Origin of the sequence: Limnobacter sp., from assembly GCF_043511195.1 — a bacterium.
Lineage (GTDB): Bacteria > Pseudomonadota > Gammaproteobacteria > Burkholderiales > Burkholderiaceae_B > Limnobacter.
On record NZ_CP121330.1, the window covers coordinates 1,946,577 to 2,004,247 of the forward strand.

Here is a 57,671-nt window from a genome sequence, read left to right on the forward strand (position 1 = left end):
CGGGCCAGTTCGGCACGCGGATCTTCGGCTTCTTCTTCACCATCCTTGGGTATGACTGGCAATAGCATGCGCGATTTGATTTCAATCAGCATGGCGGCCATCAGTAAATACTCTGCAGCCAGTTCCAGGTTACGCGTGCGAATTTCTTCAACGTATGTAAGGTACTGGCGGGTCAGTTCCGCCATGGGAATGTCGAGAATATTGAAGTTCTGTTTGCGAATCAGGTACAGCAACAAGTCCAGTGGACCTTCAAATGCCTCGAGGAATACCTCCAGCGCATCGGGCGGAATGTACAAGTCCTTCGGCATGTTGAACAGCGGAGCACCATACAAGCGAGCAAGTCCAACACCATCTACCGTGTCCGGTGTGCTGTCGTTGGGGTTCAGTACGCTGATGTCGGCGAGTTCGCTGCTCAAAGTGGCTGCACTTTATTTGCTTTGATACACGTAGGGTTTCTGAGCCACTTTGGCTTCTTTGAAGCCTTCATGAAGCTTGCGATCCAGTTGTTTGTCCCACAGCAGGGCCCGGACTTTTTGCTGTTCGTTTTCCAGGTGGGGGCGTTCATTTTTAAGCTGGCTTAAAAATTGGGTCGCTTCAGATTCGTATTGCATGCTGGTGTGCCAAATAAATGGTTTAAAAGGATTTTCTTATTTTATCAGGCGCCAGCCTGATCCTCGAAAGAAATTGCATGCGCATGTGCCATGGCAGCAGAAAAGTCGTCTTGAACTTGCCCGGCCTGCAATTGGGCCATAAAACCGCTGCGTTTGAATAGGGACAAAGCCTGGCTGTTCAGGCCACAAAATATCAGGGTATGCCCGGCACGCTGCAACTCTGCATTCAGTTCTTCCAGGCATTCAAGGGCGGTGGTGTCAATTGAAATGGTCTGGTGAAGGTCCAGAATCAGGGTCTTGGTGGATTTGCCCGTGTGCAGTATCAGGTTTTCAATTTTCTCAACCACAGCGAAGAACAGGGAACCATAGATTTTATAAGCGGTGATTCCTTTGGCCCGGTCTTCGTCTTTCAGGTAAACCGGGATGAACTCGGTCAGTGTAGACACTCGATAAATAAAGAACACGCCAGCCAAAACAAGTCCAACCTGAACCGCAACGGTCAGATCGACAATCACCGTGAGCAAGAAGGTGGCCAGCATGATCACTTTGTATACGGTGGTGTATTGCTTCAGCTTTGGGAATTCTCGCCATTCGCCCATGTTGTAAGCCACGAACATGAGTACGGCCGACAGCACGGCCAGCGGAATGTGAAATGCAAGCGGGGCGGCAATCAACATGATCAGCAGCAAGGTGAATGCGTGAACAATGCCTGCGACCGGTGAGTTACCGCCCGAGCGGATATTGGTGACTGTACGTGCAATGGTGCCGGTGGCGGGCATGCCGCCAAACAAGGGTGAGGCAATGTTGGCCAGGCCCTGGGCCATTAATTCCTGGTTGGGGTCGTGCTTTTCGTGAGTAATGCCATCGGCCACGCGGGCGCACAGCAGGGATTCGATGGCGCACAAAAATGCAATGGTCAATGTGGGACCAATTAACGTTTGAATGCTGGCCAGTTCAATGGAGGGCAGGGCCAATGTGGGAAGACTCCGGGGAATTTCTCCAAACTTGCTGCCGATGGTTTCTATATCGAGTCCAAGACTGAATGAAATCAGTGTGCCCGCTACCAAGAGTATGACTGAGCCAGGAACACTTTGAAGAATTTTGGGAAATGTGCCCTGTGTGCGACCTTTGCCATGCATTGCAAACAATTTGGGCCACATAAACAGAAACACGAGGCTTGAACTGGCCAGGATGAATGCCGACCAGTTCAGGCCAGGTATGGCTTGTAAGAGTGCCCAGTTTTTTTCAAAAAAATTGCCTTGTGTCACATCAATGTTCAAACCAAAAAAGTCTTTGATTTGTGACAGCGCGATAAGCACGGCAATGCCGTTGGTGAAGCCAATCACAATGCTGACTGGAATTAGTCGAACAAGGCTTCCGAGTCCGGTTAAGCCCATGAGAAACAGCAGCGCGCCAGCCATGAGTGTGCAGGCAATCAAATTGGCCACGCCATATTGATTGACGATGCCAAGCACCACCACAATGAAGGCGCCCGCCGGGCCGCCGATTTGAACGCTGGAACCACCAAACGCCGAGACGATGAAACCCGCCACGATCGCGGTGAACAGGCCTGTTTGTGGTTCAAGCCCGCTGGCGATTGCAAAGGCCATGGCCAAGGGCAGGGCAACCACACCCACGGTGATGCCGGCACCCAGGTCTTTCAGAAAACGTTGGGAGTTGTATCCCCTCAAGCTGTCCCCGATTCGTGGCTTGAATGGCTTGAGCGTTTTCAGAAACTGGGGTGCGGCCATGTTTTCCTTTTAGCTGATTTTCATTCCCGGGGTGAGCTTGCCCAGGGCCGTCAGGGTGCTTAATGCACGGTCGTCATCTGATGCGGCACACAAAACCATGCCTTCAGACACACCAAACTTCATTTTGCGTGGTGCCAGGTTGGCGACCACGACCACGTATTGTCCGTTGAGTTGCTCGGGCTGGTAGTGCGCGGCAATACCGGAAAAGATATTGCGTGGCTTTTCCTCGCCCAAATCGACAGTGAGTTGTAATAGCTTGGTAGAACCTTCAACAGCCTTGCATTCTTTGACCAATCCAATTCGCAGATCGATTTTGGTGAAATCATCAATACTGATGAATTCGCCTGAGATGGTTTTTGTCTCAGTTTTCGCTTGGGCAGGTGCAGCAGGTGCGGCGGGTGCCAACGATTGTTTGTTGGCCTCAATCAAGGCGTCAATTTGCTTTTGATATACACGTTGCATCAAGTGTTTGAAGGCCTGTACAGGTATTGTGGTGTTCAACGGTGTGTTCACGCTGGCCCAAGTCATCGGGGCCACGCCCAATATGTTCTCGGCATTGCCGGCCAACACGGGTAACACAGGTTTCAAATACAGGGTCAGCAGGCGAAATGCTTCAAGGCAAATGGAGCAGGCGGTTTGCAGTTCTGTCTGTTTTTCAGCGTTCTTGGCCAATTCCCAAGGCTTTTCCTGATCCACATAGGCATTCACCTTGTCGGCGCATGCCATCACCTCGCGAATGGCTTTGCCGTATTCCCGCTCGTCGTAATGGGTGGCGATTGCGGCCGCTTGCGCACGAATGTCCACAAGCAGTGGGTGCTGCATGGCTGAATCCAGAACACGACCTTCAAAGTTTTTGACTAGAAAGCCTGCGCTGCGACTGGCAATGTTGATGTACTTGCCCACCAGGTCGCTGTTTACGCGGGCGGTGAAATCCGCAAAACTCAGGTCCAGGTCTTCCATGGTTGAATTCAGCTTGGCAGCAAAGTAATAGCGCAGCCATTCCGGGTTCAAACCCTGCTTGATAAAGCTTTCCGCGGTAATAAACGTACCTCGGCTTTTGCTCATTTTTGCGCCATCGACAGTCAGGAAACCGTGCGCATTCACTTTGGTTGGGGTGCGCAGGCCTGCAAATTCAAGCATGGCTGGCCAGAACAGGGCGTGGAAGTAAAGAATGTCTATGCCGATGAAGTGAATCATCTCGGTTTTGGTGTCGGCTTTCAGGAATTCCTGATAGTCCACGCCGATTCGTTCGCACAGATTCTGGAAGCTTGCAAAGTAACCGACAGGCGCATCTAGCCACACATAGAAATATTTGCCCGGTGCATCGGGAATCTCAAAGCCGAAGTAGGGCGCATCGCGTGAAATATCCCAGTCTGCAAGTTTGCCACTGCCTTCTTCACCCAGCCATTCCTGCATTTTGCGGCTGGCTTCTACTTGCAATCGCCCTGGGGTTTGAGTCCACTGACGCAGAAAATTCTCACAGCGCGGGTCAGACAGCTTGAAGAAATAGTGGTCGGAGCTTTTGCGAATGGGCGCCGCTCCCGACACTGTGGAGTAAGCGTTTTTCAGTTCCGTGGGCTGGTAGGTGGCGCCGCACACTTCACAGGAGTCGCCGTATTGGTCTTTCGCGCCGCATTTTGGGCATTCGCCCTTGATGAAGCGGTCGGGCAAAAACATTTCTTTGACTGGGTCGTAGAACTGTTCTACAGAGCGGGTTTGAATCAGCCCCGCATCGCGCAAGCGTGTGTAGATGGTTTCGCAATGGGCCTTGTTCTCGGGCGCATTGGTAGAATAGTAATTGTCGAAGCCCACATGGAAGCTGGCAAAGTCGCGCTGGTGTTCAGTGCTGACCCGGGCAATCAATTCCTCGGGGCTAATGCCCTCGGCTTGCGCACGCAGCATGACGGGCGTGCCGTGTGTGTCATCGGCGCACACGTAGTACACCTCGTTGCTTTGCATTTTTTGAAAGCGAACCCAGATGTCGGTTTGAATGTATTCAACCAGATGGCCAAGGTGAATGGCGCCGTTTGCATACGGCAAGGCAGAGGTAACAAGAATTCGGCGAGTCACGGTGTGGTTCTTTGAGATTGTTCTAGACGCAATGCGCTATTGTACGCGCGATTGAATGTGTGAAGAGTGTTGCCTGTGGTGCCCGGGACCGGAATCGAACCGGTACGCCCCTTTTACGGTAAGCGACGGATTTTAAGTCCGTTGTGTCTACCAATTTCACCACCCGGGCTGATGGCTTGAAAACTTGGAGGCGGGGGTCGGAATCGAACCGGCGTACACGGAGTTGCAGTCCGCTGCATGACCACTCTGCCACCCCGCCAAGGGTGTTCCACCAAAATATGGCGGGCAAAGAAAAGGGGAAGTGTATCACTTCCCCTTAGGAATTTGGAGCGGGAAACGAGACTCGAACTCGCGACCTATACCTTGGCAAGGTATCGCTCTACCAACTGAGCTATTCCCGCATTTCAACAACGTGACGTCGTTGAGAGAACGAAATTATAGCAAGAAAAATTTTTGTGTCAAACGTTTTTGCAAAATAATTTCATTTATTTTTCTGCTGCTTAAAAATTGGGCAAAACCAAGCCAGTCAAGGGTTTCCGGTGTGTTTGCTTTTTTACTTTCAAGCTATTGATTCTGTTGTGAAATGTAGTTTTTCCACCCGCGTTTGCGCAAGTCGCAGGCTGGGCATTCTCCGCAGCCGAAACCCCAGTCGTGTTCATGGGTTCGATCGCCTGTGTAGCAGGTGTGTGTGTCGCGAAGGATGATTTCGAGTAGTTTCTTGCCACCCAACTGTTCGCCAAGTTGAAAAGTCTCGGTTTTATCAATCCACATGAGCGGTGTTTCAAACCGGAAGGTGCTGGCCATACCCAGATTGGTGGCAACTTGTAGCGCTTTTAGCGTGTCTTCACGACAATCGGGATAGCCTGAAAAATCGGTTTGGCACATGCCACCCACCAAGGTAGACAAACCCCTGCGGTAGGCTACGGCTGAGGAGATCAAAAAGAACACCAAATTACGCCCTGGCACAAACGTGTTGGGTAAACCGGTTTCATTCAACTCAATTTCGCGCTCTTCGGTCAGTGCGCAATCGGAAATTTGCCCTAGCCAGCTCAGGTCAATCACCCGGTCTTCACCCAGCTTGTGGGACCACTCGGGAAACTGTTCGCGCATTCTCTCAAGTACGGTAAGCCTGCATTCCAGTTCGATCCTGTGGCGCTGTCCGTAGTCAAAGCCGATGGTTTCTACGTGCGCAAATTTAGACAGTGCCCAGGCCAGGCACACCGTGCTGTCCTGTCCGCCGGAGAAAAGTACCAGGGCTTTTTTATTCATGGGTGATTTAAAGGATCTGCATTAATACGGTATTTTAGCCGCACAAACAAAAAACCCCGCTGCTCAGCGGGGTTTCTGGTCTTAACTGTTGCAGATTACCTTAAGTGGCCATGCCTGCAGAAATTGCATATTTCACCAGTTGAACGCTGGAATCCAGATTCAGCTTTTGCAGCAAACGAGCGCGGTACGCGTCGATGGTGCGGGGTGAAACCTTCAGCAATTCCGCGATTTCGCGGCGTGGACGGCCTTGGGCGATCAACGTAAGCACTTGTCGTTCACGACGAGTCAGTTGTGCGCCTTCGTCCTGGTCTGCCAATGGATTGATTTGATTTCCCAGGCCTTGCTGCTCGCCAGATCCATATGGTGAGGATGTTTTGTTACTCACCAGTTCGGGTGCCACGTAACGTGCGCCCGCAGCCACCGTGTCAATCGCTTCGCGAAGGGTTTCTACGGATGATTGACGGCCAACGCAAGCCCATACGCCTGGTTTGAACGCCATGGCCAAAATATCTTGGGCGTTGCCTTCGCATACGAGAACCACGCGAACGTCGGAATAGGTTGCGCCGATGTGGCTAACGACGGCCTCTCCGTGTCGGTTGCCTTTTTCAATTGTAATCACGACTATTCGCGTTTCTGCGTTGGCCAGGTGATTGTCAATTTCTTCCAGGGTTGTTCGATTGGTTACGAACATCGGCTGAAGGCTGATTGTTCTGCCTGGGGTGGTGCTTTGTATGCCCGTTTCCCGAGGCGTTAGTGGTCGACCTGCCAAGCCCTTGTCATTCTTCATAGTCCCACCCATGTGTGGCTGGCTTGGCCAGCTCGGTATTAAGGTCATTGTTCGCCCCGCTATTGGAATTTGTTTTGGTTGCCACTCATTCGATTTGTACTTCGGGCAATAAATTTTGGATTCAAGCGTCTGTAGGTAATTTCAGTCGGGCTAATTAGTTTGGGGGGGATTGCATTTCGGTAGACTATGTAAGCAAATAGACAGTGCAAGCACTGTTCTGGAATCAGAACTTTTGCTAGTATCCCTTAGCTAGGGGATACTTAAGAGTTACATCCCCCAAGTTAGGTGGCCCTATTCAGTGGTTTGAGCAGTAAAACTTGGCCTTTTTGACGAATCCAAAGTCCGGCCCGACTGTAAATTAACAGTATCAGGACGTATCAAACACACAAATGGCTTCATCTCGGGGACAGCCAGGTTGAGAGAAGAACTCGCTTCTTTAATTGAACGAATTGCAAATCGCGATCGAAAGGCGTTTGAGGAGCTGTATCAACTCACGTCTAGAAAGATGTTTGCAGTCGCGTTGCGCATTGTTCGGGAGCCTGGGCTAGCTCAAGATGTACTCCAGGACGCCTACATTCGCCTTTGGCGATACGCGCACACGTTCAACAACAAGCTGTCTGCGCCAGAAACCTGGTTGCACCAAGTGGTCAGAAACAGGGCGCTGGACCTGCTGGCGCAACAAAGCCATACCGTGAATTCAATTTCTCTTGACCAGTTTTCTGATCAGGACGACAAACCCAACGAATTGGTTTTTGAAGCACACTCCACCAGCACGGATGACAAAGAAACCAGCCGAGTGATGCAGGCGTGTGTGCAACGCCTTGAGGGCAAGTACAGGCAAGTGCTCACTTTGGCCTACACGCATGGCATGAGCCATGCAGAGATCTCTGAGCACCTGAATGTGCCATTGGGTACCGTTAAAACATGGGTGCGTAGGGGTTTGATCGAATTGAAAACTGTATACGACGAATTTCAGTCCGAAGGTTTGGCAACGCTGGCTGCGGGCAATTCACGCCGCCAGGATGCTGAGCAATCCGGATATCTGGCATAGGGGGTTTCCATGACGGACGATGACAAAAACTGGTTGGCCGCTGATTATGTACTCGGTGTAATGCGCGGCGCAGAACGCACCGCGTTTGAAGGGCAGTTACGACTGGACCCGACACTGGCCAAGTCTGTGTTGGGTTGGCAGGAGCGCTTGAGTTTGATTGATACCAAGCCGCAGGTGCTGTATTCAGCCATGTCCGAGGCAGAGGTCGATGCTGCGCTCAGCCACGTATTTGAGCGCGTGTGCCGTGCCATTGATGCGCAACCCGATGCCAAGACCCGATTGGAAAACCCGCTTGCCAAATTGACTCGTGAACAACTGGCGGGCATGCGCCCTGCAGTCGTTCGTCTGATTGCCTCCTATTTGGTATTGCTCGAACGACTCAAGGCGCAACAGTTGCGCATGGCTGGTTCAGCGGGCGCTGCATAACCTAGGAACTCGCAATGTCGGTTAAATATTTGTTCAAAGAAAGGCTTGAAGCGCTCTGGAATTTCGGGCTGAAGGCTGAGAAGTCTGGCGACGCCAACGCAGATGAAGGCGTCGTTGAGGCATCGAGCTCCAAAACCGTTGAGGGCGTTATACGCACTGCTTTGCCTTTGTTAAAGCGTGCGGCGCTGCTGTCTATTTTCGTGAATCTGGTGGCCCTGTTTCCAGCGGTCTTTGCTTTACAGGTTTACGATCGGGTGATCTATCGCTCTGGTCTTAATACTCTGACCGCTCTGTTGATCGGTATGGGTATTTTGCTGGCGGCCGACCTTATTTTGCGCTCGTTCCGCGCTCGCGTTTTACGCGTGGCTGCGGTCAAAATCGACGGGCAAATTGCCAGCAAATTGATGAATAAAATTCTGTCGATTCCATTGCGGCAGCTTGAGGCACGTTCAACTGCCGCTTGGTACTCCCTGTTTAAAGATGTGGACACCGTGCGTGTTGTGTGGAGTGGCGCGGTTGCCATGACCATTTTGGATTTGCCGTTTGCGATTTTGGCCATCGGTTTGATTGCGACCATTGCATTGCCTGTCTTGCCTGTGGTGCTGATTGGTTTGGCGTGCTTGGCAGCGCTCTCGTGGTATAGCTCGGGTGAGTTCAGAAAGCGCAGGGTGGAAGAGTTCTCGCGCGCCCGTCGACGCGATGAGGTGCTGGCCGAGGTTTGTCGCGGCCGCGAAGCCATCAAAAGCCTGGTTCAGGACGATTCTGCCAAACGCGCATGGGTCTCGAGCTACAACTCTTGGGTTCAAGAGTCATTCCAGAAAAATGGCGAAATGGAAGACCAGCGCGAGCTGTCCGTTTCCATCATGCTGTGTGTGAACGTGGCCATTACCGCCGTAGGCGCTTATGCCGTGATCAACCAGTGGATGACCGTCGGTGGTTTGATTGCATCCAATATGTTGGCTGCAAAGGCCATTGGTCCTTTGGCTGCGTTGACGGGACATTGGCGTTCAATTGCACATTCCCGCGAAGCCACTGACCGCCTGAATAAGGTGTTTGCGTCGGATGAAGAAAAACAGCACACCGGGTTGAACTTGCCCATGCCTTCGGGTGCCTTGCGTTTGGAAAACGTAAGCTACCAGCACGTGGGTGCACAAAAGGAAGTGGTGAAATCGGTGTCAGCCCAGATTGGCCCCCGAGGTATTTACGGTTTGGCCGGTGACAACGGTGCCGGCAAATCAACCTTGCTCAAATTGCTGCGCGGTTTGTATGAACCGCAAGGTGGCCGAGTACTGCTCGACGAATACGATTTGTCGCAGTTCTCCCGCCAAGAGCTTGCCAAGTGGATCGGCTTTTTGCCCCAAACTTCACAGCTATTCGAAGGCACCATTGTTGAGAACCTGCGCCGGTCCAACCCCGACGCGAGCGACGAGCAAATTTTGCTGGCCGCCAAACGTTCAGGTGCACATGAGTTTATTGCGAAGATGCCTGATGGTTACATGACACAGGTGGGCGAGGGCGGTAACCGCTTGTCGGGTGGGCAACGCCGGCGGGTTGCGATTACCCAGGCTTTCTTGTCTGACGCACCAGTTTTGTTGCTCGATGAACCAACAAACGATCTGGATTTTGCCGCTGAAACCCACTTGATGGCCGTGTTCAAAAGTTTGGCCACTGTTAAAACCATCATCATGGTGACGCATTCGGTTCGCTTGATGTCCATCTGCGACAAGATTATTTATCTGGACAAGGCCTCCAAGTTGCATGTGGGTGCCACACCCGAAATGTTGAAGCTGTTGTACGGTATTTCTGTACCGAAACCAGTGCCAGCGGCCCCCAAGGCGGCGTCGCAGGTTTCTTCCGATGCCACAAAGCAGACTTTGGGAGCCAGTGGACAAGCAGGGCAAGCGAATACTGATGCGGGCGGTAAGGCCGCTCAAGCCTAATGAGCGAAGGTCGAGAAATTATGAAGTCCAACAATGCTTTGGCCGAAGTCGGCAAGAATGATCTGAAGCCCTATGAAGTGCCAGCCTTGTACAAGCCCAACGGCGGCGGTTTTGACACCAAAAGCAGATTTGCACTGGGTTTGATCGCCCTGTCTTTGTTTGCCTCCTTGTTTATTCGTGTTGATCAGGTGGTTACCGCGCCTGGTAAGGTTATCCCCTCAAGTCGCGTCAAAAGTATTCAACACCTGGAAGGCGGTATTGTTCAGGAATTGGCTGTCAAAGAAGGCGACGTGATCAAAGAAGGTGCAATGTTGGTTCAACTGAACCTGGCGACTTCGGGTATCAATATCGAAGAGTTGAAAAGCCGCCGGGCCGCGCTTGAGATGAGTCGTGCGCGTTTGCTGGGCGAGGCCTCAGGCAAAGCGCCAGAGTATCCGGCAGAAATTATTGCGGATTATCCCGATTTGTACCGCACTGAGCAGGCGACCTATCTTGCGCGAATCACCGAGTTGAATGGTATTTTGGGCGTTAATGACAGCCAAATGCTGGGTAATCAAGGCAAAGTAGGCGAATTGCAGGCCAAACTTGAAGGCTTGGAGAACCGTTCGGTGACTACCTTGCGCGAGTTGGAGATTACCCGCGAACTTGTGCGTGAGCGCTTGGTGTCGCAGTTGGAGTATCTAACCAAGAAACGCGATTATGACAGCCTGACTGCCGAAATTGCATCGATGCGCCAAACCATTGCGTCGGCGCAGGCCTCGGTTGGGCAAAGCCGTGCCCGCCGCGTGGAAGAAGATGGCAAGTTCCGCCGCAGGGCTGCAGATGAATTAACCACGCTTGAACGCCAGCTTGCCAGTTTGAAAGATGAAATTGATCGTGCCAGTGATCAGCGTGACCGTGCGGTAATCCGCTCACCGATTGACGGTGTCGTTAAAAACCTGAAATTGCAGGCCGTGGGTAACGTAGTACGACAGGGCGAACCGATTATGGAAGTGGTTCCCGTAGACGAGGTATTGGTGGTAGAAACCAGACTTTCTCCTGCCGATCGCGGTTATGTCACGATGGATCAGGCTTCAGAAGTGAAGGTTTCTGCATACGATTTCTTGCGTTATGGCACGTTGCCGGGCAAGGTCACCCAAATTGCCGCAGATACTGACCCAGGAACCGAGGAAACCGGCCCACATTATCGTTTGATCGTGAGCACCGATAAAGCGTTTTTTGGAACCCCCGATGCGCCATTGCGCATTTCTCCGGGTATGACTGCCGAAGTAGACATTAATGTGGGTTCACAACCCTTTATTTATTATTTGTTAAAACCTGTATTGAAGCTGAAGCAAGAAGCCTTCAGAGAACCATAAAGCAACACATGACAAAACAATTGGACATGACCCAGGGGGGCGTATGGGCTCGCAAAGCACTGTGTGTGCTGTTTGCGGGCCTTCTTGCATTTCCAGTGGGTGCGCAAGACCTGCCCGAGCGTGAAGAACCCTCCGCCAATGTGGGCAACGACAACAATGAGTTTCGTGCCCGCCGAATTGCCCCTGCCGAAGCCGCAAAGATGAGCAAGGAAGAGCTCACCAAAATTCGCTTTCTGAACATGTTGCGAACCAACCCTGAAATTGTTACTTCTCGCATTAATGTGAATGCATCGCAGTTTATTGAGGATGGCGCCAGAGCTGCCTATTACCCAAAAATTACTGTGGGGGCAAATGCAAGCTCCAGCTCAACTGTAACCAACCGGCAATCGACCGATATCACGGTTACCCAACCCATTTACACCGCAGGTCGAATTACCGCGAGGGTGAAAGCAGCCGAGACGGACGGAACAATTGCCGATGGGCAATTCGTACGAACGATTCAAGATGTGGTGCTTGAAAGCTTTCTGGCCAGCAGCACCCTGTCTTGCAATGCCTTGTTGGTTGAGGCTTCACGTGCGGCAGAGGCGGCAGTTGCGCAGTTGTTGGCCTTGGAAGAACGCCGGGTTGAATTGGGCGGCAGCGGTGTCACCGATGCGCAGTTCGCAAAGGCACGTTTGGCCGTGACCCGAGACCGTTTGGTGAACTTTGAGGGGCAGTTTGAAGAGGCGCGCGCCACTTACTTCCGTTACTTCGGTGTGTATCCGGAAGGGTACAACGTGCCAGAATTGGAGATTCAGCGCAATATGTTGCCGCAGTTGGTGGATGAGGCCGTTACCAAAGCCTTGTTTTCCAATCCGGAAATTCGTGTCGCTGAAAGTCAGATTGTGAAAGCCCGGCACAACTACACGGCCGAAGATGCGAGCTTGTATCCCTCTTTAAACCTGGTCGGTATTCAGCAATTTTTTGGTGAGCCTGACCCGTTTACTGGTGATAGAACCGACAGTTCGGTGAATTTGCGTTTGCAATACAGCGCGTTCTCTGGCGGCGAGCAGGTGGCCCGTGTTAACCAGGCCGCCGCCACAATTGATACACGACGCGCCCAGCTTGCTGCTGCCCGGTTGCGGGTTGAGGAAAGTGTCCGTTTTCAATGGGGCAAGTGGAACGCAGGTCAATCGCGTTCGGTTACTTTGCGTGGCGCTTATGCAGATTCCTTGCAGGTATTCAAGAATCGTAAACGCCTTCGTGATTTTGGTCGCGAAACCGTGATCGTGATGCTGGATGCGCAAGTTGAATATTTCAACGTGTTGATCGCGTACATCAATGCAGTATTTGATGCGAGAGATGCAGGTTTCCGTTTGATGCATGCCATGGGTTTGTTGATGCCGACTGCAGGTGCAGAGGGCGACTGGTTCGAGTTGTTTTTCTCAAAAAACCCCGAGCGTGAGCGATTGGAAAGCAGCTTGAAAGACACGGCTGATATTGCAAGCAGCCCAGCGGATCAAAAAATTGCCGAGAAGCTTGGTTTGGATGTCAGTCAAACCGAGGTGGAAAAGGCCGCTGGCTTTGTTCTCACACCGGCGCAACGGCTGGAAATCGAAAAAAGTTCGGAGCGTAGCCGTGTGCAGGGTAGCGCAGCAGAAAAAGAGTTGCGTCCGAGCTTGAAGCCAGCACCCGTTCTAGACCCTCGGTTTTATCGGTAAAGTCTTGATTTTTGTAGGTAAAGTGCCCACACTGTGAAAACAGGGGCACTTTACTGCCTTAATTCATCCATTCGCAGGGTTCAAACCCTGAGAAACTGGCGTGAACGGGGCGATTCCCAGAGGAACGACAAAAATGGGCGACGACATTCAAAACACCAAGAGTACAGCTGAGGATTTGGCTGTTGAGCGCGCTGAACAGCAGCTCGCCGATCCCTCTGCGCTGAACATGCAGTTTCTCCAGTCGACTCTTAATACATCTGATTTCGAAGGTTTGGGTGCCAATACTGGTTTTTCCGGTAATGCTGCAAAAAATCAGTTTTCCACTTCGCCCGGCGCGGGCAGCGGATTTTCGGGTTTATCGCCTGCCTATTCAGGTGCTGGTTTGTTGGGCGCCGTTGCGGCGGCTGATATAAGTGGTGCGTCCAGTGCAATGGGTATGGCTGCACAAGTGGCCAGTGCTGCTCCGGTTACCTTTGGTAAAACATCGGTGGGTGAATCGGCAAATTTGGCGGGCTTGGGTAACAAAGCGTTGGTACAAGTGCCGAATGATTCAAATGTCTCTGATTTCCCCCTGTTAAAGCCTGTAGCCAATTCTGATGGTTCGATGGTGCCTGTTTCAGCCGAATTCGCGCAACTGATGGCCATGCTGGAAGGCGGTGGTGGAATAAACCCGGATGAGGCATTGAACAGCCTGATCGCTGGTCCGGATCAAAACCCCGGCCCAGAGAGTCTGCAAGCAGCCATTGATTCTGTGTTGGATCAAATTAATCTGTTGAACAGTACTTTCGAACCCGTGTTCGATAACCTGAGTGGCGATGTTCAAAGCCAGGTCTCTTCACAAACCGGGTTGCCAAGCGGCGATTTGGGTTTGAATATTTTCCAAGATGCCGGGGAAGTTTCAACTGTTTTGACCGATCTGTTGGGAACAATCAATGTTGGCGCCAACCCTCAGCTCGACAGCTTGTTGAATCTTGATTCAACATTCGATGACATTGCATCGTTGGTTGGGTCTTTGCCAGATCTGGATTTGTCTCCGATCGCTGATCCGGTGACAGGAATCATCGACACGATTACCGACATCACCGATCCGGTTGTTGATCCAATCATCGACACGATTACCGACATTACCGATCCGGTTGTTGATCCAATTGTTGATACGATCACCGACATCACCGATCCGGTTGTTGATCCAATTGTCGATACGATCACCGACATCACCGACCCGGTTGTTGATCCAATTGTCGATACCATCACCGACATCACCGACCCGGTCACCGACATCACCGATCCCTTGCTGGATCCCATACTGGAGCCGATCACTGATGGCGGAGGCCTGCTGTCTGGGTTGGGTAGCTCTTCAAGTGAATCTGATTCTGGCTTGCTGGATTCACTCAGCAGTGGAATATCTTCCAGTGCTGGCACCGAGGGCGGTGCTTTGGACGGATTGCTGGGTTCTCTGGATCAAAATAAATAAAACTCTCCCCCTTTTTTGATGGGGGGTAGTTTTGAATCCAATTTGAGTGGCCTATCGTATAAAATGGTAGAACGTCACCAAAAAAATTGGGTTTATGTCAAATTCCGTCATTCAATTGTCAGTGCAGACCGATCTCAGCTACTCCGCTGGAGAATTGCGCGACCCTGTCAGTCGAGCGACGATTGAGTTTTTTGACAGTTACGAACCATCTGCTGCGTCGTCCAGAATTGCTTTTTCCTCGGCTGATGGTCTGGATCCCAAAGAGTTTTCCAGCGCACCGTCTCTCGGATTTGGCGAACTGCGAAGCATTTCTCAGGCTTGTGTCAGTGATGTCAGCGTATTTGAAAGTTCGTCAAGTCTGGCCAGCGTAGACCCGGCCTTGCTTGCCAACGCAGATTCTGCAGGAATTCTGAACACCATGAATGAACAAGTGTCCTTTGAAGCCTTGAACTCTGAACTTTTAGATGTCATGCCGCGCGTGAAGCATGCTTTGGATGGCGAACTCAGTCACTCGGAGTTGACTCAGCTTATCGCCGATATTCAAGCACAGGTGCTTGACTTGAACACTTTGAGCCAAGACGTGTTTGGTGAGTTGTCCAATGAGGTAAACAATGCGGTACAAGAGGTGTCCGCATTTGATGTCGACTCATTGCTAACTTCCATGCAAATAGATTCAGGTTTGTTTGCTCAGCCCGAATTGGCTGGAAGTTCTCATTCCCTGGCTTTTGCGGCCACGCTGGACGCGCTGTTTACCTCCCCTGAAGCCTTCCCGCTCACACTGGATTTCTCCAGCCCCAATAGCATTCAAGAAGCCTCCGAGCTTTTTGCGTCTGCGGGTGGTGCCTCGTCGATCAGTTCTACAGCCAGCAATGCCGACGTAGATGGCGGCTTGCCTACCAGTGGCCCAGGATCATCCGACCTGGGATAATTAAATCCTGTCAAAAGTGATCACGTGATCAAGCTCCAGCTTGATCCCGATGGGTTCGCCTATTGCATGGTTGTGGTGGCTTGGTACCAAGGCCAACACATGCACACCGCTTTCCAGCTCAAGGGTGTATAGAAAATCCGCACCACGAAAAGACTTGCGGACCACTTTGGCCAGCATCGGGCTGGCGTCATCGTGAATAATGTCATCCGGACGAATCAACACATCAAACTCGTCGCTTTCGGGAAGCTGGTCTTCAGTCAAACGAAGATGAGCCAATTCAATTTGCAAACCTTGTTCAGTTTTCTTGCCAGGTAAAAACACACCTTGACCGATAAAATCAGCCACCATGCGTGAGTTGGGTTGGTGATAGAGGCTGTAAGACGATCCCCATTGCTGCAACTCACCGGCGTGCATCACGCCGATGCGATCTGCCATGCTGAAGGCTTCATGTTGGTCGTGGGTTACCAAAATGGCGCTCATGTTCTCCGCTTTCAATATTTCCCGAACTTCAAATGTCAGGCGCTCTTTCAGCTCGACGTCAAGGTTGGAAAAAGGCTCGTCGAGCAAGATCAATGTGGGCTTGGGTGCAAGGGCGCGTGCCAACGCAACGCGTTGTTGCTGACCGCCCGAAAGTTCGTGGGGGTATCTGTCGGCCAAGGCCTCAAGACCGATCAATGCCAGCAGTTCACCACTTCGATTGCGCTTATCCTGCTCACTTCGTTTGTGCAATCCAAACTCAATATTCTTTCGAACGGTAAGGTGGGGAAACAGGGCATAGTCCTGAAAAACGACGCCCACATTGCGGTTCTCAGGGCTGCGTACTTTACCCGGTTCGCTGGCTTTTTCACCTTTCAGCAAAATATTGCCTTGGGTGGGCATCAAAAACCCCGCGATCGCGCGAAGCAGGGTGGTTTTCCCGCAACCGGAGGGGCCGAGCAAACAAGCAATTTCACCTTGAGCCAGTTCAAAACTGACATTTCGAACGGCAGGGGCACTGCCCCCTGGGTACAGAATGCTCAATTCATTGATGCTCAGGGCTGTGGATTGTTTCATTTTTTCTGTGGCGCCGTGGTCTGATTACCACGCAGTTCACCTTGGGTTCCGGTGATCTGCATGAACTTAAAGTAAAATCATTCTCACTTCTATTTTGCCATGTCTGGGCGGTTGGTTTGTTTACTCTGGGGTTAAGAAGTCGCATTTCTATAGCGCTACTGGCTTTGCTGCTGTTGCTGCCGTTCGTCTATTTATTTGGCTTGGCCGGCTTTAGTCTGTTTCAAGCTCCTCAGGTGCTTACGCATTTGGCCAGTACCATTCTTCCCGACCTTATTGGGCAAACAATCTACCTGTGTATAGGTGTTGTTATTTTGACCAGTACCATGGGTGTCTTGCCCGCCTGGTGGGTGTCTGCACATGAGTTTCCAGGGCGTAAATGGCTTGAATGGTTGTTGTTGCTGCCTATGGCCATGCCTTCGTATGTGATTGCATATGCCTATACAGACGCACTTCAGTATTCTGGCTGGCTGGCCGGCAGTCTGCGGGAAGTTTTGGGCAGTGAATTCAGAATTCCCGAGATTCGATCCACCACTGGCGCAATTTTGGTGCTCAGTTTTGTCTTGTATCCGTATGTTTACATCATGGCACGTACTGCATTTCTGGGGCGCAGCCCCTCGATGCTGGATGCAGCCCGCTCCTTGGGCCACAGCGCAACCAGCGCGTTCCTGAAGGTTGGTTTGCCCGTGGCGCGACCGGCTTGGGTGGTTGGCCTTACTTTGGTGCTTATGGAGACCTTGGCGGAGTACGGTGCATTGTCCTACTTCGGCGTGCGCACCTTCACCACGGCAATTTTCAATACCTGGCTGAATCTGGGTGATCGTGAAAGCGCGGCCCTGTTGGCTGTGATGTTGCTGGCGGTCATGCTGGCACTGATTGTGTTCGAGTCAAAAGCACGGGGCCGTGCGCAGTTTTACACGCAGTCGGGCAAGGGCAGCGCGATAGAGCGCAAACGGTTGAAGGGCGCTCAAGCAGCGTGGGTTGTATTTTTATCGGTCATGCCTTTTGTATTGGGTTTTGTGTTGCCAGTTCTGATACTTCTGGCACTGGTGGTGGATGTAGACACATCAATTGATTGGTCCAATAGTTTGAGGTGGGCTTATCATTCCGCCTTGCTGGGCGGTATGGCAGCCATGGTGGCTGTGGTGCTTGCAGTATTTTTGGCTTATGTAAAACGGCAGGCACAAGTGTGGTGGGTCACTGCCATTTACCGTTTGATTTCACTTGGATACGGTGTGCCCGGAGCAATTTTGGCTATTGCCATTTTGTTGCCTTTGGCCACTGTGGATCGCTTTACTTACGACATGGGTTGGCAGGTGCCAGCTTTGACGGGCAGCGTTCTGGCATTGGTTTATGCCTACAACGTGCGGTTTACGTCGGCTGCTTTGCAATCGGTTGATTCTGGCTTGCAGCAAATTACCAAACACATTGATGAATCGGCCCGCATCTTGGGTCGAACGCCAAGGCAGGTGCTTTGGCACGTACATTTGCCTGTGCTCAAGGGATCGGTCGCCACCGGTATGTTGCTGGTGATCGTCGATGTCATCAAAGAGTTGCCAGCCACTTTGGTGTTGCGGCCGTTTGATTTCGATACCCTGGCTGTGCGGTCGTATCAGTTCGCCTCGGATGAACGTTTGACAGAAGCAGCGGTACCAGCGCTGATGATTGTGATGATCGCGCTGGTACCTATCCTTTTGTTGATTCGTCAGGGTGCGAAGCAGGCGAGAAGTAACAAGGGCTAAATACCGCTTTACGCCCCCAGCAACTCCCGCAATACAAACGGCAGAATGCCGCTGTGTTTGTAATATTCGACCTCGATGGGCGTGTCAATTCGGCTTAGCACTTTTACATCTTGCACCTTGCCGTCAGCTCGGGTAATTCGCAGCACCAGTTCGGCTTGCGGTGCTGTGTTCTCGCCCAACCCAATCACATCATAGGTTTCGCTGCCGTCCAGCTTCAAACTTTGAATGGAGTCCTCGTCCAAAAACTGCAAGGGCAACACACCCATACCCACCAGGTTACTGCGGTGAATGCGCTCGTAGCTTCTGGCCACCACCACTTTCACGCCCAATAATTGGGTGCCTTTGGCAGCCCAGTCACGGGACGAGCATGTGCCGTATTCTTCGCCGGCCAGCACAATGGTGGGTGTACCTTGCGCAATGTATTCCATGGCTGCGTCGTACACCGTGGTTTGTTTGCCGTCTTTGACCGTAAAGCCACCCTCGATCCGATTGCCGTTTGCATCGGGCGGAATCATCAGGTTTTTCACTCGCACATTGGCAAAAGTGCCGCGAATCATGACATCGTGATTGCCCCTTCGTGAGCCGTAGCTGTTGAAGTCTTTTTGCGCCACTTCGTGTTCTTGCAAGTATTGGCCTGCAGGGGTTGTGGGCTTGAACGAACCAGCAGGTGAAATGTGATCGGTGGTCACTGAATCACCGAGAATCAACAAGGGTTTTGCGCCGCGAATCGCTTCCACCTTAGAGGGTTGCATGCCAAATTCATCGAAGAACGGAGGCTTGGCAATGTAGGTGGACTGTGGCCAAGGGTACACCTGCCCCTCGGGGGCGGGTACGTTGTTCCACAGGTCGTGGCCCTCGGTGAAATTGCTGTACAGGCGCACGAATGTGGGTGCATCCAGTGCAGTGGGCAACAATTCATTCACTTCCGCGTTGCTGGGCCAAATGTCCCGCAGGTAGACGGGGTTTCCGTCACTTCCTGTGCCAATTGGCTCAGAGGTCATGTCCATATTGGTTTTGCCGCTGAGTGCGTACGCAACAACCAAAGGGGGTGAAGCCAAAAAGTTGGCTTTTAAGTTGGGGTGAATACGCGCTTCGAAGTTGCGGTTGCCCGACAACACGGAACAACCGATCACATCGTTTTTCAAAATGGTGTCGTTGATTTCAGGAAGCAGGTCGCCCGCATTGCCAATGCAGGTAGTGCAACCATAAGCAGCCACGTTGAATCCCAGTTTGTCCAGGTAAGGTTGCAGGCCTGTTTTTTCCAGATAATCGCTTACCACGCGCGAGCCTGGACCCAGCGAGGTTTTGATGTGTGGTTGAATTTTCAGACCTTTTTCGACCGCTTTCTTGGCCAGCAAGCCCGCTGCCAACATAACCCCTGGGTTGGAGGTGTTGGTGCAACTGGTGATCGCTGCAAGCAGTACATCGCCGTGTCCAATTTCCAGTTTGTTCAGCCCGGTGGGGTAGCGTGTATTCAGTGTTGCTGAGTCTTTGCCGAAACCATTGGCGGTCATGGGCTCTGAAAACAGCGTGTTGAATTGCTGTTTCATGTTTTTCAACAACACCCGGTCTTGTGGACGCTTTGGCCCCGCAAGTGAGGGTTCTATGCTGTCGAGATCAAGTGTCACCACTTCGGAATAATCAATCGCGCCGGGTTCGGGCATACCCAACAGGCCTTGCGCCTTGAAGTAAGCTTCAAAGCGGTCTGCTTCTGCGGCTGTGCGACCTGTTTTCCGCATGAATTCCACAGTTTTTGCATCAGGCGGGAAGAAGCCCATGGTGGCACCGTATTCAGGTGCCATATTGGCCAGTGTCGCGCGGTCTGTAACGGAAAGGCTGGCTGCACCAGGACCGTAAAATTCAACAAATTTACCCACCACTTTTCTCTTGCGCAGCAACTCGGTAATGGCCAGCACAAGGTCGGTGGCAGTAATTCCTTCACGCAGGGCGTTGGTCAATTCAACACCCACCACATCGGGTGTCAAAAAGTACACGGGTTGGCCCAACATGCCTGCTTCGGCTTCAATGCCGCCCACGCCCCAGCCTACAACGCCAACACCGTTAATCATGGTGGTGTGGCTGTCTGTGCCCACCAGGGTGTCGGGGTAGTACACGGTGTTTTCGTTTTCCTCGCCAGACCTTACCGCGCTGCGCACGCCACGGAATAAATATTCAAGATTGACCTGGTGAACAATACCAATGCCGGGGGGCACCACCTTGAAGGTATCAAAGGCCTGCATACCCCATTTCATGAACTGATAACGCTCGCCATTGCGCTGGAATTCAATTTCCATGTTCTGGCGCAGTGAATCGGCTGTACCAAAGTGGTCAATCATCACGGAGTGGTCGACCACCAAATCGACAGGCACCAAGGGTTCAATTTTTTTCGGGTTTTGACCCATGTCGTGTGCCACATTGCGCATTGCTGCAAGGTCGGCCAGCAACGGGACACCGGTGAAGTCTTGAAGAACCACACGCGCTACGATGAAGGGAATTTCATCGGTGCGTTTGGCTTGTGGCTGCCAGTTGGCCAGTTGCTGAATATGTTCTTCAGATACTTTCTTGCCATCGCAGTTGCGCAATACCGATTCAAGCACGATGCGAATTGATACGGGCAGGCGCTGCAGGTTGGGAAAGCCCGATTCAGCCAGTTTGGGAAGGCTGTAAAACTGGCCATTCAGGCCGGTTTGGGTGGTGAACGTATCAAGTGTTGAATGCTTCAGGGTTGACATACCTGTTTCTCCCTTTCGTGAGGTGCCGAAAAATTTCGACACCGAATTACAAAACTTTTAATTTCAATGCAGGTGCATGCTGTTGGGCAATTCCGAGTCCTCGGGCAGTTCCGCATGCAGCAATTCGCCTTCCGGATTGGGGTACAAAGGCGATCCGCAATCTTCACAGTACTCCAGCGGGAAACGTTCTTCCAGCACCTTGATTTGCCGAATACCGACTTCCTTCAGAAGGGCTTCAATTTTGGAGCGAATGACCGGGTTGTCGGGTTCACTTTCAATGTCTTTTTCATACACGGGATCGGGTTCGTTGCCATACTCTTCGCCAATCAATGGCCAAACCACGCCGTGCACAATGTCGCTGTTGCCTTCGACAGAAAAACCAATTCGGTATTCTTCAATTTCTCCACGGTCAACGAACGCACCCACGCTGGCGTGAATTTTTTGAGTGGGTACATCCAGCGCACTTTCAAGAAAAGCTGCAGAGGCGCGAACGGAATAGGCGCGTGCTTCTTTTTCAGCCTCCCGGCAAGCGTTGTAAAGACCGTTGGGCAACATCAGTTCAAGCAGGCAGCCAGGCATGATTTTTTGCAAGGCTTGGCCGCCGGTCAAGCGCCAGTTCACCAGTACTTCTTCTTTGCTAAGAAGGGTGCCATTGCTGTGTGCTTCCACCTGCCATTTGAATGCAGGTTGGCCGGCTGGCACCGAGATTGCACCAATTAAATACCGAACATCACTCAAAAAACTTTGCGTGGCGGGCAGGTTTTCAGTGTCGATTCGCACTTTGACACGGTCAATTGCAGCTTGTCCCAATTGCCGAGCCAGTTCGGCCGCCGCCGTGTAACTTTCCGGCAGTTGATCGGGGCTGAACAGCATGTTGGTGAGCACCAAATGCGCGTGATCAGACAATACATTTTTCTGCAGCAGGGCCGTGAATTCAGCCACTGTGGCTTCTTCAATTTTTCCTGAAGGAATGTTGTAGGTTGACCAAGCCAGCACTGGAGCTGCCAGCAAAAGAATGTCTTCTTCCTGACCAAGTTCCGGGCTTTCCACGGTGTTTTCAATGGCAAAAGCCAGTTCGTCGTACGCCCGGTAGTTGGTGTTGTACAGGTGGTCCAGCGTTTGCATCAACGTGGTGTCACTTCTGCCTTCCAGCATTGGGGCCAACGCAGCAAACAGCTTTTTTTTCCAGAAACGCCGCTCAAGGCGACTGCCTGCATCGGCAAGCAGAATGGCCAGGCTCGCCAAGGGTTTGGCGTACTTGGATAGTTTGGATCGGGAAGCGGTATTTAGTGGTTTTCTGCGCATGGGTAGTCCTTCTTAGGTTCTACCCATTGTAGTACGAGAAGATTGCTTAAATGGTTTTGTCGCGCAGGTTGGACTGATCGCTCAGGCCAGGTCGTTCCCACTCGGGTGGGGCCCAGATGTGTTTGACGCGTTGCCACAATGGGCCTGGCTTGAGTGCATCTGAAAACATGTCACGCCATTCGTGTGTGTTCAGTGTCCAGATGTTGTTTGTTTTGGGCTGGCGGACAATGCCGTAGTCCACTGACGCAATTTCGGGTTCAAAGGTACCAAAAATACGATCCCAAATAATGAGTACGCCACCGTAGTTCTTGTCGATGTATTCGGCGTTGCGCCCATGGTGCACGCGGTGGTGGCTGGGTGTGTTGAAAATCAACTCAAACCACTTTGGAAACTTGTTCACAGCCTGAGTGTGCACAAAGTATTGGTAACCCAGGTTGATGCCATAGGCCAGCAATACAGCCCACACGGGGAAGCCGATGATCAGCATGGGCGCCCAGAAAATTTGGTGCAGGTTCACCGCATAAAACAGGCTTTGACGCATGGCGGTGGTGGTGGTCATGTTCTCGCCACTGTGGTGAACCACATGGGCACACCAGAACCAGCGCACGCGGTGGCTGCCACGGTGAAACCAGTAATAACAAAACTCGATGCCGAAGACCAGGGCAGCGAAGCTAAGGGGGGTGACCTCGATGGTGGCAATTCGGAACGTGTAGATCCATTCCATGAAAGCCGATACAAACAGTGCAAACCACACCAGTTCCATGGCCTGGTAGCTACCACCTAACAGCATGTTGGTGATCACCTCATTTTTCTTGAAGAAAAATGATTTGCCGACCCTTTTCAGATACAGGTATTCAACAAGCGTGGCCCCTAAAAACAAAGGTGTAAGCAGCGTTAAAAAAACCTGCTTCCAGTCGGGGTTGGGGCCGAACAGCAAATTGAATGTGGGCATTGCCTGGCTGATCAACTGTTCCATGCGTTTGTCTCCGCGTTTTGGTTTTTTGATGTTTTGAATTGTGCGCGGAGTTTGGCAAGAAATATTGTGAGATCAAGCCTTATTTTTGTGAATTCGCGCCAACAATCGACTCTCGCCACTTCACGTAGTCTGCTGCCACCTGTTCAGGCTTTTCCATCATCGGTACGTGGCCAACCTTGTCCATCAGCGTCACATCAAATCCGGGCATTGCAGTTTTTAGTTCTGCGGCTCCATCCACATGCAACACGCGGTCTTCCTTGCCCCAAACAATCAGGCCTGGGCCTTTGTAACTGGATGAAGACAAGGCCGTCGCCAGGTCAGAGGGTACCGATTTGAAATCTTTGTAAATTCGCTGGTGCAAAGGTTGGTCGGCTGCGGCGCGGGCGGCCATGGCATCCACCACAAAGCCTGGTGCAAAAGCAGGGCGCTCGTACATCACAATGTCCACGATCTTCTCGAACTCTTCCCGGTTGCTGGCGGTCAGCACGATTTCACCTGTTTGCTCAAACTTCTGAATCACTTCCGATTTTCGCGACTCGAGCAAACCGGCGGGGGCCAAGAACCACACTGAGGCCACGTTGTCGGGGTACTTGGCAGCATAAGCGCCACTGATCCACCCGCCCATGGAATTGCCACCGATGTGTGTTTTTTGCAAACCCAGCTTTTCGATAATTTCATGTACCCGGTCTATTTGCGTGTTGATCACATAATCGGCGTTCATGTCTCGTGTCGAGGCACCGAAACCAGGTACGTCGATGGAATACACCGTGTAGTGATTGGTCAAGTAGTAGGCCACGCGGTTGAAGTTGTCTTTCGATCCGCCAAAACCGTGAATCAATACCAAGGGTTCACCTTGACCGCCTTGCAAGTAAGGCACCACAAAGCCGTCGATTTGAAGTACTTTGCGTTCCAGTCCTGAAATGGCACGTTCTGCGGCAATGGCCAGGCCAGCCGCGCCCTGAATTTCACCTTCAGGCGCCTGAACGCTACAGGCACTCAAGCCAAGAAGTGCGGTGCTTGCCAAAAGGGTTGTGAGTCGCTTGATTGCAGTGGCGTGTTTTTTCATGGCGTGGTTTCTGATTATTGAGGTTGTTGTGTTGAATACGCGCTAGCATAGAACAGGTAAAACTCTTCTGACAATACTTATTGTCAAATAATGAACCGAAACTCTAATCTCGGACACATCTCGGCAAGCTACGTCAACCTGCTGTTTGACTGGTTGGCCAGCGCTCACCCTGCGGTGGCTGAGCGCATGCCGTTTGCACGCCCCTTGGCGGGTGAGTTGAATCGCATTTCGGTGTCTGAATGGCAAGCCATGTTGCAGTGGACCCATGAACAAGTTCAAGACCCCGCAATGCCGCTTAAGATCGCTGCCCATGTGCGCCCGGCCAATATGGGCTTGTTGGGCTACGTGGCCAGTTGTTGCAACAATTTGGGAGAGGCCTTTGCCCGTTTGCAGCAATTTGAAAACCTGGTGTACAGCGTCAATGCCTTGGCTGTGACCTTTCAGAATGATGAAATTATTTTGCGTTGGGGTGCCGAGCGTGGGCGCCCGGGCCATTGGGTGGATTCGGTGGCCATCGGGGTTTTGCTCGCATTCACCAACCATTTGATTGCACAGCCCGTGCATCCGCGCCGTGTCCAGTTTATTAATCCTGAGCCAGTCAACAAAGTGGATTTTGATGCTTTCTTCAATTGCCCTGTGGCTTTTGGCGGCAAGTACACCGAGGTGGTTTGGCCCGCCAGTTTGCTTGAAACGCCCTTGAAATCGCCGGACCATGTCATGCGAAGCATGTTGGACCAGCAGGCTCAATTGTTGTTGAAGCAGGTGAAAGCGGGTGATGAATCCATTGTGGGGCTGCAAAAGGCCATTCAGGAATCGGTCAGCGCCGGTTTGCCCTCGCTGGACGAGGTTGCACGCCGCTTGTTCATGAGCACGCGGACGTTACAAAGGCGCCTGCAGGAGCAGGGCAGCAGTTTTCGGGACGAACTTGAACAAGTGCGTGTGGAAATGGCCAGGAACTGCCTCGAGGCAGGCGAACTAAGCCTGGCAGATGTCGCCAATTTCCTGGCTTACAACGACCAAAGTGCCTTTACACACGCCTTTAAGCGGGTCACTGGCCTTAGCCCTGCGAAATATCAGCGTGCAAAGCGACAATAGGCTCTAAAAGCAACGGGAATAGGCCCAGACCCCTTCAAAAACAAGGGAAAGTCCTATATCATATATAAGACTTAAGAGGCATTGAAACCCCGCCACTTTTGCATCGCAATACTTGTGTGCGCGTGCGAACTGCCTCAAAATTACACAGTTTCTATTGACCCCCACCCAATCTAGGGAGATCTCATGCTTGAGTCCTATCGCCAACACGTTGCCGAACGCGCAGCGTTGGGCATTCCTCCACTGCCTTTGTCTGCCCAGCAAACCGCTGATCTGGTTCAGCTGCTGAAAAACCCACCCGCAGGCGAAGAAGAATTTCTGCTGGACCTGGTTACCAACCGTGTTCCCGCTGGTGTGGACGATGCCGCCAAGGTGAAGTCCGCATTCCTGGCCGCCATTGTGGCTGGTTCTGACACCTGCAAGTTGATTGACCGCAAGAAAGCCACTTTCCTGCTGGGCACCATGCTGGGTGGTTTCAACATCAAACCCCTGATCGACGCGCTGAACGACGCTGAAGTGGGTGAAATTGCTGGCCAAGCCTTGTCCAAAACCCTGTTGATGTTCGATTACTTCCACGATGTGAAGGATCTGGCTGACAAGGGCAGCGCAACTGCCAAGAAAGTGATTCAAAGCTGGGCCGACGCCGAGTGGTTCACAAGCCGCCCCGAAGTGCCACAAAGCATCAAGCTGACCGTGTTCAAAGTAACAGGCGAAACCAACACCGATGATTTGTCACCCGCCCCAGACGCCTGGAGCCGCCCCGACATTCCATTGCATGCATTGGCCATGTTGAAGAACCCGCGCCCAGGTATTGAAGCGGATGAACCCGGCAAAGTGGGTCCCATCAAGCAGCTGCAAGCCTTGATCGCCAAAGGCAACCCAATCGCCTACGTGGGCGATGTGGTGGGTACAGGTTCCTCACGCAAGTCAGCCACCAACAGCGTGTTGTGGTTCACTGGCGATGACATTCCTTTCATCCCGAACAAGCGTTTCGGTGGCTACTGCCTGGGTAACAAAATTGCTCCGATTTTCTTCAACACCATGGAAGACGCTGGCGCATTGCCCATCGAGCTCGATGTTAGCCAAATGGACATGGGCGATGAAATTGAATTGCGTCCCTTCGACGGCAAGGCCCTGAAAAACGGTGCGGTGATTGCTGAATTCAGCATGAAAACTGATGTGCTGTTTGACGAAGTTCGCGCCGGTGGCCGTATTCCCCTGATTATTGGCCGTGGCCTGACAGACCGCGCGCGCGCGGCATTGGGTGAAGGTCCAAGCCCCGTGTTCCGTCGCCCCTCTTCACAGGCTGCTTCCAGCAAAGGTTATAGCCTGGCCCAGAAAATGGTTGGCAAGGCCTGCGGCGTTGATGGTGTTCGCGCCGGCACCTACTGCGAGCCACGCATGACCACCGTTGGATCGCAGGACACCACGGGGCCTATGACTCGCGACGAGTTGAAAGACCTCGCCTGCCTGGGCTTCTCTGCTGACTTGGTCATGCAGTCGTTCTGCCACACAGCGGCTTACCCCAAGCCCGTGGATGTGAAAATGCACCACGAGCTGCCCGACTTCATCGAAAACCGCGGTGGCGTTGCCCTGCGCCCAGGTGACGGTATTATTCACAGCTGGCTCAACCGCTTGTTGATGCCCGACACGGTCGGTACCGGTGGCGATTCACACACCCGTTTCCCGATCGGTATTTCTTTCCCCGCTGGGTCGGGCTTGGTGGCGTTTGCCGCAGCCACAGGTGTTATGCCTTTGGATATGCCCGAGTCTGTGTTGGTGCGCTTCAAGGGCGAAATGCAGCCTGGCGTTACGCTGCGCGATTTGGTTCATGCCATTCCTTTGTATGCCATCAAATCTGGCTTGCTGACCGTTGAAAAGAAAGGCAAGAAGAATATTTTCTCGGGCCGCATTCTGGAAATCGAAGGTCTGCCCCAGTTGAAGGTTGAGCAGGCGTTTGAATTGTCGGATGCTTCTGCCGAGCGTTCAGCAGCCGGTTGTACCATTCACCTGGACAAAGAACCAATCATCGAATACATGACATCGAACATTACTTTGATGAAGTGGATGATTGCTCAGGGCTACCAGGATGTTCGCACCCTGACTCGCCGTATCAAGGCGATGGAAGCGTGGATTGCCAACCCTGAATTGTTGAAAGCCGATCCAGATGCTGAATACGCGGCAGTGATCGAAATTGATTTGGCTGATATCAAAGAACCAATTCTTTGCTGCCCCAATGATCCCGATGATGCGAAGTTCTTGAGTGAAGTGGCTGGCGACAAGGTTGATGAAGTGTTCATCGGTTCTTGCATGACCAACATTGGTCACTTCCGTGCGGCTGGCAAGGTGCTGGAAGGCAAGAGCGACATTCCAACACGTTTGTGGATTGCACCACCCACGAAGATGGATCAGCACATTCTGACCGAAGAAGGCTACTACGGTATTTTGGGTCGCACAGGCGCACGCATGGAATTGCCAGGCTGTTCACTGTGCATGGGTAACCAGGCCCAAATTCGCAAGGGTTCAACGGGCGTGTCTACTTCGACACGTAACTTCCCGAACCGCTTGGGTATTGATACCCGGGTTTATCTGGCCTCGGCTGAACTTTCGGCTGTGTGCGCACTGATGGGCAAAATCCCGACTGTGGAAGAGTACATGGAACAGGTAAAAATGCTGGGCAATGTGTCTGGTGAAGTTTACCGTTACATGAACTTCGACCAAATTCCAGAGTTCGTGGAAATCGCCAACAAGGCGCAGCTGGCCGCTTAAAGTCAGTTGTTGCAGGGCATAAAAAAAGCCACCTTCGGGTGGCTTTTTTACGTTTGCTCCATTCGCTCTTTTCGGGGTCGTTGCGATTTTCTCGGTTTTCGGCTCACCTGTAAAAGAAGTTCTTTTAAAGTGGAATGAATCACATTGATTTCAGCAAGCTTGCCCAGCCTGCAAATATCTCTCTGGTGTGAGAATTTCACACGCATGTCGCAGTGGTCTTCTTCAAGAAACAGAATATTGGCCTTTGGAAAGTTTTGTTCGAGCATGCTGAGTGTTCGTTCCTCGATTTCCTCCATGATGTTCATGTCGCAGATCACCAGTTTTGCGTTTGAAATCTCGCTGATGTCAGAATCAAGGCTGCGCAACAAGTGAACATGTTCCTCCCCCAGACCACTCAGAAAGCGTTGGTAAGCCATTGTTTTTATAGGGTAGTCGCTAAATACAACGCAAGCGAGTGCGAGTGTTTTCATTGAATGCAGCCATAAAAATTAAAATTTCCAATGCCTTATTGTTCCCGTTTGTAGTCGGGGTGTGTATTACCTGAGTGGGGTAAGATATTTGCTTGGATTCATGGACACCCCAGTTTTCGGAGACACGATAAAAATGGCAGGTTTCAAAGAATACGATCAGTTTGATGCACTTGGCCTTGCTGAGTTGATCAAAAAAGGCGAGGTAAGTGCTGCCGAGTTGCTCGAAGAGAGCATTGCCCGCACTGAGAAGGTAAATCCACGTATTAATGCCGTTATTCGGCCCATGTACGACATTGCACGCGCTCGAGCGAAAGAGGCTGTGGAAGGACCTTTTGCAGGTGTTCCATTCCTGCTGAAGGACCTGATTGCCAGCTACGCAGGCGTAGAGATGAGTTGTGGAAGCCGCTTCTACAAAGGCTTTGTGCCTTCCGAAGACTCGGAGTATGTAAAGCGCTTTAAACAGGCAGGTTTGAACATTTTTGGCAAAACCGCAACACCGGAATTTGGGATTACACCCTCGACCGAGCCTGAGCTCACGGGTGCTTGCCGCAACCCCTGGGACCCACTTCGTAGCCCTGGCGGTTCCAGTGGGGGTTCATCTGCCGCAGTGGCGGCGGGAATCGTGCCCATGGCCAGTGCAAGTGACGGTGGTGGTTCAATTCGTGTGCCAGCTTCATGCACAGGTTTGTTTGGGTTGAAACCCACCCGTGGGCGTGTGCCTTCTGGCCCGGATCAAGCCGATGGCTGGTTTGGATTTATCGCGGAACATGTGGTGTCGCGCACGGTACGGGATTCAGCACACATGCTCGATTGCCTGCAAGGCAATTACCCTGGCCAGTTGTTGCGCATTGCACCGCCTGCAAAAACATACGCCGCCGCAATTGAAGCAAAAACCAAAAAGCTGAAAATTGCCTATTCACTTGACCCCGCGCTGGGCGAAACCTTGCACAGTGATTGCCAACAAGGTGTGCTTGAAACCGTCAAGCTGCTAGAAAGCCTGGGCCATGCTTGTGAAGAGGTTCGCCTGCCGATTAACAAAGAGGAATTTATTTACGCCTACACCGTGTTGGTGTGTTCTGAAATGGCAGCCACCTTGAAAGAAGGTGAGCGCGTGTTGGGGCGTAAAGGCAAGGCGGCTGATTTTGAAGCACGCACCTGGGCTTTGATGAAGCTCGGCCGCAGTTTCAATGGTGGCGATGTGGCCAATGCAGTGTGGACCATGGCCCAGTTTTCGCGGCAATGGATGAGCTTCTTTGAGCCCTACGATGCATTGCTAACCAGCACACTGGGTGAGTTGCCTATTTCGGTGGGTGGACTACGCCCAACATCCCAGGAAATGCTCGAGTTAAAGGCACTCAGCTACTTGCCAATCGGCTTTATAGCCAAGCAAAAAGATTTTGTTCTGAAGGCAGGTCGTCGCTTGTATCAATATTGCTCGCAAACCATGCCCGCCAACGTAACAGGCCAACCCTCAATGAGTGTGCCTTTGCATTGGAACGCGCAAAACATTCCAGTGGGCATGATGTTCACCGGACGGTTTGGTGAAGAAAATGTGTTGCTGAACCTGGCCGCCCAGTTGGAGCAGGCCAAGCCATGGGCAGGCCAACGCCCGCCCATTTATGCGGGCAATGCCGCTTAACCAAAACGGTTGGCACTGGCGATGGCCTGCATGGACATCACAATGGGCTCGACCAGTTTTTCCTGAATCTCGGGGCCTGCCTGTTGGTGGGCCTTGAGCAGACCAATTTGCATGGCATGCGCAGCTTGAGTCAGCGGTTTTTTCACAGCCATTATTTCTGCATCCACTGGGTTGTGGTCCATCAGGTTGGGCGTTTGCTTGATGGTTAGTATCAGGTTTTTTGTCAATTCATATTCATTCTTGATACTCTCGAAAACAGCTTGTGATTGAGTCGGTGCCAATTCCGCATAGCGTTGGGCAATTTGCATGTCCGCCTTTTGCATGGCGGTGGCGGTGCGGTCAACAAAACTTTTGAAGAATGGCCATTCTTTGTACATGGTTTGCAGTTGCTCTGTGCGTTGCGCTGTTGTGGTGCTGCCGTCCGCTTGGTCGATGAAGTTTTTCAGTGCGGTACCCGTCCCGAAAAATGCAGGCATTGCGCTTCCCGATTGATACCAGGCACCCACCCACGGTATGGCCCTGAGTTTGTCAAGTTTGAGCCCTCCATCTGCTGTGTTTGCACGTGAAGCAGGGCGGCTGCCCGCATTGGATTTGCCCACAAATTCAATGGGTGTGCTGCGTTGAAAAAAGTGGGGAAGCTCGGGGTTGGAGTACAGGCTTGCGTAACTGTTGCGTGCGTGGTCCGCAAGCTTTCCCATGGTGTCTGCATATTTTTCAATTTGCTGATCGGTGCCCGTTGCCATGGTTTCAAGCGTCGAGCTGACCATGTCTGCAAGGTTGGCCTGCGACATTGTTTTGGTGCCGAATTTCGCAGGCACCTCTTCACCTTGTTCTGTTTGCCGCATGCCGGTTAACAGGCTGGCCCCATTGGTGGATTTGATTTCCTGTGAATAAGAGTCACCTGAACCCCGGGCCTCGGTGCCGCCTCGGCCATGAAATACATGCAGATTCACGCCGGTTTGCCTGGCCACTTCAAGCATTTTGGCTGTTCCTTCATAGACTGCCCAACTGGAGGCCAAAGGGCCATCCAAGCGATTGCTGTCTGAGTAGCCCACCATGATTTGTTGCTGGTTTCCACTGGCTTGAAGCGCTTGTCGATACCAAGAGTGAATCAGCATGCTGTTCAAAATTGCAGGGCCGTTGTGCAGGTCGTCAACAGTTTCGATCAATGGCACCACGTTCATTTTGATGCCGTGATCATCAGCCAGGCCAGCATGTTTTAAAAGCAACATCACCTCAAGCATATCGCTCATGGTTTCAGTGTTTGCTGTGATGCAGTTTTTCAACGTCTGCGGTCCGTAACTGTCATGAATGGTTTTGTAGCTTTTAATCAATGCAATTTCACGATCGAATTCCGCATTGTCACTTTGACCGTCGATGGGCTTGTCACTTAAGGCAGCCTTGTTGGTGTTCATGAGCAGGCTGCTCAGTAGCGTCTGTTTTTCATTTTCCCCCAAGGATTCATAATTGGCTGGTCCTCCCGATCTTCTCAACAATTCTCCGACCGTTTTTTCATTCATCGCACTGTTTTGCCGAATGTCAGTGCTGGCACCGTGAAAGCCAATGCTGTCGGCATCCAGTTGAAGTAAATCAAGTTTTCCGCGAACAGTGTTTTGTTCTTCCACGCTTAACTGGTCAATATTCAAACTCGACAAGTCGTTCAGCAATTCATTTGCATTCAGATACAAGTCGCCGTGAATGGGCAACGGCCCGTCGCCTACCAAATGCTCTCGAGTTCGGGTTAGTTTTTCACGAATTTGAACAAGGGCCTCGGCATGTCCGGCTTTGCACAGCAAATTGCAAAGGCTGCCAGTTTGGGCATTTTTCTCTTTGCCTGTTTTTTGTTCAAAGTATTCAAATGCAGCCGTGCTGAGGGTTTTGACCACATCTTTGAGTACCTTGGCATCAATGTTTGGATTTCCATCCCGATCACCCCCAACCCAGTTTCCCGCTTCAACAAGAGGTTTCGACAATTTCAGTTTCTCGGGCAATGCAGAGAGTTGTTGGTTGATCTGTTTGTGAATGGTGCGTCCCGAACTGTGCAGGTGCCTGATATTGGAGGAGAACTGGTTTGCTTCGTCCTGCACGGTGGGCTTTAACTCGCGCACGCCCTGAATGTCCCAAAGTTCACGACAAACTTTCGCGTTTCCCTGTGGGGTCGCAATGTCATCTAGCTGAGAAAGAACAATTTCGCTAGCCTGAGGTTTGTTGAAATTGGTCGGATGTGCAGTAAATACAGGTGAAATTTTCGTGTTCGATAGTCTTTGTACGATTGATTCTCCCCGGCTTGCCGTGTTTTTGATCAAGGAATTCAAGCCGTGCACCAGCGATTGTTTCACCGGTGCATCCTCAGCCTTTAGGTGTCTTTCCGCGGTACTCAGAATCATCAATTGGCTATTCAAATATTTCAATGCGCTGACAATCGCTTCAGGATCATTTTTGTTGCCCTGAATGAATTCCTCGACTTGCGAATGCAGTTGCTCGAAATCGGGTTCAGTGGTTTCAATTTGCTCAGCCAATCCGCCAGCTTCTGAGAATTTGCTGGGAGACAAACTTTTTTGTAACTGCATCTTCAAGTTTGTATGCGTATTCTGGCGAATGTCTTTGAGCTTGCTGGCCAAGGGGCCCACGATCTTGGTCGATGCCGAGCCTGAGCCGCTTCTTCGCAAGGCGTTACTGGCTGTAGACATCGCGATTTGAGCGCCGCTGTGACTCGTGATTGCTCGAAACATGGTGAAGACTCCATTGAATTTTTTGGAGTCATGAGGATAATTAGAGTGAGGTTACGTAATCAGATAGAGGGGTAGGCGGAGGTAAGCGCTTGCTCACCATTTTGCGTATTGCTACTGTTGGAGAGATATTGAATTCGCACTTCAGTTTTCGACGCTGTAGCGAAAAAAACTGAAGTGCATTTCGTGGTCAACCTAAATGGCTTGGTTCCATTTAATTAAAAAGTATCGCTGGGTACACGCACCCAACCTTCCATCAATACCCGTGCACTGCGTCTCATAATCGCTTTTTTCACAGCCCACTGACCGTTTTCAATCGCGGCCTGCGCACCCACGCGCAAAGTGCCGCTGGGGTGACCAAAGCGAACAGCTTCACGTTGGCTGCCACCTGCGGCAAGGTTCACCAGTGTGCCGGGAATGGCTGCTGCAGTGCCAATGGCCACGGCAGCCGTACCCATCATGGCATGGTGAAGCTTGCCCATACTCATGGCGCGCACCAGCAAATCAATGCCTTCTGCTTGAACCACTTTGCCGCTTGAGCTGGTGTAAGTTTTGGGCGGTGCTACAAAAGCCACTTTGGGTGTGTGCTGTCGCTTGGCTGCTTCATCCACGTGTTTGATCAATCCCATTTTTACAGCGCCGTGGGCACGAATGGTTTCGAACATGGCCAAGGCTTTTGGGTCGCTGTTGATGGCGTCTTGCAATTCGCAACCGGTGTAGCCAATGCTGTCGGCATTCACAAAAATGGTGGGAATGCCGGCATTGATCATGGTGGCTTTTAATGTGCCCACGCCGGGTACATCCAGTTCATCCACCAAATTGCCGGTGGGGAACATGCTGCTGCCAGCACCGTCTTCACCTTCATCTGCTGGATCCAGAAATTCAAGTTGAACTTCCGCTGCTGGAAAGGTAACGCCATCGAGCTCGAAGTCGCCAGTTTCTTGAACCAAGCCGTCGGTGATCGGTACATGCGCAATGATGGTTTTGCCGATATTGGCTTGCCAAATGCGTACCACGCAAGTGCCGTTGTAAGGCACGCGCGCGGAGTCAACCAAACCGCTGGCCACCGCGAATGAACCCACTGCCGAGGACAGGTTGCCGCAGTTGCCGCTCCAGTCCACAAAGGCTTTGTCGATACTGACTTGGCCGAACAGGTAATCTACATCGCGGTCGACCTTGCTGCTTTTGCTCAAAATCACGGTTTTGCTGGTGCTCGAAGTAGCGCCACCCATGCCGTCGATCTGCTTGCCATAAGGGTCGGGGCTGCCAATAACGCGCAACAACAATTTGTCGCGCGCTTCCCCCGCTTGCTGGCATGCCTCGGGCAGGTCTTGCAACCTGAAAAATACACCCTTGCTGGTGCCACCGCGCATGTAGGTGGCGGCCACTTTCAGTTGCTGGGTGGGCTTAATTGAATTGTCCGTCATGCTGCAGTGCCTTCCAGAAAGTCTTGCGCGAAGCGTTGCAACACGCCACCAGCTTCATAAATGGAAACTTCTTCAGCGGTGTCCAATCGGCAGGTCACCGGGAATTCCACACGTTCGCCATTCTTGCGGGTCATCACCACAGTCAGGGTTGCACGTGGGCTGCGCTCACCCACCACTTCAAACACTTCCGTGCCGTCGATGTTGTAGGTGTGGCGTGTGTCACCTGCCTTGAATTCCAGGGGCAGGGTGCCCATTCCAATCAGGTTGGTGCGGTGAATTCGCTCAAAACCTTCCGCCACAATCACTTCTACACCAGCCAGTCGCACGCCTTTGGCGGCCCAGTCACGGGAAGAGCCCTGACCGTAATCAGCGCCTGCCACAATGATCAACGGCTGCTTGCGCTCCATGTAAGTTTCAATGGCTTCCCACATGCGCGTTACCTGACCTTCGGGTTCAATGCGGGCCAGCGAGCCTTGCACCGTGTTGCCCGCTTCATCTTTCACCATTTCGTTGTACAACTTGGGGTTTGCGAACGTCGCGCGCTGCGCTGTCAAGTGATCGCCGCGGTGCGTGGCATAGCTGTTGAAGTCTTCTTCGGGCAAACCCATTTTGTGCAGGTATTCACCCGCAGCGCTCTTCATCATGATCGCGTTTGAAGGGCTTAGGTGGTCAGTTGTAATGTTGTCACCCAGCACCGCCAGCGGGCGCATGTTTTTCAGCGTGCGTGGTCGTGCAGCCAAAGCGCCTTGGCCTTCGGTGTCCCAATAGGGTGGGCGGCGAATGTAGGTGCTCTGTGGGCGCCAGTCGTACAGTGGGCTTTCTGCCTCTTCAATTGCGCCCAAGTCAAACATGGGAATGTAGATTTCACGGAACTGTGAAGGCTTGACGAATTGCTTCACGATGGCATCAATTTCGGGGTGAATACGTCCATCGAAGTTACGGTTACCTGACAGTACAGCTGTGGCATACAGATCCCGGTCAATGATTTCTTGTTGGATCACCGGATCCAGGGCACCGCTCATGCCGTTACAGGTGGTGCAGGCAAACGCCACAATACCAAAGCCCAACTTTTCAAGATCGCTTAAAAGCCCTGATTCTTTCAGATACAACTCGGCCACTTTCGAGCCGGGTGCAAATGAAGATTTAACCCAAGGCTTGCGTACCAGGCCCATTTCATTGGCTTTGCGTGCCAACAGCGCGGCTGCCACCACGTTGCGTGGGTTGCTGGTGTTGGTGCAACTGGTAATGGCGGCGATAATCACAGCGCCATCGGGCATCAGGCCGTTTGCCTCTTCCTCGCGGGCCTTGTCCAGATTCACTGCAATGCCTTTTGCCGCCAAATCACTGGTGGCCACGCGCGCATGCGGGTTGGAAGGGCCAGCCATGCTGCGCACCACCTTGCTCAAATCAAAGCTCAGTACGCGTTCATATTCAGCGCCCACCATTTTGCTGGCCCACAGGCCGGTGTGCTTGGCGTATTGTTCCACCAGCTTCACTTGCTCGTCTTCACGGCCAGTCAACTTCAGGTAGTCAATGGTTTGCTCGTCGATGTAGAACATCGCCGCGGTGGCACCGTATTCTGGTGTCATGTTCGAAATCGTGGCGCGGTCGCCGATGCTCAGGCTATTCGCGCCTTCACCGAAAAACTCCAGGTAAGCACCCACCACGCGTTCCTTGCGCAAAAATGCGGTCAGTTCCAGCACGATGTCGGTGGCGGTAATGCCGGGCTGGCGCTTGCCAGTCAGTTCCACACCCACGATGTCGGGCAGGCGCATCATCGACGCACGGCCCAGCATCACGGTTTCTGCTTCAAGACCACCCACGCCAATCGAGATCACGCCCAGCGCATCCACGTGTGGCGTGTGGCTGTCCGTGCCCACACAGGTGTCGGGGAAAGCAACGCCTTCGCGAACCTGCACCACCGGCGACATTTTTTCCAGATTGATCTGGTGCATGATACCGTTGCCTGGTGGGATCACATCAACGTTCTTAAATGCGGTTTTGGTCCAGTTGATAAAATGGAATCTGTCTTCGTTGCGGCGCTCTTCGATGTCGCGGTTTTTCTGAAATGCATCGGGATCAAATCCACCACATTCCACAGCCAGTGAATGGTCCACAATCAATTGCGTGGGCACCACCGGGTTGACCAGGGATGGGTCGCCACCTTGGTCGGCAATCGCATTGCGCAGGCCAGCCAAGTCCACCAAAGCCGTTTGGCCCAGAATGTCGTGGCACACCACGCGCGCAGGGTACCAGGGAAAGTCCAGGTCGCGCTTGCGGTAAATGAATTGTTTTAGGCTCTCGGTGAGTGCGCTGGGTTCACAGCGGCGCACCAGTTGCTCGGCCAACACCTTGCTGGTGTAGGGCAGTTTGTCCCAAGCACCAGGCTCGATCGCATCAACAGCCGCCTGGGTGTCGAAGAAATCAAGCTGGGTGCCGGGCAGGTTCTTTCTGAATTGTGTGTTCATGCTTATTTGCGGTCCTTGATGGCTACAAATTTCTGGTCTTCCGGGCCAGTGTAATTGGCGCTTGGGCGAATGATCTTGCCGTCAATGCGTTGTTCAATTACGTGGGCGCTCCAGCCGGAAGTGCGGGCAATTACAAACAGCGGGGTGAACATGGCAGTGGGCACGCCCATCATGTGGTAGCTCACCGCGCTGAACCAGTCCAGGTTCGGGAACATTTTTTTGATTTCCCACATTGTGCTTTCCAGGCGTTCGGCGATGTTGTACATCTTCATGTTATTTTGTTCTTTTGACAGGTCTTCTGCCACCTTTTTGATCACCTCGTTGCGGGGGTCGCTCACGGTATAGACCGGATGACCAAAACCGATGACCACTTCTTTGCGTTCAACGCGGGCGCGAATGTCGGCCTCGGCTTCATCTGGATTGTCGTAGCGCTTCTGGATTTCGAAGGCCACCTCGTTGGCGCCACCGTGCTTGGGGCCACGCAGGGCACCAATGCCGCCACAAATGGCGGAATACATATCCGATCCTGTACCCGCCACCACGCGGCTGGTAAAGGTAGAGGCATTGAATTCGTGCTCTGCGTACAGAATCAGTGAGGTGTGCATGGCGCTAACCCAGCTGTCGCGCGGTTTTTCGCCGTGCAGCAGGTGCAGGAAGTGGCCGCCGATTGAATCATCGTCGGTTTCTACTTCAATGCGCTTGCCGTTGTGGCTGTAGTGGTACCAGTACAGCAACATTGAACCCAGCGAAGCCATCAGCTTGTCGGCAATGTCACGCGCACCAGGGTGGTTGTGGTCGTCTTTCTCGGGTTGCAGACAGCCAAGCACGGAAACACCTGTGCGCATCACGTCCATGGGGTGTGCTGAAGGGGGCAGGGCTTCCAAAGCCTGTTTCACGCCTGCAGGAATACCACGCAAGGCTTTCAGTTTCAGTTTGTAGCCAGCCAGTTCAGCTGTTGTAGGCAGTTTGCCATGCACCAGCAGGTAAGCAATTTCTTCGAATTCGGTGGTGGTGGCCAGGTCCAGAATGTCGTAACCGCGGTAAGCCAAATCGTTACCTGTGCGGCCAACCGTACACAGGGCAGTGTTGCCAGCGGCGGTACCGGAAAGGGCTACAGATTTCTTCGGCTTGAAGCCAGGGGTTGTTGTTGTTTGTTGCTCAGACATTGCTGTCTCCTGTCAAATTAAATGTTTTATAACAATTGTTTATTGTGTTTTATTAAAGTTATTTCTGCTGAAATAAGGCGTCCAGTTTCTGCTCAAAATCGTGGTAGCCAATGCTGTCATACAGCTCCATGCGAGTTTGCATGGTGTCTAAAACATTCTTTTGCGTGCCGTCGCGGCGAACAGCCTCATACACATTCTGTGCGGCTTTGTTCATCGCGCGGAAAGCGCTCAAGGGGTACAGCACCAAGCCCACGCCCACACCTTTCAATTCTTCGGTGGTAAACAGGGGTGTAGAACCAAACTCAGTGATATTGGCCAGCACGGGCACTTTCACGGCGTCGACAAACTGTCGGTACATGCTCAGTTCAGTCATGGCTTCGGGGAAAATCATGTCGGCACCGGCTTCAACGCAAGCGCAGGCCCGGTCGATTGCTGACTGCAAACCTTCCACGGCCAGCGCATCAGTGCGGGCCATGATCACAAAATCATCTGAACCGCGAGCATCCACTGCCGCTTTGATGCGATCAACCATTTCAGCCTGGGTCACAATGGCTTTGCCTGGGCGGTGGCCACAGCGCTTGGCGCCCACTTGGTCTTCAATGTGCATGGCTGCTGCGCCAGCTTTCATCATTGCCTTGGTGGTACGGGCAATGTTGAAGGCCGATGATCCAAAACCAGTGTCGACGTCGACCAGCAGTGGGGTGTCGCACACATCAGTAATGCGGCGCACGTCGGTCAACACATCATCCAGGCCTGAAATGCCAAGGTCGGGCAGGCCGAGCGACCCAGCCGCCACACCACCACCACTCAGGTAAATGGCTTTGAAACCAGCACGTTTGGCCAGCAAGGCGTGGTTGGCGTTGATCGCGCCGATTACTTGCAACGGTTGTTCTTCTTTTACGGCCTGACGAAAACGGGCGCCAGCTGAATTTTGAGTCATGGTGTTCTCCTTGTTGTATGTTTTTTGTGGTGCAGGGTTCGTGCCAGTTTCAATAAAAATAAAAAATATCTTTTTTTAACAATTGTTTAAGAGATTAATCTAATCAATATTGTGAAAATTTGCCTATTCATTTGAAACACTTTTGTGTAAGATGAAACGCAAATATGTTTCAAATGGTAAAGAAGGTGTTTTAAATGAAACCCAGAATCGTGGTGTTCAGCATCAGTGCCCTGGCAGGCACATTGCGCGAAATTGCGCGCGATTACACCAGTTCAGCCAATATTGAACTGGTGCCCAAAGCCTATGAAGACGCTTTGGCCTACGCCCGAAATCGCTATTACACCGACACGGCCGACGTGTTTATTGCGGCTGGTTCAAATGCAGCCTTCCTTCAGAATCAGCTCGAAGCGCCCTTGGTCATTATTCGTACCGATGGTTTTGATGTGATGCAAGCCTTGGCCTCAGCCAGAAAAGCGTCTTCGGCAGTCGGTTTGGTCAGCTATGAACATTCCTTCGACGAACTGGAGCAGTTTGCCCGAGCCTTTGATGTTCCCCTCAGTACACGCACCTATCGAACCCCCGAAGACGCCCGCCGCGCTGTGCGCGAACTGGCACAACTCGGCGTTCAGGTGGTGGTTGGGTCTGGCCTGGTGACTGAAATTGCCCAGGAAATGGGTATGGATGCCATTCTGATTTATTCTCGCCAAGGGGTGGTCAAGGCCTTTGATGAGGCCACTCGTTTGGCCAGCGCCAAAGCCACTGGCGGTGTGCGGCGTAATAGCCAGGCCTATACCTTTCACACCGAACAGGATTTGATTGGCAGCAGCGCAGCCGTGCAAAGGCTTCGAAGCACCATTCGCTTGTGTGGCAGCATTGATTTTTCTGTTCTTATTCAAGGTGAAACAGGGGTGGGCAAAGAACTGGTGGCCCAATCCATTCACACTGCCAGCCCCCGGGCAGGCAAGCCTTTTGTGGCCATTAACTGCGCATCGCTCACTGAAAGCCTGCTGGAAAGCGAGCTGTTTGGTTATGAGGAGGGCGCGTTTTCAGGGGCCGTGAAAGGTGGGCGTGCCGGCATGTTTGAAAGCGCGCAAGGCGGTACCGTGTTTCTCGATGAAATTGGCGACATGCCGCTGGCCTTTCAAACCCGCTTGTTGCGTATTCTGGAAGATGGCACCGTGCGCCGAATCGGTTCAGCCTCTTCGCGAAAAGTCGATTTCAGACTGCTGGCTGCCAGCAATGTAAACTTGCAGCAAGCTGTTGAAGAAGGGCGCTTTCGTGAAGATTTGTATTTCCGCTTGAATGAAATGTTGATCCAGATCCCACCGCTGCGTGAGCGCACCGAGGACATTGGCGAATTGGCAGGTTACTTTCTGCGAACCACCCCTGTGCGGGTCAGCAAATCTCGATTTGATGAGTTTTTAAACGCAGCGTTGCCCATACTTCAAACTTTGCCTTGGCCGGGCAATATTCGGCAGTTAAAAAATGTGTGCCGCAGGGCCGCCGTGTTAATGCTTCAAGAAAGTGATCTTTCATCCTGGCGAGCCTGGTTTCCGGACTTGATCACCGCGAACCCGACCCCGATATCAATACCGACATTGCCCGACATGCCTTCAGAATCTTTCGACAATATGAATGCGCTGGCCTTGGCCTACAGCAGGGCGCCCAAGCAGGAACGGGCGACTATCGTTCGCCAGGCATTGAACCTGGTGGGCGGCGAAGTCAGTAAAGTGGTTGAAGGCTTGGGGATTAGCAGATCAACCGTGTGGCGCCTGGGCAAGGGGGCTTAGTATATGTCGTACACGCCCCCCATTCTCTCGGAATCCGATGTCGAGTTCACTGCCATTCGCGCCCAGGGCGCGGGCGGTCAGAACGTCAACAAAGTGTCCAGTGCTGTTCATTTGCGTTTTGATATCCGCTCATCGTCTTTGCCCGAATTCATCAAGGAAAAGCTGCTTGCCTTGCAAGACCAGCGTGTGACCAAAGACGGTGTCATTGTCATCAAGGCTCAAACTACGCGCAGTCAGGAGCAAAATCGTGTGGACGCTCTTGCACGGCTGAACGAGCTGATTGCCGAGGTCGCCAAACCAGTCAAGGCTCGCCGCGAAACTCGCCCAACCTTGGGTTCGAAGCGCCGCAGGCTGGAAGGCAAAAGCATTCGCGGCCAAGTGAAGGCATTGAGAGGAAAGATAAAAGAATAAATGCCATGTCCACGATCGATTTGATTTTGCGTTACTCTTTGAAGCGTCGCTTAACCCTGGCAGTAATTATTCAACCTTTTCTATTTTCAGGAGTTTAAATGGATCTCATCCGAATTCTTATCGCGATCTTGTTGCCGCCAGTGGGTGTATTTTTACAGGAAGGTTTGGGCAAGCATTTCTGGATCAACATTATCTTGACCCTGCTGGGCTATATTCCAGGCATTGTTCACGCCGTGTACATCATTGCTAAAAAGTAGTGTGGGCAGGGTCACCCAGCAAAGGGGTGATTCGCTTTACAAATTATTTTGTATGCCGTTCCCGTCCGAAGTCCGTTAATACCCACACATCGACAACAATTCAGGAAAACAAGATGCAAGCCACAAAACTGATTGGAATTCTATTGATTGTTGCAGGCACTTTGGGCTTGGCCTACGGAGGCTTTAGCTACACCGAAGAATCTACCGCAGCCAAAATCGGTTCACTCGAAATTACAGTGGATCAGGAAAAAGAAGTGAACGTGCACATGTGGGCTGGCGTCGGCGCAATTGTCGCCGGGGCCTTCCTGCTGCTAGTGGGTGGCCGCCGCCGCTAATAGCTATGCAAAAGACCACGCCACAATGCGCGTGGTCTTGTTGCCTTGTTCCATTTCAACTTCAAGAATATCGCGCGCACCCACGTTGCGCATGTGCCATTTTGCTTGAGGCACATTTTCTGCCTTTGACACCAGCGTGGTAAACCACCTGCACTGTTTGCCAAATTGCGCACTCTCATTGATCATGGTTTGTAGAAAACCAATTTCCCCACCTTCGCACCACAATTCGTTTTTTTGTCCACCAAAGTTCAAACCTGCGGGCGCTTTCGAACCTGGTTTTTCGCCACGGTTGAAGGCAAGGCTATTTACTTTGCGTTGATTGCTTTTCATGGCCTCTTTTTGCGAGCCGTGAAATGGCGGGTTACACACACTCAGGTCGAATCGTTCCCCTGGCTTGATCACACCCTCAAATATTTTCCGCTTGTCGCGTTGCAGCCGCAAATCAATCAAACGTTTCAAGTCATCATTTTTGTCCAGCACCGCAGCAAGATTCTTTAAGCTCACCATGTCAATTTCGCTGCCGGTGCAGTGCCAGCCATATACCTTTGCCGCCAGCAAAGAATAAATTCCGTTAGCGCCTGTGCCAATATCCAGCATCTTAACCTGCCTTGAATCCGTTGCCTTGATTCCACAGCTCGAGAGCAAATCCGCCGCGTAGTGAATGTAATCCACCCGGCCTGGAATGGGCGGGCACAAATAACCCTCCGGTACGTTCCACCCAACGATATCGTAATGGTGGTTCAGCAGCGCACAATTGAGCGCTTTGACGGCGGCAGGCAATGCAAAATCAATGGAGTCTCGACCATGATTATTGGGCTTCACATGTTTTTTCAGGGCAGGGTAAGTCAACACCAGGGCGTCAAAATCGTACCCGTCTCTGTGCGCGTTGTTGGGGTGAAGTGTTTTGGTCAATTTTTTTCTCGCTGAGCTTTGCTGCGTGCTGCCAAATCATAGCAACCTGTTTTGTTGGAATTCTCGACAGAATCCGGGGAGCCGGTATCCACAAAAGGAATCAATGCCGCAAATGGGTTTAGCAGCGACAGCAACACGGCACCCGCTACCTTGCCCGCTAGCGGTCCTTTCTCAAGAGACACATCGGGCGAGCCCATGGTGCCGGTAATCAGCAAAGGCGTACGCAAGCTAACCGGGCTGAAGTCCTTTGGGGTGACAACAACCCTCAAATTCAAGGCTTCTGTTTTCATTGAAATGCTGCCATTCACCCACATCGCTGAGTCTTGTGTATCGATCACAAATACCTTGGGTTGTAGCACCCCATTGTTCGCGTCCAGGTCAGCAAACGCACAGGTCATTTGCAACACATCATCGCCCCGAAACCAAACACCAAGCGCCTCGGCAGCATCCAGGCCAGCCGCTTCAACAATCAAATGCGACATGGTGCCGTTGCGCACCTGCGTTCGCACATTGCCGGCCAGGCTCCCCAGTATTTCTGCAGTCGAGCGGCCTTGTCCCTTCAATTTGGCCGCACCGTTCATGGTGCCAGTTACATAAGGCGGCTCATTTCCAGCTCTGGGTATATTCAGCCATTGCTCAAGCTGTACATCGGCCCATTTCAAGTCCACGTCCCAAACAGCGATATCTTCTCGCCCATCCAATTGCAACGCACCTGTAAGTTGACCCTTTGCGGTTTTTGCTTCAATGTCTGAAATGGTCAAAACGCCCTCAGTCACCGCCAAATGTGCCCTCAATGGCCGAAGTGGCTTCAATATCTCGCTGCCCAAATCCAGATTGTCGATGTCAATTCGCACATCAGCATCCATCGCTCTCAGGGAAGGAAGATCGAAGGGTTTGTCCGGTAGCACCTTGCCACTGGGTGTGGCGGTCTTGCTCTGTTTTTCCGCAGTCGCCCCCACGGTTGGACCCAAGTCAGCCAGTACCAGCGAAGGCCCTTTGAGTTCTCCTGTCAGCAGGGGTTGTTTTTTATCGCCTTCATACAAAAAATTGCCGTTTAAGCGACTGTTGCCAATCGTTGCGTTGCTGACATTGACTTGCCAATTGCTTGCGTCACGAACCAGGCTGCCTTCCGTGCGAAAGGCCGGCGTGTTTGGCAAAGTCACTCCAAGTGCCTGGCCTGCGGCGGCCAATGAAGAGCCGCTCACGGCAAACTGGCCAGAAAGCTGCTGCATGCCCAGTGCATCGGCTGCTTTTCCCTTGAAGTCCAATCGGGCTCTGCCCAAAGACACGTTCAATTCAACGGGTATAGGCTCTGCTTGTTTGGCAACCCAAGGCAACACACCTGTTGATTTCAGTTTGATGTCCAGCTTCTTGCCTTGATACAAACCCTGCGCTGCTACTGTCAGCGCATCGGCTCCCACATCTCCTTCCTGCAAATTCAAGGTCGCATCCACATCAAGATCAAAAAGTTCATCGCGATACTTCACAAGGCCTTGCTCAATAGCCAACAAACCAAACTCAGGGGCGAGGGCGGGTGTTGAGTCCGGTTCGTTTTTAGCGAACTGCCATGAGGCTCGCCCGTCTTTCAGACGCTCGAAATTGCCATCCAGCGATTTGGCTGTGAGCGATTTGATTCTCAGTGCGGATTCCGGTGCGTTGAGCCACTTGATGAGGTCCCGATAGCGCAGCCCAAGGGACACATTTTCCGCACGAATCATGAAAGGTGAATCGCTCCAGACAGGAGAGGCCACTTCAAAATGGTTCAGGTTCAGGCGAACACCACCAATCAGCCTGAGTTTAAATTGAGGGTTGTTTTCATCTTGCTGCGTCAGTTGAATATTTCTTTCAAGTGTCTTGCTCAGCCACTGCTCGGCAGGTTTGGCTAAAAATGGCCATCCCATCAGTTCAAATACGCCAACAGCCAAAACAAGCAAGGCAAGCGCAGCCCATGCCACCAGTCGAAAAGGCTTTTGCTGATAAAGCTGTTTGGTAATCGGAGTTTTTTTCAACTGTTGTCCCTGATTCTTTGGTGCAAGAATTGTGTTGCTGTTTCGTACTTCCTGCTGTGGTTAACGCATACTAACGAGAAGCAGTCAACTTAAGTGGGTTGTACCCGTTATACGGAATATCAAAATTCGATTGGTTTCTTTTATTCAGGAAGTATGAAACATGAAAACACTGTTTTCCATGATGGCATTGATATTCGCTTTGAGCAGTTGTGCAGTGTACACCCCAGCCGGTTCAGTGGTGGTTGATCCAGGCGGTCATGGCGGTGGTGGTCATTGCCCTCCTGGTCAAGCCAAGAAAGGCAACTGTTAATAAGTGGTTGCCCAATGAGCGCTTACGTTGTGGGTCAAATCAAGATTCTTGATCCACTCAAGTGGCAGCAGTACCGGGACCAGGTGCCCGGTACTCTCGTTGCCTGGAATGCCGAATTGGTTTTTCGCGGGGTCAAGGCGTCTGATCTGGCCCTTCAAAATCCGTACACCGATATTGTTGTTATTCGCTTTCCAGACCTCGACGCGGCGCATGGCTGGTTTCAGTCGGATGCCTATCAGGCCCTGATTCCCCTGCGAGAGGCCGCTGCACAGGTGTTGTTGACTTCTTATGAGGCTTGAGTCAGTTGCTTGAAATGCAATTCACCGAAGTATTGAAGTTCTGGTTTGAAGACATCGAGCCCAAAGCTTGGTGGTCTGCCAATCCCTTGTTTGACGAACAAATTCGAATCAGGTTCGGGTCTCAACTTTCTAAAGCAGCCCAAGGGGAATGCTACACATGGCGCATTTCCGCGAAAGGTCGTCTTGCAGAAATCATTGTGCTGGATCAGTTTTCTCGCAATGTGCATCGCAACACCCCAATGGCTTTTGCTCAAGACCCCATGGCGCTTGCCCTGGCCCAAGAGGCGGTAGCCAAAGGCGTGTTAAACGAGTTTGATCCCACCGAAAGGGCATTTTTGTTGCTGCCTTACATGCACAGTGAATCAAAAGTCATTCACGTTCAGGCAGAGCATTTGTATCGGGAATGGGCACCTGAAAACAACTACAACTTCGAGCGTCGACACAAAGCAATTATCGATCGGTTTAGGCGTTATCCGCACCGAAACTCCATTCTTGGTCGGGATTCCACCGATGAGGAACTGGAGTTCCTCACGCAGCCGGGGTCAAGTTTTTAACCGAACACGGGCGCGCTTTTCTAGCCTCCGCGATTTGATCTCGCATTCAACACCTCAAAGAAGTACCGGTAACTCGCCCTGTCGTGCAGTTCCCCTTTGATTTGAATTGGTCCCCAATCTGCTTTTTGCGCTTCAGTCAACACCAAAACTGCCTCTTCCACTTCGGAATCTGTGGGCAGCATGGCCGACACAATGTGCACAATTTGTTCAGGGTGAATGCTCCACATGCGCGTAAAGCCGAAATCTCGTTTCGCGCGCTGTGCATCTTCAGCAGCCATCTCAGGTTGGCGAATATTGCGGGTCACATTGTGTGAAGGCACCTTGCCGAATCGGTGGCAGGCAGCAGAAATTTCAAGCTTGGCGCGGCGCACCAAGGGGTTTTCAAACTGACCAGGCGAATTCAGTGCAGTTTTGGGAATTGCACTGCGATGACTTGAAATAAAGTCCATGATGCCAAATGAAAGCGATTCCACCTCCTCAAGTCCTGCAATATTGTGTACCGCGGCCAATGCGCCATGGGTTTCAATCAAGACGTGCAAGGGCGGGGGTTCAACACCCGCTTTGGCGCATTGTTCGCGAATGCGGATGATTGCCAGTTTCACGTCATTGAAGTTTTCAGGCTTTGGCAACATCAAGTAGGCGGGCAATGGGACACCTTCACGCAACACAATTGGCAATTCCAGCTCGAACGCGGGGTCCTGAACCGGGTGCAGTCGAAGGCCAGGCCTGCGCGTTTCGCTGCCATATCTCGCGGAGAAATCAACAAGGCTTTGTGCCGCCCAAGTTGCAATTTCTGTAACCTGACCAACAACCGCACCGTCCTCCAGATCAAGCGTGATATCGAAGCAGGCGCCAATTTCCGCACGAATTTGCAAGGCCTTCTCAAAGTATTTCGGTCGGCCTGCGTAGTGGTCGCACACTGGCAAGTTCACCCGTGCATGGTCTTCGCTGTACAAAATGGTGGAAATGTTCGCCAAATCCAGGTTGTGCTTTTTCACGCGATATTCCTCGGTTGCAAATAAAAAAAGCCAGCATCTCTGCTGGCCTTTTTATCACGAATTGCCTGTGAATTACTTGCCCAGCAAGTGCTTCACGCCTTCGCGTTCTTCCATCAGTTCGTTCAGGGTAATGTTGATGCGCTCTTGGCTGAATGCATCAATTTCCAGACCCTTCACAATTTCAAACTTGCCATTGGCGCAAGTCACAGGGAAGCCGAATTGTGTGCCTTCAGGAATTCCATAGGAACCATCAGAAGGGATACCCATGGTCACCCACTTGCCGTTGGTGCCCAATACCCAGTCGCGTACGTGGTCAATTGCAGCATTGGCAGCTGAAGCGGCTGACGACAAACCACGTGCTTCAATAATGGCCGCACCACGCTTGCCCACTGTTGGCAAGAAAGTGTTGGCGTTCCATTCCTGGTCGTTGATCATGTCTTTTACAGATGCACCGTCGATTGTTGCAAAACGGTAATCGGCGTACATCGTGGGCGAGTGGTTGCCCCACACAGCCAACTTCTCAATGGAGGCAACTGGCTTGCCGGTTTTGGCGGCAACCTGGCTCAATGCGCGGTTGTGGTCCAGGCGCAGCATGGAAGTAAAGCAATTTGGGTCCAGATCGGGAGCAGATTGCTGTGCAATGTAGGCGTTGGTGTTGGCAGGGTTGCCTACAACAAGTACCTTCACTGTTGGCTTGGCGTTGTCGTTCAGTGCTTTGCCCTGAACGGTGAAAATTGCACCGTTGGCTTCCAGCAGGTCTTTGCGCTCCATGCCTTTGCTGCGTGGGCGTGCGCCAACCAGCAAAGCAACGTCAACGTCTTTGAACGCTGTCGCGGGGTCATCAGTGATCACCACACCTTGCAGCAATGGGAATGCACAGTCTTCCAGTTCCATGACCACACCTTTCACTGCGGGCAGGGCGGGGGTAATGTCCAGCAACTGCAAAATCACGGGCTGGTCTTTGCCCAGCATGTCGCCATTGGCGATACGGAACAACAAGCTGTAGCCAATTTGGCCGGCAGCGCCTGTAACGGCAACTCGCATTGCGGGTTTGGTCATGTCAAACACTCCAAAGGATTAAAAATCGAAGGCCATAGTTTAGCGCCAAACACTGACACCTTGTTGACTAACTTGGTGGATTAGAGGGGTTTAACTTTTAAAAGTCATCTATAAGATATAAGATACACAATAATCCGAAAAAACAAGATCGAGACACAATTTGCAATCCGTTAATCCTACGTTCAGCCCGCTTTATCAGCAAATTAAAGGTTTGCTGTTGAAAAGCCTTCAAGATGGCGAATGGAAGCCGGGTGAGCTCATTCCGTCCGAAACCGAGCTTGCCACACGCTACGGAGTAAGCCAGGGCACCGTGCGCAAAGCCATTGACGAGCTAGCCGCCGAGAATCTGGTTGACCGCAAGCAGGGTCGGGGTACTTTTGTTGCCACGCACAATGAAGCGAAATCCGAGTACCGTTTTTTGCGTCTTGCCGCCGACGAAGAACCCGGGGTCAAGCCCAAATCCACCTACTTGTCGGTAGAGCGTGTACGCGCCAGTTCACAAATTGCCAAATTGCTTGATATCAAACCCAGCGACTCCGTGTTTGTGGTCAAGCGTGTAATGCGTTTCGATGGCGTGCCCCGTATTTTTGATGAAATCTGGCTTCCTGCTTCTCAATACAAAGGTCTCACTCTCGAGCGCCTTCAGCAATGGAATTCCACCCTCTATGGTTTTCTTGAAAGCAGCTTCAATGTGCGCATGTTGCGCGCCAACGAGCACATCAAGGCCGTGAGTGCGCAGCAAGAGCACGCCGATATTCTGCAGGTCGGGGTAGGCACCCCTTTGCTGCTGGTCGAGCGCCTTTCAATGACGTATGCTGACAAACCAGTGGAGCTTCGTCGAGGTTGGTATTTGACCGACAAGTTTTCATACAGGAATGAATTGTATTGAATTGATACAAGTCTTTTGCGGGCAAAAGAATGCATTTGGACCTCTTAGCGCTCAAAATCAAAAATATCCCGCTTTTAGCGTTTGCTGATTTGGTTCAAAATATATCGTTGTCCGATATTGGTTTTTCTAAAGGATTCAAGCCGAAAGGCTTTGGGTTTTGGCCCGTTTTCCAATCACTTTTATAAGAACACGAGCATGTCAAACACTGTTGCGAAGAAACGTCCGGAGTACCGGAACATACATGTCACACAAATTCTGAAGTACAGGCTGCCTTTGGCGGGTAAGCTGTCGATTTTGCACCGCGTCAGTGGCGCTGTGCTGTTTCTGGCACTTCCTGTCATTCTTCTGCCGCTTTTCGACAAAAGCATCACCTCTGAACTCACTTTCCTTGAAATGCAATCGCTGGTCAGCAGCCCATTGGTCAAAATTGTGTTGTTGGGCTTGATCTGGTCGTATTTGCATCACTTCGCTGCTGGTATCCGTTACCTGGCGCTTGATGTTCACATGGGCACTGAAAAATACGCCGCCAGCAAAAGCGCCGGTATCGTATTTGCAGTCAGCCTGAGCCTGACCGCCCTGTTTGGCCTGAAACTGTTCGGAGTGTTTTAATCATGGGTAACAATATTGGTTCAAAGCGCCTTGTGGTCGGCGCGCACTACGGTCTGAAAGAATGGGTGGCGCAGCGCATCACGGCGGTCATCATGGCGGTATACACCATTGGCCTGTTCCTGGCTGTGTTGTTCACCCCCGATCTTGATTACGTGAAGTGGGTTGGTTTCTTCAACTTCACCGTGCTGTCGTTCCCCTTGGGCAAAATTCTCGCACTGCTGGCCATCTTGTCCCTGTGCTACCACGCCTACATTGGTATTCGCGACATCTGGATGGACTACGTCAAGCCCACCGGTATTCGTCTCTCATTGCAAGTTTTTACAGCGTTGTGGTTGCTTGGTGCAGCCGGCTACGCTGCTGACATTCTCTGGAGGGTCTAAAAGTGACTGCAGTTAAAACTTCCCTTCCTCGTCGCAAATTCGACGCGGTGATTGTAGGTGCGGGTGGCGCGGGTATGCGCTGTTCGCTCCAGTTGGCAGAGGCTGGTCTGAATGTAGCCGTGCTGTCCAAGGTATTCCCCACACGCTCACACACTGTGGCAGCGCAGGGCGGTATCGGTGCATCGCTGGGCAATATGTCCGATGACAGCTGGTACTGGCACATGTTCGACACTGTAAAGGGTTCCGATTACCTGGGTGACCAGGACGCGATCGAATTCATGTGTCGTGAAGCCCCCAAGGTTGTTTACGAACTCGAACACTTTGGCATGCCTTTTGACCGCAACCCGGATGGCACTATTTACCAGCGCCCATTTGGCGGTCACACAGCCAACTTTGGTGAAAAGCCGGTTCAGCGCGCTTGTGCTGCAGCCGACCGCACAGGCCATGCCTTGTTGCACACCCTGTATCAGCGCAATGTACGCGCGCGCACCCAGTTTTTCGTCGAGTGGATGGCGCTTGACATCATTCGCGACGCCGACGGCGACGTGGTGGGCGTAACCGCGCTTGAAATGGAAACCGGCGAAATGATGGTTTTGGAAGCCAAAACCACGGTGTTCGCTACCGGTGGCGCAGGCCGTATCTGGGATGCATCCACCAACGCCTTCATTAACACAGGCGATGGCATGGGCATGGCAGCACGCGCTGGCATTCCCCTGGAAGACATGGAATTCTGGCAGTTCCACCCCACAGGTGTAGCCGGTGCCGGTGTTCTGGTAACAGAAGGCGTTCGCGGCGAAGGCGGTATTCTGTTGAACAGCGAAGGCGAGCGTTTCATGGAACGTTATGCGCCTACCTTGAAAGATTTGGCTCCACGCGACTTCGTGTCTCGCTCCATGGACCAGGAAATCAAGGAAGGTCGCGGCTGTGGCCCCAACAAAGATTATGTATTGCTGAAGCTCGATCACTTGGGCGCTGACACGATCATGAAGCGTTTGCCCTCGATTCGCGAGATCGCAATCAAGTTCGCCAACGTCGATCCAATCAAAGAGCCAATTCCTGTTGTGCCAACCATCCATTATCAAATGGGCGGTATTCCAACCAATGTGTATGGTCAGGTTGTTGCGCCCAAAGTACCGGGTGGCGCCAGCGAAATCATCAATGGCATGTACGCCATTGGCGAGTGTGCGTGCGTGTCCGTTCATGGCGCAAACCGCTTGGGCACCAACTCATTGCTCGACTTGATCGTCTTTGGCCGCGCTGCAGGCAATCACATTGTGAACAGCAATCTGAAAGCCCGCAGTCACAAAGAGTTGCCAGCCGATGGCAATGATTTGACCATGGCGCGTGTCGACAAACTGATGACCTCGACCAGCGGTGAAAACGTGCGTGTAGTGGCCGATTCGATCCGCAAGGGCATGCAGTACCACTGTGGCGTATTCCGTACCACCCAGCTGATGAACGAAGGCGTGACAAAAATTGTTGATCTGGCAGCACAAGCGGATCACATTCACTTGAAAGACAAATCCAAAGTGTTCAACACCGCGTTGGTTGAAGCGCTGGAACTGGCCAACCTGCAGGAAACAGCAAAGGCCACCATGGTTTCAGCAGCAGCCCGCGAAGAAAGCCGTGGTGCGCACGCACACAGCGATTTTCCTGAGCGCGATGATGACAAGTGGATGCGTCACAGCCTGTGGTATTCCGAGGGCAACCGCCTGGACTACAAGCCAGTGAACTTGAAGCCAATGACAGTTGAAACCTTCCAGCCTAAAAAGCGGACGTTCTAATCAAGGTTACGAGGTACAGAAAATGAGTGAAAAAAGAATCGTACGTTTCGAAATTTATCGCTACGACCCCGACACCGGCGAAGCACCGAAAATGCAAAAGCTGGAAGTTGAGTTGGAGCCCACCGACAAAATGTTGCTCGATGCACTGATGCGCATCAAGAGCGATGTTGATGAATCACTGGCCTATCGCCGCTCATGCTGTGAAGGTGTGTGTGGGTCTGACGCCATGAACATCAACGGCAAAAATGGCTTGGCTTGTATCACGAACCTGCGCGACCTAAAGCAGCCGATCGTACTGAAACCGCTGCCAGGTCTTCCCGTGGTGCGCGACTTGATCGTGGACATGACCCAGTTTTTCAAGCAGTACCATTCCATCAAGCCATATTTGGTGAACGACACGCCTCCCCCTGAAAAGGAACGCCTGCAATCACCTGAAGAACGCGAAGAGCTGGATGGTCTGTACGAATGTATTTTGTGCGCCTGCTGTTCAACCAGCTGCCCGTCTTTCTGGTGGAATCCCGATAAATTCGTGGGGCCGGCCGGTTTGTTGCAAGCTTACCGTTTCATTGCTGACAGCCGCGATCAAACCACTGGCGAGCGTTTGGACAACCTGGAAGATCCTTACCGATTGTTCCGTTGCCACACCATCATGAACTGTGTGGACGTTTGTCCAAAGGGCTTGAACCCCACGAAAGCAATCGGCAAGATCAAGGAACTGATGGTGCGTCGCGCCGTCTAGAATCCTTGTTCGGATTTTTTTATTCAAATCGGGGTTGTGCACTGCAAAACCCCGTTTTCTTTGTTGTAGTTTATGGCTAATCAGAGTCATCAGGCGGATCCAACTCAACGTGCCCGTTTACGCTGGCGCGCCCGTAGAGGCCTATTGGAAAACGACCTGATAATCGAACGATTTTTCGACAAGCATGAAATGGAGTTAACCGATGACGACGTACAGGCTTTGACTGTGCTGTTTGAAGAGGTTGATAACGTGCTGCTTGACCTGTTCCTAGGCCGAAAAGAGCTGGAAGGTAGTCTGGATACGCCCGATGTGCGCAGGGTTGTCCAGATGATGCGAGAACTTTAATTTCAATCCATTAGAAGGAAATCCGATGAGCACAGAACACAAGGCCACGCTGTCTTTTTCAGACGGCACCCCTTCGGTAGAATTTCCCATTCACAAAGGTACCATTGGTCCTGATGTGATCGACATCCGCAAGCTGTACGGCTCGACCGGCAAATTCACCTACGACCCAGGTTTCCTGTCCACAGCATCCTGCAATTCGTCCATTACCTACATCGATGGTGACAAGGGCGAATTGCTGTACCGCGGCTACCCAATTGAGCAGTTGGCTCAAAACTGCGACTTCATGGACGTGTGTTACCTGCTGCTGAACGGTGAATTGCCGAATGTGTCTGAGAAAACGACATTCGACGAGCTGGTCACCAAGCACACCATGGTCAATGACCAGATGAACTTCTTCTTGCGCGGTTTCCGCCGCGACGCGCACCCCATGGCCGTGATGACTGGCTTGGTGGGTGGCATGTCTGCCTTCTACCCTGATTCGATGAACCTGCTGGACAAAAATCAGCGTGACATTTCCGCGATCCGTTTGATCGCGAAAATGCCGACCCTGGTGGCCATGGCCTACAAATACGGCATCGGTGCACCGAATATTTATCCCAAGAATGAACTGGGTTACACCGCCAATTTCATGCGCATGATGTTTGGCAATCCTTGTGAAGAATACAAAGTCAACGACGTGCTGGTGCGCGCCATGGACCGCATCTTCATTTTGCATGCGGATCACGAGCAAAACGCATCGACTTCAACTGTTCGTTTGTGCGCTTCCTCGGGAACCAACCCGTTTGCAGCGATTGCAGCCGGTGTGGCATGTTTGTGGGGTCCATCACATGGCGGCGCCAACGAGGCCTGCCTGAATATGCTGACCGAAATTCAAGCCAACGGCGGCGTAGAAAAGATTGGTGACTTTATCGCCAAGGTGAAAGACAAGGATTCAGGCGTGCGCCTGATGGGCTTTGGTCACCGCGTGTACAAAAACTACGACCCGCGTGCCAAGCTGATGCGTGAAACCTGCCACGAAGTGTTGAACGAACTTGGCTTGCACGACGACCCATTGTTCAAGATTGCCATGGCCTTGGAAAAAATCGCGCTGGAAGACGAATACTTCGTCAAGCGCAAGCTGTACCCGAACGTTGACTTTTATTCAGGCATTGTTCAAAAAGCCATTGGTATTCCTGTGCCACTGTTTACCGCCATCTTTGCCTTGGCCCGTACCGTTGGCTGGATCGCCCAGTTGAACGAAATGATTGCAGACCCCGAGTACAAAATCGGTCGTCCACGTCAGTTGTTCAATGGCGCAGCGCATCGCAACGTCAAGCCAATCGATCAACGTTAATTCGATGATCCATTAAAAATGAAAAGCCACCCTCGGGTGGCTTTTTTCATTTTCACCACATTTTTCACATTCATCCAAGACAACGCTTTAGTGCGCTTTCTCTAATCTGCTATCCTTTGGGCTTAACTCTTAAAACAGTCTTTTTGGCTGTTTTTTGCTATCTGGTTAGGGGCAGGGGCTCCACAAACCAGACGGGGAGTGCGGTTTAACCCACGTGTGTAGGGATTCGGTCCGATGGCAATAGCCAAGGTCGAGTCCGAACCCCACATCTTTGAAACGAGAAACTCGGAAAAAGGTGAAGCGCAAATGATGCGATCATTACAACAAAACTCGTACTTGTTCGGGGGCAATGCGCCCTATGTCGAAGAAATGTACGAGGCCTATCTGGATAACCCAGGTTCTGTGCCAGACAAATGGCGCGCCTATTTTGACCAAATGCAAATGGTACCTTCCGCTCACGGCGACGTGAACGAGAAAGACGTAGCCCATGCGCCGGTCGTTCAATCTTTTGCTCAACGCGCCAAAAAAGGCTTCTTGCAGCCGCAGATTCATTCTGCTGATCTGGAAGTGGCCAAGAAGCAGGTGCATGTGCAGTCTATTGTGGCTGCCTACCGTTTCCTGGGCTCGCGTTTTGCTGATCTTGACCCGCTCAAGCGTCAGGAACGCCCAAATATTCCAGAACTTGATCCAGCCTTCTACGGTTTGACCGAAGCGGATATGGACATCACGTTCTCTGCGACCAACACCTATTTTGGTCAAGACCAAATGACCCTTCGCGATATCGTGAAGGCGCTGCGTGACACTTATTGCCGCTCCATTGGTATTGAATACATGCACATCAGCGACCCCGCTCAAAAGCGCTGGTTGCAAGAACGCATGGAAACCAGCCTGGGCACCGCCCAACTGACTGCTGAAGAGAAATTGCACATTCTTGAGCGCCTTACTGCTGCCGAAGGTCTCGAACGTTATTTGCATACCCGTTATGTGGGCCAGAAACGTTTCTCACTGGAAGGTGGTGAATCGTTTATTGCTTCGCTTGATCAAGTGATTCAGCGTGGTGGTGCCAACGGTGTGCAAGAAACCATCATTGGTATGGCTCACCGCGGTCGCTTGAACGTGTTGGTGAACATTTTGGGCAAAAGCCCAAGCCAGTTGTTTGAAGAATTTGAAGGCAAGCATGCAGATGATTTGCCAGCCGGTGACGTGAAGTATCACCAAGGCTTTTCATCGGATGTGACCACCCCCGGTGGCCCCATGCACTTGTCATTGGCGTTTAACCCATCGCACCTTGAAATCGTGAACCCGGTGGTCGAAGGCTCCGTGAAAGCTCGCCAGGAACGTCGCGGCGACAAAGAGGGTAAGCAGGTATTGCCAGTGCTGGTGCACGGCGATGCTGCCTTCGCCGGTCAGGGTGTCGTCATGGAAACCCTGAACCTGGTACACACCCGCGGCTACGGCACGGGCGGTACGGTTCACATTGTAATTAACAACCAGATCGGTTTCACCACTTCGGATCCTCGCGACAGTCGCTCGACTTTGTACTGTTCAGACGTCGTGAAGATGATTGAAGCACCCGTATTCCATGTGAATGGTGACGATCCCGAAGCGGTTATTTTCGTGACTCAATTGGCGCTTGATTTCCGCATGGAATTCCAGCAAGACGTGGTGATTGATATTGTGTGTTTCCGTAAATTGGGACACAACGAGCAAGACACGCCTGCAGTTACCCAACCCTTGATGTACAAGAAAATTGGTCAGCATCCAGGCACTCGTACTTTGTACGCTGAACGTTTGGTGATGCAGGGTATTTTGAAGGACGACGGCGCGGACAAGTTGGTTGCAGATTTCCGTGCTGCCATGGACGAGGGCAAGCACAACCGTGCTGACCCAGTGCTGACCAATTACAAGAGCAAATTCGCTGTTGATTGGTCACCTTACCTGAACAAGAAGTGGACTGACGCGGCTGATACGTCTGTGCCAATTTCTGAAATCAAGCGTTTGTCTGAACGTGTTACTACAGTGCCTGAAAACTTCAAGGTTCATCCCTTGGTGCAAAAGGTGATTGCAGACCGCGCCGCCATGGGACAAGGAGAAACCTTGCTCGACTGGGGCATGGGTGAGCACTTGGCTTATGCTTCCCTGGTTTCATCCGGTTATGCCGTTCGCATGACTGGTCAGGATTGCGGTCGCGGCACGTTCACTCACCGCCACGCTGTACTGCATCATCAGGGTCGCGAAAAGTGGAGTGAGGGCACTTACGTCCCTCTTGAAAATATCTCTGAAGGTCAGGCGCCATTCACAGTGATCGACTCGGTGTTGTCCGAAGAAGCTGTGCTTGGTTTTGAGTATGGGTACTCCACAGCTGAACCCAACACCTTGGTCATCTGGGAAGCCCAGTTCGGTGATTTCGCCAACGGCGCCCAAGTGGTGATCGACCAGTTCATTTCATCCGGTGAAGTGAAATGGGGGCGTGCCTCCGGTTTGGTGATGATGCTGCCGCACGGCTACGAAGGGCAGGGTCCCGAACATTCTTCCGCGCGCATCGAGCGTTATTTGCAGTTGTGCGCCGAGAACAACATGCAAGTGTGCCAGCCCACTACGCCGGCACAGATTTTCCACTTGTTGCGTCGCCAGATGATCCGCTTGTTCCGCAAGCCATTGATCATCATGACACCGAAGTCTTTGTTGCGTCACAAGGAAGCCACTTCTTCTTTGCAAGACCTGTCCAAAGGTCACTTTCAGACTGTCATCGGTGATCAGGGCGAACTGGATTCCAGCAAGGTCAAACGAGTGGTGCTTTGTTCTGGTCGGGTGTATTACGACCTTATCGCGGCTCGTCGTGAGCGCAATATCAAAGATGTTGCGATTGCGCGTGTTGAGCAGCTTTATCCATTCCCACACAAGTCACTTAGCGCTGAATTGCGTAAGTATCCGAACCTGACTGATGTGGTGTGGTGTCAGGACGAACCTCAAAACCAGGGTCCCTGGTTCCAGATCCAGCACAATGTGTTGGAAAACCTGTCCGAAGGACAGCGTCTGGGTTATGCAGGTCGTCCGGCTTCAGCTTCTCCGGCCGTGGGCTATTACGCCAAGCACAACGAACAGCAGAAAGCGCTGATCGATGCTGCATTCGGCAAGCTCAAGGGTTTCGTGGTAACTAAATAAACACAGGAAGCGGGCAGGTCATGGTGGCCGCCCGCACTTGAACAAAGAATTCAAAAGGAAAATATTCCATGGCAATCGTAGAAGTGGTCGTACCACAACTGTCCGAATCTGTCGCCGAAGCAACGCTGTTGAATTGGTACAAAAAACCGGGTGACGCTGTCAAGCGTGACGAAAATCTGATTGACGTAGAAACCGACAAGGTGGTGCTTGAAGTGCCTGCACCTTCAGGTGGCGTAATCGTTGAAATTCTGTGCGAAGACGGTGCAACTGTTGTAGCAGGTCAGGTTTTGGCAAAAATTGACACCGAAGCTAGTGCCTCCGCAAGCGCGCCTGCTGCAGAATCTGCACCTGCCGCCGCCGCTCCAGCGGCTGCCCCGGCAGCATCGGCTCCGGCTCCTTCTGCCAATGTAGATGGTTCAGTGGCCATGCTAGCTGCAGCCAAAATGATGGCTGAAAACAATCTGAGTGCTGGTCAAATCGCAGGTTCTGGCAAAGATGGCCGCATCACCAAAGGCGATGTGATTGGTACCTTGAATGCACCTGCAGCAGCGCCTGCA

48 protein-coding genes and 3 tRNA genes (2 of these 51 cut by a window edge) are annotated in these 57,671 nt (G+C 52.1%); 27 read left to right on the top strand and 24 right to left on the bottom strand.

What is annotated here, in order from left to right:
- From P0D43_RS09335 to P0D43_RS09375, 9 genes are all read right to left on the bottom strand, one after another.
- Positions 1–416 carry the beginning of a segregation and condensation protein A gene (locus P0D43_RS09335; protein ID WP_394672259.1) on the bottom strand. 463 nt of this gene lie to the left of the window's left edge, so only the first 416 of its 879 coding nucleotides appear in the window; the start codon lies at positions 414–416; the stop codon falls past the left edge of the window.
- Positions 417–428: 12 nt separating this feature from the next.
- The gene (locus P0D43_RS09340) at positions 429–611 is read right to left on the bottom strand and encodes a DUF3460 family protein (RefSeq protein WP_394672260.1); all 183 of its coding nucleotides are present in this window, start codon (positions 609–611) and stop codon (positions 429–431) included.
- Between the two features lie 44 nt (positions 612–655).
- Positions 656–2,362 (bottom strand): SulP family inorganic anion transporter, encoded by a 1,707-nt coding sequence (locus tag P0D43_RS09345; protein WP_394672261.1) that lies wholly within the window; start codon positions 2,360–2,362, stop codon positions 656–658.
- Positions 2,363–2,371: 9 nt separating this feature from the next.
- Complete coding sequence (gene metG / locus P0D43_RS09350) at positions 2,372–4,432, bottom strand: methionine--tRNA ligase (protein WP_394672262.1); 2,061 nt, start codon at positions 4,430–4,432, stop codon at positions 2,372–2,374.
- A 76-nt stretch (positions 4,433–4,508) separates the two neighbouring features.
- Positions 4,509–4,601 (bottom strand) — tRNA-Leu (locus tag P0D43_RS09355).
- A 16-nt stretch (positions 4,602–4,617) separates the two neighbouring features.
- Positions 4,618–4,691 (bottom strand) — tRNA-Cys (locus tag P0D43_RS09360).
- 66 nt (positions 4,692–4,757) lie between these two features.
- A tRNA-Gly gene (locus P0D43_RS09365) sits at positions 4,758–4,833 on the bottom strand.
- A gap of 163 nt (positions 4,834–4,996) precedes the next feature.
- Positions 4,997–5,701, bottom strand: coding sequence for a 7-cyano-7-deazaguanine synthase QueC (gene queC / locus P0D43_RS09370; RefSeq protein WP_159568689.1), 705 nt, complete (start codon positions 5,699–5,701; stop codon positions 4,997–4,999).
- 100 nt (positions 5,702–5,801) lie between these two features.
- Positions 5,802–6,488, bottom strand: a complete 687-nt coding sequence (locus tag P0D43_RS09375) for a response regulator transcription factor (RefSeq protein ID WP_159568688.1) — start codon at positions 6,486–6,488, stop codon at positions 5,802–5,804.
- A 415-nt stretch (positions 6,489–6,903) separates the two neighbouring features.
- Here P0D43_RS09375 and P0D43_RS09380 point away from each other — a divergent pair, with 415 nt between their 5' ends.
- From P0D43_RS09380 to P0D43_RS09410, 7 genes are all read left to right on the top strand, one after another.
- Positions 6,904–7,539, top strand: coding sequence for an RNA polymerase sigma factor (locus P0D43_RS09380; RefSeq protein ID WP_256366099.1), 636 nt, complete (start codon positions 6,904–6,906; stop codon positions 7,537–7,539).
- Between the two features lie 9 nt (positions 7,540–7,548).
- On the top strand, positions 7,549–7,965 hold the full coding sequence (locus tag P0D43_RS09385) for a hypothetical protein (RefSeq protein ID WP_159568686.1): 417 nt from the start codon (positions 7,549–7,551) through the stop codon (positions 7,963–7,965).
- A gap of 14 nt (positions 7,966–7,979) precedes the next feature.
- Positions 7,980–9,905 carry a peptidase domain-containing ABC transporter gene (locus P0D43_RS09390; RefSeq protein ID WP_159568685.1) on the top strand — a complete coding sequence of 642 codons (1,926 nt, stop codon included), beginning with the start codon at positions 7,980–7,982 and terminating at the stop codon, positions 9,903–9,905.
- A gap of 20 nt (positions 9,906–9,925) precedes the next feature.
- Positions 9,926–11,263 (top strand): HlyD family type I secretion periplasmic adaptor subunit, encoded by a 1,338-nt coding sequence (locus P0D43_RS09395; protein WP_159568684.1) that lies wholly within the window; start codon positions 9,926–9,928, stop codon positions 11,261–11,263.
- Between the two features lie 8 nt (positions 11,264–11,271).
- A complete protein-coding gene (locus P0D43_RS09400) occupies positions 11,272–12,963 on the top strand; it encodes a TolC family protein (protein WP_394672263.1) in 1,692 nt (563 codons plus the stop codon).
- A gap of 133 nt (positions 12,964–13,096) precedes the next feature.
- Positions 13,097–14,437 (top strand): hypothetical protein, encoded by a 1,341-nt coding sequence (locus P0D43_RS09405; protein ID WP_394672264.1) that lies wholly within the window; start codon positions 13,097–13,099, stop codon positions 14,435–14,437.
- Positions 14,438–14,531: 94 nt separating this feature from the next.
- A complete protein-coding gene (locus P0D43_RS09410; RefSeq protein WP_159568681.1) occupies positions 14,532–15,365 on the top strand; it encodes a hypothetical protein in 834 nt (277 codons plus the stop codon).
- On the opposite strand, the gene P0D43_RS09415 is transcribed toward P0D43_RS09410, so the two are convergent.
- Complete coding sequence (locus P0D43_RS09415; RefSeq protein ID WP_394672265.1) at positions 15,366–16,418, bottom strand: ABC transporter ATP-binding protein; 1,053 nt, start codon at positions 16,416–16,418, stop codon at positions 15,366–15,368.
- Between the two features lie 311 nt (positions 16,419–16,729).
- Here P0D43_RS09415 and P0D43_RS09420 point away from each other — a divergent pair, with 311 nt between their 5' ends.
- A complete protein-coding gene (locus P0D43_RS09420; protein ID WP_394672266.1) occupies positions 16,730–18,157 on the top strand; it encodes an ABC transporter permease in 1,428 nt (475 codons plus the stop codon).
- An 8-nt stretch (positions 18,158–18,165) separates the two neighbouring features.
- Here P0D43_RS09420 and acnA (P0D43_RS09425) read toward each other — a convergent pair whose 3' ends face one another.
- The 4 genes from acnA (P0D43_RS09425) to P0D43_RS09440 form a co-directional block, all read right to left on the bottom strand.
- Positions 18,166–20,889, bottom strand: a complete 2,724-nt coding sequence (gene acnA / locus P0D43_RS09425) for an aconitate hydratase AcnA (RefSeq protein WP_394672267.1) — start codon at positions 20,887–20,889, stop codon at positions 18,166–18,168.
- 63 nt (positions 20,890–20,952) lie between these two features.
- Positions 20,953–22,194 (bottom strand): DUF2863 family protein, encoded by a 1,242-nt coding sequence (locus P0D43_RS09430; protein WP_159568678.1) that lies wholly within the window; start codon positions 22,192–22,194, stop codon positions 20,953–20,955.
- Positions 22,195–22,240: 46 nt separating this feature from the next.
- A complete protein-coding gene (locus P0D43_RS09435) occupies positions 22,241–23,170 on the bottom strand; it encodes a sterol desaturase family protein (protein WP_394672268.1) in 930 nt (309 codons plus the stop codon).
- A 79-nt stretch (positions 23,171–23,249) separates the two neighbouring features.
- Positions 23,250–24,236 carry an alpha/beta fold hydrolase gene (locus P0D43_RS09440; protein WP_394672269.1) on the bottom strand — a complete coding sequence of 329 codons (987 nt, stop codon included), beginning with the start codon at positions 24,234–24,236 and terminating at the stop codon, positions 23,250–23,252.
- Between the two features lie 90 nt (positions 24,237–24,326).
- Here P0D43_RS09440 and P0D43_RS09445 point away from each other — a divergent pair, with 90 nt between their 5' ends.
- Positions 24,327–25,331 carry an AraC family transcriptional regulator ligand-binding domain-containing protein gene (locus P0D43_RS09445; protein ID WP_394672270.1) on the top strand — a complete coding sequence of 335 codons (1,005 nt, stop codon included), beginning with the start codon at positions 24,327–24,329 and terminating at the stop codon, positions 25,329–25,331.
- Positions 25,332–25,514: 183 nt separating this feature from the next.
- On the top strand, positions 25,515–28,097 hold the full coding sequence (gene acnB, locus P0D43_RS09450; RefSeq protein WP_394672271.1) for a bifunctional aconitate hydratase 2/2-methylisocitrate dehydratase: 2,583 nt from the start codon (positions 25,515–25,517) through the stop codon (positions 28,095–28,097).
- 47 nt (positions 28,098–28,144) lie between these two features.
- Here the strand turns inward: acnB and P0D43_RS09455 are convergent, their stop codons facing one another.
- Entirely contained in the window at positions 28,145–28,567 is a 423-nt protein-coding gene (locus tag P0D43_RS09455) for a hypothetical protein (RefSeq protein ID WP_394672272.1), read from the bottom strand.
- Between the two features lie 133 nt (positions 28,568–28,700).
- Between P0D43_RS09455 and P0D43_RS09460 the strand changes: the two genes are divergently transcribed.
- Positions 28,701–30,206 carry an amidase gene (locus P0D43_RS09460; protein WP_394672273.1) on the top strand — a complete coding sequence of 502 codons (1,506 nt, stop codon included), beginning with the start codon at positions 28,701–28,703 and terminating at the stop codon, positions 30,204–30,206.
- Here the strand turns inward: P0D43_RS09460 and P0D43_RS09465 are convergent.
- From P0D43_RS09465 to prpB, 5 genes are all read right to left on the bottom strand, one after another.
- Complete coding sequence (locus P0D43_RS09465) at positions 30,203–32,938, bottom strand: phosphoenolpyruvate carboxylase (protein ID WP_394672274.1); 2,736 nt, start codon at positions 32,936–32,938, stop codon at positions 30,203–30,205. The genes P0D43_RS09460 and P0D43_RS09465 overlap by 4 nt on opposite strands.
- Before the next feature lie 215 nt (positions 32,939–33,153).
- Positions 33,154–34,362 carry a 2-methylaconitate cis-trans isomerase PrpF gene (prpF, locus tag P0D43_RS09470; RefSeq protein ID WP_394672275.1) on the bottom strand — a complete coding sequence of 403 codons (1,209 nt, stop codon included), beginning with the start codon at positions 34,360–34,362 and terminating at the stop codon, positions 33,154–33,156.
- A complete protein-coding gene (gene acnA / locus P0D43_RS09475) occupies positions 34,359–36,830 on the bottom strand; it encodes an aconitate hydratase AcnA (RefSeq protein ID WP_394672276.1) in 2,472 nt (823 codons plus the stop codon). Before acnA (P0D43_RS09475) ends, prpF begins: the two co-directional genes overlap by 4 nt.
- A gap of 2 nt (positions 36,831–36,832) precedes the next feature.
- Positions 36,833–37,996 (bottom strand): 2-methylcitrate synthase, encoded by a 1,164-nt coding sequence (gene prpC / locus P0D43_RS09480; protein ID WP_394672277.1) that lies wholly within the window; start codon positions 37,994–37,996, stop codon positions 36,833–36,835.
- 58 nt (positions 37,997–38,054) lie between these two features.
- A complete protein-coding gene (prpB, locus tag P0D43_RS09485) occupies positions 38,055–38,936 on the bottom strand; it encodes a methylisocitrate lyase (protein WP_394672278.1) in 882 nt (293 codons plus the stop codon).
- 194 nt (positions 38,937–39,130) lie between these two features.
- Here prpB and prpR point away from each other — a divergent pair, with 194 nt between their 5' ends.
- The 4 genes from prpR to P0D43_RS09505 all read left to right on the top strand — a co-directional run bounded on the left by prpR (position 39,131) and on the right by P0D43_RS09505 (position 41,729).
- On the top strand, positions 39,131–40,726 hold the full coding sequence (prpR, locus tag P0D43_RS09490) for a propionate catabolism operon regulatory protein PrpR (RefSeq protein WP_394672279.1): 1,596 nt from the start codon (positions 39,131–39,133) through the stop codon (positions 40,724–40,726).
- Positions 40,727–40,729: 3 nt separating this feature from the next.
- Positions 40,730–41,137, top strand: coding sequence for an alternative ribosome rescue aminoacyl-tRNA hydrolase ArfB (arfB, locus tag P0D43_RS09495; RefSeq protein WP_159568666.1), 408 nt, complete (start codon positions 40,730–40,732; stop codon positions 41,135–41,137).
- A 98-nt stretch (positions 41,138–41,235) separates the two neighbouring features.
- On the top strand, positions 41,236–41,394 hold the full coding sequence (locus P0D43_RS09500; RefSeq protein ID WP_159568665.1) for a YqaE/Pmp3 family membrane protein: 159 nt from the start codon (positions 41,236–41,238) through the stop codon (positions 41,392–41,394).
- A gap of 113 nt (positions 41,395–41,507) precedes the next feature.
- Entirely contained in the window at positions 41,508–41,729 is a 222-nt protein-coding gene (locus tag P0D43_RS09505; protein WP_394672280.1) for a hypothetical protein, read from the top strand.
- Positions 41,730–41,732: 3 nt separating this feature from the next.
- On the opposite strand, the gene rlmF is transcribed toward P0D43_RS09505, so the two are convergent.
- Positions 41,733–42,641: a 23S rRNA (adenine(1618)-N(6))-methyltransferase RlmF gene (rlmF, locus tag P0D43_RS09510; RefSeq protein ID WP_159568664.1), complete on the bottom strand. Its 909-nt coding sequence runs from the start codon at positions 42,639–42,641 to the stop codon at positions 41,733–41,735.
- The gene (locus P0D43_RS09515; protein ID WP_159568663.1) at positions 42,638–44,650 is read right to left on the bottom strand and encodes an AsmA family protein; all 2,013 of its coding nucleotides are present in this window, start codon (positions 44,648–44,650) and stop codon (positions 42,638–42,640) included. The genes rlmF and P0D43_RS09515 overlap by 4 nt, the downstream gene beginning before the upstream one ends.
- A 160-nt stretch (positions 44,651–44,810) precedes the next feature.
- Here P0D43_RS09515 and P0D43_RS09520 point away from each other — a divergent pair, with 160 nt between their 5' ends.
- From P0D43_RS09520 to P0D43_RS09530, 3 genes are read left to right on the top strand one after another with little or no spacing between them, the layout of a single operon-like run.
- Positions 44,811–44,960: a hypothetical protein gene (locus tag P0D43_RS09520; protein ID WP_394672281.1), complete on the top strand. Its 150-nt coding sequence runs from the start codon at positions 44,811–44,813 to the stop codon at positions 44,958–44,960.
- Between the two features lie 14 nt (positions 44,961–44,974).
- The gene (locus P0D43_RS09525; protein WP_341236672.1) at positions 44,975–45,259 is read left to right on the top strand and encodes a DUF1330 domain-containing protein; all 285 of its coding nucleotides are present in this window, start codon (positions 44,975–44,977) and stop codon (positions 45,257–45,259) included.
- A 14-nt stretch (positions 45,260–45,273) separates the two neighbouring features.
- The gene (locus P0D43_RS09530; RefSeq protein WP_394673719.1) at positions 45,274–45,813 is read left to right on the top strand and encodes a DUF924 family protein; all 540 of its coding nucleotides are present in this window, start codon (positions 45,274–45,276) and stop codon (positions 45,811–45,813) included.
- Between the two features lie 20 nt (positions 45,814–45,833).
- Here the strand turns inward: P0D43_RS09530 and P0D43_RS09535 are convergent, their stop codons facing one another.
- Together P0D43_RS09535 and P0D43_RS09540 are read right to left on the bottom strand one after the other, a co-directional pair.
- Positions 45,834–46,811: a CoA ester lyase gene (locus tag P0D43_RS09535; protein ID WP_159568661.1), complete on the bottom strand. Its 978-nt coding sequence runs from the start codon at positions 46,809–46,811 to the stop codon at positions 45,834–45,836.
- A 72-nt stretch (positions 46,812–46,883) separates the two neighbouring features.
- Entirely contained in the window at positions 46,884–47,870 is a 987-nt protein-coding gene (locus P0D43_RS09540; RefSeq protein ID WP_008248504.1) for a malate dehydrogenase, read from the bottom strand.
- 160 nt (positions 47,871–48,030) lie between these two features.
- On the opposite strand from P0D43_RS09540, the gene P0D43_RS09545 reads away from it, so the two are divergent.
- From P0D43_RS09545 to odhB, 9 genes are all read left to right on the top strand, one after another.
- Positions 48,031–48,759 (top strand): GntR family transcriptional regulator, encoded by a 729-nt coding sequence (locus tag P0D43_RS09545; protein ID WP_159568660.1) that lies wholly within the window; start codon positions 48,031–48,033, stop codon positions 48,757–48,759.
- 195 nt (positions 48,760–48,954) lie between these two features.
- Complete coding sequence (gene sdhC / locus P0D43_RS09550; RefSeq protein WP_138518073.1) at positions 48,955–49,368, top strand: succinate dehydrogenase, cytochrome b556 subunit; 414 nt, start codon at positions 48,955–48,957, stop codon at positions 49,366–49,368.
- On the top strand, positions 49,368–49,748 hold the full coding sequence (gene sdhD / locus P0D43_RS09555) for a succinate dehydrogenase, hydrophobic membrane anchor protein (RefSeq protein ID WP_201301443.1): 381 nt from the start codon (positions 49,368–49,370) through the stop codon (positions 49,746–49,748). Before sdhC ends, sdhD begins: the two co-directional genes overlap by 1 nt.
- A 2-nt stretch (positions 49,749–49,750) precedes the next feature.
- Positions 49,751–51,532: a succinate dehydrogenase flavoprotein subunit gene (gene sdhA / locus P0D43_RS09560; RefSeq protein ID WP_394672282.1), complete on the top strand. Its 1,782-nt coding sequence runs from the start codon at positions 49,751–49,753 to the stop codon at positions 51,530–51,532.
- A 22-nt stretch (positions 51,533–51,554) separates the two neighbouring features.
- A complete protein-coding gene (locus P0D43_RS09565; protein ID WP_394672283.1) occupies positions 51,555–52,271 on the top strand; it encodes a succinate dehydrogenase iron-sulfur subunit in 717 nt (238 codons plus the stop codon).
- Positions 52,272–52,343: 72 nt separating this feature from the next.
- Positions 52,344–52,616: a succinate dehydrogenase assembly factor 2 gene (locus P0D43_RS09570; protein ID WP_159568657.1), complete on the top strand. Its 273-nt coding sequence runs from the start codon at positions 52,344–52,346 to the stop codon at positions 52,614–52,616.
- Positions 52,617–52,641: 25 nt separating this feature from the next.
- Complete coding sequence (locus P0D43_RS09575; RefSeq protein WP_159568656.1) at positions 52,642–53,949, top strand: citrate synthase; 1,308 nt, start codon at positions 52,642–52,644, stop codon at positions 53,947–53,949.
- 306 nt (positions 53,950–54,255) lie between these two features.
- A complete protein-coding gene (locus tag P0D43_RS09580; RefSeq protein ID WP_159568655.1) occupies positions 54,256–57,114 on the top strand; it encodes a 2-oxoglutarate dehydrogenase E1 component in 2,859 nt (952 codons plus the stop codon).
- Between the two features lie 68 nt (positions 57,115–57,182).
- Positions 57,183–57,671, top strand: the 5' portion of a protein-coding gene (gene odhB, locus P0D43_RS09585; RefSeq protein WP_394672284.1) for a 2-oxoglutarate dehydrogenase complex dihydrolipoyllysine-residue succinyltransferase. It continues 798 nt past the right edge of the window; the window shows 489 of its 1,287 coding nt (coding positions 1–489); its start codon is at positions 57,183–57,185; its stop codon lies off the right edge, out of view.

Excerpts from the sequence above, each read along its gene's own strand:
- P0D43_RS09340 (WP_394672260.1), bottom strand. The coding sequence starts at position 611 with ATGCAATACGAATCTGAAGCGACCCAATTTTTAAGCCAGCTTAAAAAT.
- P0D43_RS09345 (WP_394672261.1), bottom strand. The coding sequence starts at position 2,362 with ATGGCCGCACCCCAGTTTCTGAAAACGCTCAAGCCATTCAAGCCACGA.
- queC (WP_159568689.1), bottom strand. The coding sequence starts at position 5,701 with ATGAATAAAAAAGCCCTGGTACTTTTCTCCGGCGGACAGGACAGCACG.
- P0D43_RS09375 (WP_159568688.1), bottom strand. The coding sequence starts at position 6,488 with ATGAAGAATGACAAGGGCTTGGCAGGTCGACCACTAACGCCTCGGGAA.
- P0D43_RS09385 (WP_159568686.1), top strand. The coding sequence starts at position 7,549 with ATGACGGACGATGACAAAAACTGGTTGGCCGCTGATTATGTACTCGGT.
- P0D43_RS09390 (WP_159568685.1), top strand. The coding sequence starts at position 7,980 with ATGTCGGTTAAATATTTGTTCAAAGAAAGGCTTGAAGCGCTCTGGAAT.
- P0D43_RS09395 (WP_159568684.1), top strand. The coding sequence starts at position 9,926 with ATGAAGTCCAACAATGCTTTGGCCGAAGTCGGCAAGAATGATCTGAAG.
- P0D43_RS09400 (WP_394672263.1), top strand. The coding sequence starts at position 11,272 with ATGACAAAACAATTGGACATGACCCAGGGGGGCGTATGGGCTCGCAAA.
- P0D43_RS09405 (WP_394672264.1), top strand. The coding sequence starts at position 13,097 with ATGGGCGACGACATTCAAAACACCAAGAGTACAGCTGAGGATTTGGCT.
- P0D43_RS09410 (WP_159568681.1), top strand. The coding sequence starts at position 14,532 with ATGTCAAATTCCGTCATTCAATTGTCAGTGCAGACCGATCTCAGCTAC.
- P0D43_RS09415 (WP_394672265.1), bottom strand. The coding sequence starts at position 16,418 with ATGAAACAATCCACAGCCCTGAGCATCAATGAATTGAGCATTCTGTAC.
- acnA (WP_394672267.1), bottom strand. The coding sequence starts at position 20,889 with ATGTCAACCCTGAAGCATTCAACACTTGATACGTTCACCACCCAAACC.
- P0D43_RS09430 (WP_159568678.1), bottom strand. The coding sequence starts at position 22,194 with ATGCGCAGAAAACCACTAAATACCGCTTCCCGATCCAAACTATCCAAG.
- P0D43_RS09435 (WP_394672268.1), bottom strand. The coding sequence starts at position 23,170 with ATGGAACAGTTGATCAGCCAGGCAATGCCCACATTCAATTTGCTGTTC.
- P0D43_RS09440 (WP_394672269.1), bottom strand. The coding sequence starts at position 24,236 with ATGAAAAAACACGCCACTGCAATCAAGCGACTCACAACCCTTTTGGCA.
- P0D43_RS09445 (WP_394672270.1), top strand. The coding sequence starts at position 24,327 with ATGAACCGAAACTCTAATCTCGGACACATCTCGGCAAGCTACGTCAAC.
- acnB (WP_394672271.1), top strand. The coding sequence starts at position 25,515 with ATGCTTGAGTCCTATCGCCAACACGTTGCCGAACGCGCAGCGTTGGGC.
- P0D43_RS09455 (WP_394672272.1), bottom strand. The coding sequence starts at position 28,567 with ATGAAAACACTCGCACTCGCTTGCGTTGTATTTAGCGACTACCCTATA.
- P0D43_RS09460 (WP_394672273.1), top strand. The coding sequence starts at position 28,701 with ATGGCAGGTTTCAAAGAATACGATCAGTTTGATGCACTTGGCCTTGCT.
- P0D43_RS09465 (WP_394672274.1), bottom strand. The coding sequence starts at position 32,938 with ATGTTTCGAGCAATCACGAGTCACAGCGGCGCTCAAATCGCGATGTCT.
- prpF (WP_394672275.1), bottom strand. The coding sequence starts at position 34,362 with ATGACGGACAATTCAATTAAGCCCACCCAGCAACTGAAAGTGGCCGCC.
- acnA (WP_394672276.1), bottom strand. The coding sequence starts at position 36,830 with ATGAACACACAATTCAGAAAGAACCTGCCCGGCACCCAGCTTGATTTC.
- prpC (WP_394672277.1), bottom strand. The coding sequence starts at position 37,996 with ATGTCTGAGCAACAAACAACAACAACCCCTGGCTTCAAGCCGAAGAAA.
- prpB (WP_394672278.1), bottom strand. The coding sequence starts at position 38,936 with ATGACTCAAAATTCAGCTGGCGCCCGTTTTCGTCAGGCCGTAAAAGAA.
- prpR (WP_394672279.1), top strand. The coding sequence starts at position 39,131 with ATGAAACCCAGAATCGTGGTGTTCAGCATCAGTGCCCTGGCAGGCACA.
- arfB (WP_159568666.1), top strand. The coding sequence starts at position 40,730 with ATGTCGTACACGCCCCCCATTCTCTCGGAATCCGATGTCGAGTTCACT.
- P0D43_RS09500 (WP_159568665.1), top strand. The coding sequence starts at position 41,236 with ATGGATCTCATCCGAATTCTTATCGCGATCTTGTTGCCGCCAGTGGGT.
- P0D43_RS09505 (WP_394672280.1), top strand. The coding sequence starts at position 41,508 with ATGCAAGCCACAAAACTGATTGGAATTCTATTGATTGTTGCAGGCACT.
- P0D43_RS09520 (WP_394672281.1), top strand. The coding sequence starts at position 44,811 with ATGAAAACACTGTTTTCCATGATGGCATTGATATTCGCTTTGAGCAGT.
- P0D43_RS09525 (WP_341236672.1), top strand. The coding sequence starts at position 44,975 with ATGAGCGCTTACGTTGTGGGTCAAATCAAGATTCTTGATCCACTCAAG.
- P0D43_RS09530 (WP_394673719.1), top strand. The coding sequence starts at position 45,274 with ATGCAATTCACCGAAGTATTGAAGTTCTGGTTTGAAGACATCGAGCCC.
- P0D43_RS09540 (WP_008248504.1), bottom strand. The coding sequence starts at position 47,870 with ATGACCAAACCCGCAATGCGAGTTGCCGTTACAGGCGCTGCCGGCCAA.
- sdhC (WP_138518073.1), top strand. The coding sequence starts at position 48,955 with ATGTCAAACACTGTTGCGAAGAAACGTCCGGAGTACCGGAACATACAT.
- P0D43_RS09565 (WP_394672283.1), top strand. The coding sequence starts at position 51,555 with ATGAGTGAAAAAAGAATCGTACGTTTCGAAATTTATCGCTACGACCCC.
- P0D43_RS09570 (WP_159568657.1), top strand. The coding sequence starts at position 52,344 with ATGGCTAATCAGAGTCATCAGGCGGATCCAACTCAACGTGCCCGTTTA.
- P0D43_RS09575 (WP_159568656.1), top strand. The coding sequence starts at position 52,642 with ATGAGCACAGAACACAAGGCCACGCTGTCTTTTTCAGACGGCACCCCT.
- P0D43_RS09580 (WP_159568655.1), top strand. The coding sequence starts at position 54,256 with ATGATGCGATCATTACAACAAAACTCGTACTTGTTCGGGGGCAATGCG.